The sequence below is a fragment of the Streptomyces sp. NPDC055287 genome (assembly GCF_053646035.1).
In genome coordinates this window covers 52,931-110,601 of record NZ_JBSHNE010000018.1, presented here as the reverse complement: position 1 = coordinate 110,601, position 57,671 = coordinate 52,931, and the positions used below count along the sequence as shown (strand labels likewise).

The following is a 57,671-nucleotide window of genomic DNA, read 5'->3' as shown; positions in this document are numbered from 1 at the left end:
GGCATCCGCAGCGTCTCCGTCAGCTACGCCCAGCAGACGAACCGGGAGCAGGACCAGGAGGCCATCGCAGCCCTGCGACGCCTGTGCGGCGAGCTGTTGCCCGTCACCGACTGGCACGTCGTCGTCTACACCTATATGGGCGTGTACCCCGAGACACGCGACGGTGCCTACCGCCTGCTCGGCGAGGCGGCGGAACTGGCCACCGCCGCCGGTGCCCAGCGTCTGATCGTCAAGACCGCCTCCGAATCCCGGCGCATCCCCACCATCGACGAGAACGTACGCGCCCTCGAGTACGCGTCCTGGGCGGCCGCCCGCGTTCCACTTCCGACCCTGGACGAACCCGCCGACTCCGCGACGTACGACGAAGCGGCGACGTTGGTCGGTGCGGTCCTGAACCTGGCGCCCGACCTCGGCCGCGCCCTGCTGCTGGCCTTCCGCAAGGGGTATCTCGACATCCCCTACTGCCTGCACCCGGACAACCAAGGCCGGACCAGAAGTTTCATAGCCCCTGACGGCCGCCTCCACTGGTCCGCGACCGGCACCCTCCCCCTCCCCACCCCACCTCACCCCCCAGCCCGCTCCACCTCGGCGAGCCTCCTGAACGACCTCTCCTACATACGCCGCAAGTACGACGAACACTGAGCAGGCCGGCGGCAGGGCACGGGCACGGCCCTGGAAGAAGCCGAGCTTCTTCGGCGAGTAGCACCCCAGCGCAGTCGCACGGCTCGATGCTGGGCCGGCCTTCTGGCATGTCCGGCTTCCGTTCGCCGGTCGTTCTCCAGCTGCCGGAGAACAGCTCGTAGCGCTCGCCAGATGCGAGCCTCACGCCGCCGCGCCCTGCGCACCGGATCTGTGATTTCGCGTCTTCTTGTGATCGTGGTCGCCGATTCAAGTGTCATCTGGTCAATCATCGATTCTTGAAAGAAAAAATGACTGGCGATGAGATCGCCGCGTCGCCGATGTGGGCGGCCAAAACGCCTTCCAGACACCGGGATTCTCCACATGCACACAAAGATGGATGCGCCTAATATAAAAGCATGGATGAGAAGGTCACATACCACACGGTCAAGACGGGCGACATGCTCTACTGAACTGGCCCGAAGGTTCGGTGACGACGGTCGAACAGCTTCAGGCGTGGAACAACATCCCTGAGGAGCGTCTGACGCGACCGCCGCGTACGAACATCCCAAGTTCAAGCAGGACGGGCCACATTCAAGGCGCCCTGCACTTCTAAGGAAAACACTGCGTGACAGGAGTACGCCATGGTCAGCGACATCTGCACCCACACCACGGCCCGCCCCACGATAAAGCGTGGCTCGTCGGGAGCGGCTGTGAAGCAAGCGCAGTGCTACCTGAACAGTTCACTGGCGACTGAGAATCTCGTCATCGATGGAGACTTCGGTCCGCTCACCGACGCGGCGGTCCGGAAATTCCAGGGATGCGCGGAGATCACGGTCGACGGCCTTTGCGGAGCACAGACCTGGTCCCATCTGACGTTCTGGGCCAACAGTCCGGAGTTCGTCTGCTGAAGCCTCGTCCGGTAGTGGATGTCTGGACAGAAACCGGCAATGGTGGACAAATGGCAGAGAGGTCGAGGTTCCGGGATCGCCGGAGGGTCAGTACGCACGAAAAGGGCTTGTGGGAGCTCCGGGAGGGCCTCGGTTCGCGCATCAGTGAGCTCGAAGCTCTTCTCCGGGTCAGGACAGGGCGGGAACACTTTCCGGCGGAGGCGCAGGCGCTGGCCGCACAGGCGTTCAAGGAGCTGGAGGAAGCCAGGAGTACGCTCCACCACGATCACCGCCGGCGTCTCCCCGCGGCACATCTGGCTGTCGCGCAGACGCGTTTCGACGTGGCTCACAACCTCATGCTGAGACTCTCCTCGTTGGACGACGTCACGGCAATGATGCCGGGCCTGGTGGCGTACATCCGAGAGCATCTCCCCATCAACGACGAACGGAGAGTGCAAGTCGAGGAGATCGCTCTGTCCATCCGGAGCGGCGCAGCCCTGCAAGGTGCACAGCGTGAAGTAGTCGTCGATTCGGTGGCCGTCGCCCGCCAGTCCCATCTCAGGGAGAACCTCCGGGTCCGAAGCTTCACGCATGTTGTCTACGGAATGTCCATCGCGCTTTCCATCATCGTCGTTCTGGTAGGTGTCTTCGGTGCCGTGGCCCCGGAGACGGTGCCCCTGTGCTTCCGGCCCGAGAAGATCGGCGTTGTCTGTCCCACGGCGAGCGACATGTCCGCCCGGAGCACGGAATCCGGGGGTGATATCGATGACCTTTACGGCATGGTCGCCTCGCGCTGGGACTACCCTGTCGTCGAGTTCATCGGGATCGTGGCAGCCGCGGTCGCGGCCGCCGCATCCCTTCGGCGGATCAAGGGAACGTCCACGCCGTACAACGTCCCGGTGGCACTGGCCTTGCTCAAACTACCGACCGGCGCGTTGACCGCCGTGCTCGGACTGCTGCTCATGCGCGGTGAGTTCGTTCCCGGTCTTCAAGCCCTCGACTCATCGGCTCAAATCATTGCCTGGGCCGTCATTTTCGGCTACGCACAACAGCTGTTCACCAAATTTGTCGACACCCAGGCTCAGGCCGTCCTGAACTCGGTGGGAGGGCCGAACAACGCGCCCGGCAAGCCGGTTCGTGACCCCCACGTACCTGCCGCCTGATGAACGACGTGCGGGGCGTGCGGCCGGGCGGAGGCTGGTCCGTGAATGGGCCGGATTCGGGCCCCTCGGGGGCGCCGGCGGCCGTCCGTGCACCGGCTCTTCGGGGAAGAAGGGAGTCCGGAGGCCTTGGCGCGGCCGGACGACATGTCCCGGTCGGCCGATGAGGAACCGACCGGGACATCGGGCTCAGGCGAGGTCGAACCTGTCGAGGTTCATCACCTTGTCCCACGCCGCCACGAAATCACGCACGAACTTCTCTTCCGCGTCCCCGGACGCGTAGACCTCCGAGACGGCTCGGAGCTGGGAGTGCGAGCCGAAAACGAGGTCGACGGCGGTGGCGGTCCATTTGACCTCGCCCGTGGCGCGATCCCGACCTTCGAACACGTTCTCGTCAGAGGTCGATGCCTTCCACTCCGTACCCGAGTCCAGCAGGTTGACGAAGAAGTCGTTGGTCAACGTCTCCGGCCGGTGGGTGAAGAGACCGTGCGGGGACCGCTCGAAGCCGGTGTTCAGCGCCCGCATGCCGCCCGTCAGAACCGTCATCTCGGGTGCGGTCAGTGTCAACAGGTTGGCGCGGTCAAGCAGGAGAGTCTCCGGCGACAACTTCTCCCCCGCCGGGCAGTAGTTGCGGAACCCATCTGCCCTGGGTTCGAGTACGGCGAAGGTCTCCACGTCGGTCTGCTCTTGCGAGGCGTCCGTGCGCCCCGGTGCGAACGGGACCGTGATGTCGTGCCCGGCGCTCTTCGCTGCCTGCTCGACGGCCGCGCACCCGCCGAGGACGATCAGATCAGCGAGCGAAACCAACGTTTCGCCGGTCTGTGCGACGTTGAAGTCCTGCCGGATCTGCTCGAGGGTCCGCATCACCTCGGCCACCTCGGGCAGGGCGTTGACCTCCCAGTCCTTCTGGGGCGCGAGTCGAATCCGTGCCCCGTTGGCCCCGCCCCGCTTGTCGGTGCCACGGAAGCTTGCCGCCGACGCCCAGGCGGTGATCACCAGTTGGGAGACGGACAGTCCCGAGGCGAGGATCCGGGCCTTGAGGTCGGCGATCTCCGCGTCTGCGACCAGTGCGTGATCGACCTCGGGGACGGGGTCCTGCCACAGCTGGGGCGCAGCGATCCACGGGCCGAGGTAACGCGAGAGGGGCCCCATGTCGCGGTGCAACAGCTTGTACCACGCCTTGGCGAACGCTTCCGCGAGCCTGGCCGGGTTCTCGTGGAAGCTCTTCGAGATCGGCCCGTAGATCGGATCCAGCTTCAGCGAGAGGTCCGTTGTCAGCATCATGGGAGCGTGCCGCTTCGACGGGTCGTGCGCATCGGGCACCGTGTCCCGGGCCGAGGGATCCGTCGGAGTCCACTGGTGCGCACCGGCCGGGCTCGTCGTCAGCTCCCAGTCGTACTTGAACAGGTTGTCCAGGTACCCGTTGTCCCACTTCGTCGGCTCGGTGGTCCATGCGCCCTCGAGCCCACTGGTGAGCGTGTCGGCGCCCTTGCCGCTGCCGTAAGTGTTCTTCCAGCCCAGGGCTTGCTGCTCGATGGGGCAGGCCTCGGGTTCCGGACCGATGTACTCGGGACCGACCGCGCCGTGGCACTTGCCGAACGTGTGGCCTCCGATGATGAGCGCGACCGTCTCCTCGTCGTTCATCGCCATGCGCCCGAACGTCTCGCGAATGTCCGTGGCGGCAGCGATCGGATCCGGGTTTCCGTCGGGGCCTTCCGGATTGACGTAGATCAGCCCCATCTGCACTGCGCCGAAAGGACCGGAAAGTTCCCTGTCGCCGCTGTAGCGCTCATCTCCGAGCCAGGTGTCCTCGGGCCCCCAGAAGACTTCCTCCGGCTCCCAGATGTCCTCTCGCCCGAAGCCGAACCCGAACGTCTTGAACCCCATCGATTCCATGGCGCAGTTGCCGGCGAAGACCAGAAGGTCGGCCCATGAGATCTTCCGGCCGTACTTCTGCTTGACCGGCCAGAGCAAACGGCGCGCCTTGTCGAGGCTCGCATTGTCCGGCCAACTGTTGAGGGGGGCAAAGCGCTGAGCGCCGGAGCCGCCACCGCCCCGGCCGTCGGCGATTCGGTACGTTCCTGCGGCATGCCAACTCATACGGATGAACAGAGGCCCGTAGTGGCCGTAATCGGCAGGCCACCAGTCCTGGGACGCCGTCATCACCTCGAAGACATCCCGCTTCAGCGCGTCGACGTCCAGGGTCGCGAACTCTTCCGCGTAGTCGAAGTCCTCACCCATCGGATTGGACTGAGGTGAGTGCTGGTGGAGAACCTGAAGGTCCAGCTGATTCGGCCACCAGTCCCGGTTCGTCCTGGGGCTGGTCGGCGTGGGGGTCGGGGAGGGGATTACTGGGTTCTCGCTTTCGCTGCCGGACACGTCCGTCCTTCTTCCTTTGTCTCGGTGTTTCCACCTGCTGGCTGCTTGCTCTTGACGCTGTCTGCTTTTCCGACTCGAGCACTGCGACCCGCGCCCGTGGCGCGCCATGGCGCCCCGCCGGCCGGAAAACACCTGACCAGACCCGTGGCAAGTGAACGCGGGGCGGGCGGCCGGCGAGAACCTGTCCTCACGGACGACGCCGATGACCGAGCGTGTGTCGGCGTCCGTATGGTCGCGCACCGCAGACCGCACCGCTACGAGAACACGCAGAGCACCCCCGCCCAACAAGCAGTCGAAGAGCGCGCAGTGGCTTTCGCCGCTGCCACCCTGCAATCGGGCTGCTCATCCGCTTCCCATAAGAAGCCGAACGTATGCCGGTAGAATTTTGTTATCCCGCCGCACCTGAACAGGTGAACCGAAAGTGAGTGACCTGCTGGAGCGACTGCGAGGGAGAATGGTTGAGCGGTTCGGCTTCACGGTGTCCGAGGTAGAGGTCACCTATCGCGGGCTGTGCCCCTCATGTGTTCCCGGTCTGCCGCAAGTATTGGTCGGTGAGTCATAGTTCGCGTGCATGCGTGCATGCGTGCACCTGACCGCCGAGCTCAGAGCCCGGCGACTGTGGCACTCGCCGACAGCTCGTAGACCAGGCTGACCGTGCGGCGGCCGCCGGGTGGGAGGGTGACGTCCCAGCGGGCGATGCCTTCGGCGTCGACCACTTCGGGCGCCGGGGAACAAGCGTCCTTCCGTAGGCGTACTTTTACTGCCGAGACCTCGGAGACCGGGATCCGCTCCCGGAGGACGACCACCCGATCGCCGTGCTCCCCGGGGGCGGAGAATCGGGACAGGTGCAGCCGGATCGTGCGGGTGACCACGGTCCGCTGCATGATTCCGGCGGGATCGCGGGACTCCTGGGCGTGCCGGACCACCCCGTGGTCATCGCAGCTGCCGAAGGCGAGTTCGACGGGGGCGCCAGGGGCGGTGAAGTCCAGCGTGCCGCGGCCGCTGAATCCGCTGCCGCGGACCAGGCTTACGGGCCCGGCGAGCAGTGCGTGGCCCGACAGGTTGTCGAACCGCACCATCTGGGTGACCAGCGGCGACACCTCGGGTGAGCAGGCGTACTCGCTGCTCGCGGCCGTGGTGAAGACGGAGAGCGGCACTCGGTGGGCGCGGCCGTCTCCGGGCACGGAGACCGGCGCGGGGGAGCTCAGCACGCGCGCCTCGCCGCCGTCGTCCACCCCCGGCAGGCCGAGCACCGGGGCTGGGCCGAGGGCCCCGATCTCCTCCTCGCGCAACTCGACGTCGACCGTGCGGCGCTCCGCTGGGGAGCGGTCCTTGAGCGTCAGCCGGTCCTCGCCCAGCCGTGGCGGATCGGTGGCCAGCGCCGAGCGGGCGGTCGACAGGGTCAGCCGTACGTCCGACCAGTCCTCACCGGTGCGCTGCCAGACCACCGCGTCGGTCTCCAGTGTCAGGGCGTCCCCGTCGAGCACGGCCCGGTACGCGGGCCGCCACAGCGCACACGGGGTGAGGTGGCTCAGGCGCAGCCCGACCGGCCCGGCGACCGCGGCCTCCACGGTCAACTCGACATGACCGACCAGCTCGGCGGGCTCCTCCTCGGAGAGGTTCATGGCCCGCTGGGCCTCCCCGAGCTCGGCAACGAGCGCGGCCAGCCGGGCCTCCACGGTGCGGAGCTGCTCTCCGTACGTGTCGCGCTCGTCGTCCACCCGGTCCAGTTCGCGGGCCCAGCGAGGCCGTTCGGCCTCCCCCGAGCCGACGCCTTCGCCGATCTCCCGCAGCAGGTCGGCGGCGAGGCGGCCGAGCAGGTCGAGGCGGGCGTGCAGCCGGTCGCGTTGCCGCCCCAGGTCCAGCCGCTCCTCTTCGAGGCCGTGTACGCGGTGGCGCAGGGGGGAGTCGTCGGCGGCGGACTGCAGTGGCCCGTGCGGCGTCCAGCTGCGGACGATCCGCACGTCGAGCACGGTCGCCGGGTGATCGGCGGTCAGCTCTGCGTGGAGGGTCCGGTCGACGGCCAGCGCACTGACCGGCCCCAGACGCAGCCGCTGGACGCCTGCCTCCAGGTCGAGCAGGACCGCGCGCTCGACATGGGCGCGGTCCTCAAGGCACGTGACGGCGGTGACGGGGAGGGCGATCGGCTTCGGGGCCGTGGACATGGCGGGTGTCAGCTCCTGCGGTTGCCGCCGACCAGGGCTTTGCCGGTCGGGATGCGGATCTCGTAGCCGCCGTCGAGGGAGGCAGTGGCGCCTGCGGGGAGGTCCAGCAGCCAGACGCGGGTGCCCGGGGCATGGTGCTCGGGCCCCGCGCCTTCCTCGGGCGTCGTCCAGTCGGCCCGTTCCTCGATGCCGATGCCCGGTTCGGAGGTGACCGGCACCCGCTCGCGGACTTCGACGGTGACGGGCCTCGCGAGCCGGTTGGCCAGCTCCACGTGGACGCGGTGGTCGAGCACGGTGGTGTTGTTGCGCAGGCCCGAGGTCGACTCGTGCAGGTTCGTACGTCGGGTGACCCGGATGCCCTCGGCCGGCCCGAGCCCCACCCGGCGTACACCGCCGGGGGCGAGCGTGGGCAGTGCGGCGGTGATCAGGAACTCGTCGTCGACGGTGACCTCCACCGGGCCGGCGAGCAGCGCCTGGTCGGTGGCGTTGGAGAGCGCCAACGTCGCATACACGGTCTCCTCCACGGACGGCACACAGAGGTACTCGGTGCGCAGGCCGACCGGGATCTCGTCGACGGTGACGGTGTGCCAGGTGCCGTCCGACGGGATGTCGGCGCGGGCGGTGGCATCGAAGCGGTGGTCGAACGAACCGGCCGACTCGCGGGGCCGCACGGCCTGCCCGGGCAGCGGCAGCGCGGCCACTGCTTCGGCGCGGCGGCGGTACTCGGCTGCCACCGGGTCGAAGGGAGAGTCGGGAAACAGCCGGCCTCGGCGACCGCCCGGCTCGTCGGGGCCGCACAGGACGAGGGCGGCGTAGTCGAGCTCGGCGCCGCTCGGCTGCGGCGGACCGGCTGCCGGTGCCGGACGGGGTTGCGGCACAGCCCGGCCGGGAGCCGCGGGTGCCATGGGGGCGGTGGCCCCTGCGAAGGACCTGCCGCCGGCAGGCGGCCTGGCGCCCGGTTGCGAGGGGGCCGGAGGCGCGAGGTCGGACACCCTGCCTCCGTAGGGCTCCGGGGAGGGGCCGGGCACCTGGACCGCGCCCGGCGGACCACCGTAGGCCTGCGGTGCCGGTGCCGGTGCCGGTGCCGGTGCCGGTGCCGGCGGGGGAGGCGGCGGTGGCGGAAGGGGACCGTAAGCGGTGCCGCCCGCGGCAGCCACGGGAGCGGAGCCGACGCCAACAGCCGCAGGTGCGGCGGTCGTGGCAGGGCGGGGGCCGGCCGCCTCGTACCCGGCGAACAGGTCGGCGAGCCCCGCCGGAGGCTCTCGCCAGCCAGAAGGCGCGGGGGCGGGCTGACGGCGCCCGATCCGGATCGAGCGGAGCCTCGGCAGATCGGTCCGGCGCCGAAGATCAGCGGTGGCCAGGGCGATGCGCACGCCGGTCCAGTCCTCGCCGGTCCGCTGGGCGACCGAGGCGCGCAGCACCAGACGGCCGCTGCCGCCGCCCTGACGGTAAGTGAGACGATAGGTCGGCACCCAGACTGCGCCGGGCACGCCGTACTCCACTTCCACCTCCACCTCGGTGTCACAGGTGCCCTCGAGGGTCAGGACCGCGCAGACCGTGGTCTCCACGCGCGCTGACGGTGCGTCGGTGGAGGCGCGGGCGAGCCTGTCGGCGGCGACGGTGAGCTCGTGCCCGACGTTGCGCAGCGCCTCCTCCAGCTCGACGAGGCGGGTGTGCAGCCCCCTCAGTCGCTCGTCGACGAAGTCGGCGAGCTCCAGCCACGCGGCGACCGGGGTGCGCCGATGCGGGCGCTCGGGCTCGTGGGCAGGTGGCACCGGGTGGAGAGCCATGACCTCCTCGATCCGGCTCAGCTGTCGGTCCCGGCGTCCCTGCGCCGCCGCGTACTCGTCGCCCAGCCGCTCCACTTCGCGCCGCAACTGGTCGGGCGTGCCCGTGTCGAGCGGCTCGGCCTCGACTTCCACCCGGGCCTCGGCGACGCGCACACCGGGGGCGCCCAGGACACGGGTTCGCAGCGATCCCGGGTCCAGTGAGCGGGGCAGTCCCGTCACCCGTACCCGGCCGTCAGACGGCACGCTGCCCCGGGCCAGGCGGCGGCAGACCGCGCCCTGCGCGTACACCACGACCGAATCGAGGGTCGCCCCCCACCTCTGTGCTGTCCCTGCCGTCATGTGCTCCGCCCCCGCCGCGTCCATGCTGAGCGAAGCCTAAGCCCGAGCGGTCGGCGCGTCGCTTCGAGGCCCGATGTCGGTGACCCGTCGTACGGTCGGGTCGTGCAGCTGTCCCCCGATCCTGCCCGCCCGGGCCCACGGGCATCGGAGTGTCCCGTCAGGCCGAACCGGATCCGGAACCGGTGGTGAGCAGGGAGGGCAGGTCGGCGAAGGAGTCGAGGACGTGGTCGGGGGTCCCGGAGGCGGCGTGGTGCGCCTCGGGGAGGTACTTGCCTGTCCTCACCAGGACGCCGACGATGCCGGACTGCTGGGCTGCCAGCACGTCCGACTCGATGTCGTCGCCGACCATCAGCGCTTCGGATGCGTCGGCGCCCAGGTGGGCGAGGGCGCTCGCGAAGAACGCCGGTGCCGGCTTGCCCGTCACCTCCGCCTCAGTGCGGGAGGCCTTCTCGAGTCCTTCGAGGAAGGCCCCGGTGTCCAGGTCGAGGCCGCCCTCGGTACGCCAGAACAGGTTGCGGTGCATGGACACCAACCGGGCCCCGCGCTGCAGTTGCCGGAAGACGCGGTTGAGAGCCTCGTAGCCGAACTCGGGCCCCGCGCCACCGAGCACGACCACGTCCACGTCACCCTCGTCGACGAGGGTGACGCCCGGCAGGTCGTCCCGTACGTCGCCGCTGGTGAGCAGGAGGCAGCGGGCGCCGGGACAGTGCTCGCGCAGGTACGCCGCCGTAGCGGCCGGAGCGGTCAGGATGTCTCCGGCGCCGACGGGGAAGCCCAGGCCGGCCAGCCGCGCGGCGATGGCGGCACGTGTGCGGGAAGTGTTGTTGGTGACCAGCGCGAGGCGAAGACCGGCGGCGCGCAGCCGCTCCATGGCCGCAACCGTTCCGGGCAGGGGCTTCCAGGACACGGTGAGGACGCCGTCGATGTCGATCAGGACCGCTCGGATTCGCTCCACGGAGTTGACGGTAGCCCAAGGGCTCCGCAGCGGCTGTCCGCTGGCACAGAACAAAGTACATATATGCAATCAGGCCAAGCCCGCTCCGCTGTTCGGTCTCTTTCCGGCCTGGTCCGCGCCCCGTACGGGCACCCGCTGAGATCCCTGCGGTGGAGGAATTCCGGGGAGTGGTGCGCCCTGTACGCCCCGTCACGGGTGCGGGCAACCCGCTTGCTCCACCCCTGTCGCGCGACAGAACGCGACGGCGGCGCGACGGGCCCTGCGTGCTCGCCAGCGCCCACGAAGGGCCGCCCCGGCTACGGCTACGGGTACGGGCGGCATCAGCGCCATGCTCCTCGACGAGCTGAAGCGCCGAGCGGATGAGCATGGGGTGTGGGTCTGACGCTGCCCTAGCAGAGGGTTCGCCTTCGAACCCCGCGCTGCTGGAAGACGACGTCTTCCCGATGCCCCATCATGTCGAGTGCGTCACGCTGCTTGAGCCTTCCGAAGGGGCCCCGACTGGGCCTTTCCCCGGTGTGGCCGCGGCCTGCTCGTCCTTCCGGGGCGCCGCCGGCGCGTCCGCCACCTGGCGGCGGTCGATCAGCGACAGGAGCGGGCCGGTCATCGAGGTCGTGACCACTGCCATCACCAGCAGCGCCAGATACAGGCCGGAGGTGAGCACCCCGGCGCTGTACCCGGCCTGGAGCAGGACGATCTCGGTGAGTCCCCGGGTGTTGAGCATGACGCCGACGCGAAGCGCCTCGGCGTGCCCCTCCCCGCCCAGGCGGGAGACCGCGTAACCGCCGCCGATCTTGGAGAGCACGGCCAGGGCCGTTGCCAGGATCATCACCAGCCAGGGGATGCCGCCCGAGCCCGTCCATATCTTCAGCCCGGTGGCGATGAAGAACACCGGCACCAGCCACAGGCCCAGCGTGGACACCCAGCGGACCGGTGCGTCCCAGTGCGGCGAGTCGGGCGGGATCATCAGCCCCACCACGAAAGCGCCGAAGATCGCGGTGAGCCCGCGGGCGTCCGCCACGTCCGCCGCCAGGAGCACGCAGACGCCGAGGACGACGGCCACCAGCCAGGGCCACCGGGCGCAGAGGCGCTCGGCCTGAGGGGTCTTCAGCAGGCGGCGGCCCAGAGTGGCCGCCAGCGCTCCGGCCACCAGCACGGTGGCCGCGGTCGCGACGCCGCCCGAGCCGGGTTGGGCGATGCCGATCACCACGGCCAGCAGCAGCCAGGCGACGGCGTCGATGAGGGCCGCCGAAGTCAGCGAGAGCCGCCCGGCGCGGGTGGTGGTCAGGCCGCGGTCGGCGAGAATCCTGGCGAGCACGGGCACCGCCGAGACCGCCATGGTGGTCGCCAGCAGCAGCACGAAGGCCAGGGTGGGCGCGGTCCCCCGCAAGGAGGGCCGGTCGTACCAGACGAGCCAGCCGCCGAACGCCGCGCCGGCCACCAGGGAGGGCACGAGGGTGCCCAGCGCCGTCCAGCCGATGGCCCTGTCCCGCAGGCGGGACGCGTCCAGCCGCAGTTCGTGGGCGACGCCCACGAGGAACAGCACCAGTCCGGCGTGCCCGAGGTCGCGCAGCGGCCCCAGCACGCCGTCCGGTAACAGGACGGACTGCGCCTTCGGCCAGGCCAGGCCGAGCACCGCCGGCCCGAGCAGCATGCCGAACGCGATCTCGCCGACGACGCCGGGCTGCCCGATCCTGCGGGCGAGCCGGCGTCCCAGGAATCCGACGACCAGGAAGGCGCCGAGTGCGGCGGCCGCGTGCGCGGCCACGGGCAGCGTCACCGGCCCGCCGCTCCCTCACCCGCCGCACCGTCGCCCGCGCCGTCCGCCGTCAGGAAGCCGACGGCGCGGCGGACCACGGCGTCGTCACGCAGCACCTTGGTGTGGCCCAGGTCCCGCACCCGCATCAGCTCGGCCTGCCCCCAGGCCGCCACCAGCGCCTCGCTGTCGGTGATCGCCGACTCCGGGTCGTTCTCGTCGTGGACGACGAGCAACCGGCTGGTGAAGTCCTGTGCCGCGACAGCCGGTTCGATGGAGTCGAAGGAGATGCCGAGCCACTCCTCCGCACGCGAGCGGACCAGCCCGATGGCCTCCGGCGATACCTGCATCACCTCGCCGGAGCGGCGCCAAAGGCTGGTGTAGCTGCTGATGGGGTTGACGAACACGGCTCGCTCCAGCGTGACCCCGCGCGACATGGCGTAGGTCGTGGCCGCGGCGCCCAGCGAGTGGGCGACGACGGCGTGGAAGGGGCCGAACCGCTTGTCGGCCGCCTCGACCGCTTTGGCGAAGTGGATGACGGAAGACTCCGCTCCCTCCGACTCGCCGTGGCCGGGGAGATCCGCGACGACCACCGCGCAGCCCGCCCGGGCGAGCGCGTCCGCCAGGACGGTCAGGTGCCCGGCGTTGCCGGCCCAGCCGTGGACCAGCAGGATCCGCCGCTCACCCTCGCCCCAGAGGTAGTGGACCACCTTGCCGCCGTCGACGACCTCGACCTCCTTGGCAGCCTGCTCCAGGATCGGCCGGGTGGCGTTCGGAGGCTGCGTCCGCATCGGCGTGAAGGCCAGCCGGCGCAGCTTTTCGGTGATGTCGGTGCTCAATTGATCGCCCCTTTATCTTGTTTCTTCCATGCTCCGCAGGTGCGCGGAGATGATTTTCCGGACCTCGGGTGATTCCACGATGTCGAAGTGGCCGGCGCCCTCGACGAGTTCCACGGCGGAGTTCCGCCAGCTCGCGTGCAGTTCCCCGGCGTGCACCGGCGGCACGTAGTCGTCGGCCGTGCCGTGGACGACCAGCCCGGGAACGTCGATCGCCCGGGCGGCCTCTAGCGCCGAGTACTCGTCCCACACCGTCCCGCCGAACTTTCTCTCGATCTCCCCGACCACCCCCCGGACCCGGTCGTCGTCGAGAGCGTTCATCTCGGCGAACCTCTCGACCAGAAACATCTTGGCGGGCGGGGAGGAGATCGAGACCATGGTCCGGGCGGCCACCCCGGCGTGCCACGCGGTGAGGGCCCACAGGCCGCCCATGGAGTGGCAGACCACCGCGTGGAGGCCGGTGAGCCTGTCGTACAGGGCGCGCAGCAGGGCGCGGATCTCGGTGGGATCGCCCGTGGTGCCCAGTGCCTCCCCGTGCGGCGGCACGTCGAACAGCACTACCCGGTAGCCCTGCGCGAGGAGGTCTTCGGCGATGGCCACCATGCTGCCCAGATTGGTGTTCAGGCCGTGGACGAGGAGGACCGTCGGGCCGCTGCCGCTCTGGAAGTACTTGTAGAAGCGGCCGTTCACCTTGACGGTGTGTGAACGGCACCGATTGAGGAACGCCTTCGCGAACGGATCGTGCGGCAGCTTCACGACCGTGTAGAAGCGCTCCACAAGGTCGTCCACGGATTCGGTTCGGCTCACAACGCATTCCTCAATCGGTGTCGGTGGCTCATGTCGACCGCGTCCTTCCCGGACCCCTCAGTCGCCGGGCTGCTCGCTCAGCGCCGCGAGGCACCGTTCGGCCCGCTCCGGCAGGACGAACTCCCCCTCCTTCGCGATGCGGTCGTACAGGGCCTCGACCCGCTCGTAGTGGTCGTCGAGGTTCTGGTCCAGCAGGTGGTACTCGGACTTGTTGTAGATGCCGAACTGGAGGTCGGTCATCAGGCCGAACGGATCGATGTCCGCCGCGCGCCGGGACCCGCCGAACACCAGACGCAGGAACTCGTCGACGCTCTCGTAGCCGAGCGTGGCGAGGAGGAACTCGATCGACGCCCACTTGCGCCTGACCTGGTAGGCGCGCTCGTCCGGATCGACGATGAAGTCCAGGCCGCTGGTCATGCCCTTCGGGTAGTGCACCTTGTTGAAGCAGCGCAGGTCGATGGTGAGGCGGTCCTTGGTGGTCCGGGGCAGGGTGCTGTCGGCGTGTGCCCGGTAGTTGTCGAAGACCAGGGCGTCGCCCACCCGGCTGTCGCAGTAGTAGCCGGGAGACGGCTTGTCGGCGTACGTCTTCGCCCAGTACATCGCCATGAGGAAGTCCCGCACCGAGGGCAGGTCGATCTCGGACAGCTTCCCTTCCAGGAACAGGTACAGCGCCTTGTCGACGGCGTCCTTCTCCTCGCCCTCGAGGCCGCACTCCAGCATCCTCTCGTAGACGTAGGGGAGGTTCGGGGCCTCCACCTCGGCCTCCTCGAAGATCACGAAGGGCTGCCGGCTCAGCGGCGTCGGGGTCAGCGCGGTGTGGAAGCTGCGGTACTCGGTGGGGAAACCGAGCTGCTTCTTGACCAGCGACGGGATCTGGAGGGCGATCGAGCTGGCCGCGTGGGTGCCGTACGGCCGCTTCTCGGCCGGCACGATGAAGGCGTTCACCACCGCGGTCTCGACGTCGGGGAAGTGCTCCTGGACGATGTCCTGGTTCAGGTCGTAGAAGCGCTTCGCCGAGGGCACGAACAGCACGCAGTTCTCGAACATGGTGGAGACCGGGAAGTAGCTGCCGATCGAGGCGGCGGCGAAGCTCTCCTGGATCACCGCCTGGCAGCGCAGCTGGCGTGCCAGGTTGTCCGCCAGGTCGTCGTCCAGGTTCATCCGGACGACCTGGGTGGGCTGTACCTCGGGGTGGAAGCAGCTCGTGTTGAGGGTCCGGTGCGGGGGCAGCCTCGACTCCATCTCCCCCTTGTCCACCTGGTACTTGTCCAGTACCGGGGACAGCTGCTCGGCGTGCACCTGCGCCGAGGAGTGCAGGAAGGTGCCGGTCTTCCGGTAGGTGCCGGTGACCGTGGCGTCGTCGTCCACCGTCGCGTCTGCCGCCTGGGTCGCGTCGCTCATGACGTCGTGTTCTCCGCTCGGTCGGAAGTGTTGATGCGGTCCACATAGGTGCGGACGAAGTCCTCGTCGACGGGCGGGGACGGGTAGTCCTCCGCGCCGAAGACGGCGCCTCCCACGGGGAGCGCGGCGAACATGTCCGCCAGGCCCTCCGTCGTCAGGCCGTCCACCAGGGCGGCGATCCGGGCCAGGGGGCTCGCCGGGTGCCCGGCGGCGAACGCCAGCGCCCGCTGCCGCCATTCGTCGAAGGGCACGATCTCCGCCCCGCCGCCGGCGGCACCGACCATCTCGAAGAAGCGGTCGAAGGCCGGGGCCCCGGAGTTGACGAAGTCGTAGTCGCTGCCGATGCGCGCCAGGTCGCTGGTCATGGCCTCGGCGATCGTCCGGCACAGGTAGTCGACCGGCAGTACCGCCGTGAGGTCGGCGGCCAGCGACGGGAAGCTCCCCATCTCGAGGCTGCCGGTGATCAGGTTGTGCAGGAAGTCGCCGCGGTCGAGCCGGAAGTGCCCGGTGCGGGTCGAGGCGCCCACGAACGGCAGCCGGTACGTCGACGCCTTCGCCCCGCGCCAGCGGGCGGCGGCCACCATCTGCTCCGCCTGCCACTTGGAGGTCAGGTAGCCGTACTCCCGGTTGTCCTCGGTGACCTCGTACCCCAGGTACTTGGGCAGCGTGGCGAAGGTGGAGACGAAGTGGAACGCCTTGCCGCGACCGCGCGAGGCCAGGCGCAGCGCCTCGTGCGTACCGACCACGTTGGGGCCGGTGTAGTCCTCCACCGGCCGCATCCAGTCCACCAGGGCACCGGAGTGGCAGATGGCGTCCACCTGGTCGGCCAGTTCGTCGAAGCCCTCCTCGTCCATGCCGAACAGCGGTTGGGTGAGGTCGCCCACCACCGGGTTCAGCAGCGGCGCGAACTCCTCCTTCCACAGGCCGTAGCCGTCGAGGGTCCCGACCAGGCGCTCCATGGCCTGGCGGGAGTCGTCCGCCCGCACCAGGCAGTAGGCGACCACCTCGGAGGCGAGCAGCTCGTGCAGCAGGTAGGCGCCGACGAATCCGGTGGCGCCGGTGACGAAGACCGCCTCCGGGCGTACCGGCGCCGCCGTGGCGTTGCCGAAGCGGAGGTCGGGGTGCAGGCAGCCCTTCCGGGCCGTGGACAGGTCGACGCCCGCGGCCTCGGCCGCCTCGGCCGTCTCGGTGGCCGCCGTGCCGGTGGCCGTCCCGGGAGCCGCGTCCAGCCCCGCCTCCAGCAGCTTCTCCAGCAGGAAGTCGCCCAGCGAGGTGAGGTTGGGGTGATCGAAGGCGATCTTCGCGGGAAGGGCGAGTCCGGTCAGGTCGGCGAGCTGGTTGCGCATCAGCACCGCGGTCAGCGAGTCGATGCCGATGTCCTGGAGCGGCACGCCGACGTCCACGGCCTCCGGCGAGGCGAAGCCCAGGGTCTTTGCCACCTCCTCGCGGACCACGCTCAGCACCACGGCCGGGTACTCCTCCGGCGAGGCCTCGCCCAGCAGTTTGCGCAGGTCCGTTCCGCCGCCGGCCCGGGATCGTTTGCCGGCGTTGCCGCTGAGCAGCGCGCGGAACAGCGGCGGTATGCCGCCGCGGTTCTCGAAGTAGTGCTGCACGCGGTTCAGGTCCAGCGCGGCGGCCATGGTCAGCGCGCGGCCGCTCCTGGCGGCGAGCTCGAAGAGCTCCAGGCCCTCGTCCGGTGCCAGCCGGTCCAGGCCGAGCTGGGCGAAGCGGGCCCGGTCGAACTCGCTGAGCCCGGCGGCCATGCCCTCACCCTCCCAGGGGCCGAAGGCCACCGACGTGGCGGGCAGGCCCTTGGCCCGGCGCAGGTGGGCGAGCGCGTCCAGGAAGGCGTTGGCGGCGGCGTAGTTGCCCTGGCCGGGTGCTCCCATGACGCTCGCGATGGAGGAGAACATCACGAAGATGTCCAGCTCCATGCCCTGCGTGAGCTCGTGGAGATGCCACAGGCCGTCCACCTTGGGCAGGAAGACCGCGTCGAACCGCTCCGGCGTCAGGTCCGTCAGGGCGCCGTCGTCCAGCACACCTGCCGCGTGGACCACGCCGCGCAGCGGGCGCTCGTCACCGAAGAGGGCCATCACCGCGGCGACGTCGTCGCGATCGGCCGCGTCGCAAGCCACCACGGTGGCCGTGGCGCCCAGCTCGGACAGCTCCTCCACCAGGGACTGCGCGCCGGGGGTCTCCATCCCGCGGCGGGAGGTGAGCACCAGGTCGCGTACGCCGTGGGTGTCGGCCAGCCACCTGGCCACGCGCCGGCCGAGGTCGCCGGCGCCACCCGAGACGAGCACCGCGCCGTCCGGCCGGACGAATTGTCGCTGCTGGGCCGGGACCAGCACCACCTTGCCCACGTGCCGCGCCTGGGCGATGAAGCGCAGGCCGTCGGAGGTGTGGGTCATGGGGAAGGCCCGCAGCGGCAGCGGCGCCAGCTTGCCCTGCGTAAACAGCTCGGCGATGGAGACCAGCATCCGCTGGATGAGGTCCGGCCCCGCCTCGGGCAGGTTGTAGACGGTGTAGGTCACGCCCGGATGGCTCTGGTCGACGGCGGCCTGCTCGCGCACGTCGATCTTGCCCATCTCCAGGAACCGTCCGCCGCTGCCCAGCATGCCCAGGCTGGCGTCGATGAACTCGGTGGCCAGGGAGTTCAGCACCACGTCGAAGCTTCCGCCGGACTCGCCTCCGCCGGCGCCCTTGCCGAAGTGCTCGACGAAGCCCAGATCGCGCGAGGACGCCAGATGGGCGTCGTCCAGGCCGAGCTCCCGCAGTGCGGGCCACTTGGGCTCGCTGGCGGTGCCGTAGACCTCGGCGCCGTGGAGCCGCGCCAGCTGCACCGCCGCCATGCCCACGCCACCGGCCGCGGCGTGGATCAGCACCCGCTCGCCCGACTGCAGGTCGCCCAGTTCGTGCAGGCCGTACCAGGCAGTGAGGAAGGTCATCGGGATGGTGGCGGCCTCCTCGAAGCTGAGGTGCTCCGGCATGCGCACCACCTGGCGCGCGTCCGTGACGACCTCGGAGGCGAAGGAGCCGCGGGCCAGACCCAGCACGGCGTCGCCCACCTTCACCTGGTCGACGCTGCCGCCGACCTCGGTGACCACACCGGCGAACTCCAGGCCGAACGCGGGGATCTCCACCATGCCCAGGGCGTTGAGGACGTCGAGGAAGTTCACCCCGGCGGCCCTCACCTCGGCACGGATCTCGCCCGGCGCGAGGGCCCGTTCCGGCAGGGACTTGACCGTCAGCGGCTCGTCCAGGCGGCCCTTGGCGGCAATCTCCAGCTGCCAGCGGCCCTCGGCCGGGATCTGCAGATCCCGGGCCGAGCCCACCCGTAGCAGTTGCGGCACAAGCACCTCGCCGTGGCGCAGGGCGCACTCCGGTTCCGCCTCCAGCATCAACGCGGCGGGGAGGGCCTTGCGGTCCGCCTCCTCCTCGCCGAGGTCGATCAGGCGCAGGCCCAGTTCGGGGTGCTCGTTGCGGGCGGTCCGCATCAGGCCCCACAGCGGGCCGGCGCCCAGCCCGGAGACCATGTCGTCGGCGCCGGTGCCCACCGCGTGGCGGGTGACCCAGACCAGCGGGGTGCGGAACTCCGTACCCACCGCCTCCTGAAGCTGTTCCAGTGCCCTGGCGGCGAACGCGTGGGCCTGGGACGGGACCTCCGCGTCGGAGTCCCACAGGCAGACCAGGCCGTCCAGTTCCTCGGCGTCCTCCAGGTCCCGGACCTTGATCACCTGGATGCCCGCCCGAGCCAGGAGGGTCTTGACCTCCCGCGCCCACGGCACGTCCCCGGCCGGAGTCATCATGCCCCAGGAGCCGCCCAGTTCGACGTTCCCGGTGTCGACGGGGCGCCAGTTGACGTCGAACTGGAACCGGTCCACCCCGGCCGCGGCCAGGCGGCGCAGCACCGCCCGGTCCACCCGCCGTGCGTGGAGGCGGTGCAGCCGGCCGACATGGGCGCCGTCGCTGTCGTGGATGTCGAGCGAGGCCCAGAACTCGCCGTCACCCAGCTCGAAGTCGGCGACCCGGACCCAGATCTCCGCAAGGCCCTTCACCCGCAGCGACAGGCGCTCGGCCTCGAACGGCACGAAGAGGTCGTCGCCGGTCCGGTTCTGCAGGCGCTGGGTCAGCAGCAGCGAGTGCATGGCCGAGTCCAGCAGGGCCGGGTGCAGGACGTAGCCGGCGGCGGACTGCTCCGCGCTCTCCGGGAGCGCGGCCCTGGCCCACACCTCCCCGCCCACGTGCCAGGCCTCCTTGATGCCCTGGAAGGTCGGTCCGTAGCCGTAGCCCAGGGCGTCCAGGTCGCGGTAGAGGGCGGACGCGTCGAGGGGCTCGGCGCCCCGGGGCGGTACCGTCACCGCTGTGCCGGCACCGGCTCCCTCCGCGGGCGTGATCCGGCCCTCGGCGTGCAGCTGCCAGGCGCCGTCCTCACCCTCGGGCGCGCTGTAGACCTGGACGGGACGGGTCTCACCGATCGCCGGACCCACGGTGACCTGCATCCGCACCGGCGCCCCGGAGGCGAGCACCAGCGGCGAGGCGATGACCACGTCCGACAGGTCCCATTCGCCCTCGTGGGCCGCGTCGCCCGCCGCCCGCATGGCCTCGAAGAACGCCGTGCCCGGCATCAGGACGGCGTCCATCACCCGGTGCTCCTGCACCCACACCGGCTGGTCGGCCGCCACCACGTTGGTGAAGAGCGACAGGTCGGTGCCGGCGATCTCCACACCGCCGCCGAGGAGCGCGTGGCCGGTGGGGTTCAGACCGGCGCCGACCTCGCGGGACACCGGCGGCTCGAACCAGAACCGCTGCCGCTGGAAGGCGTATGTCGGCAGGGCCACCCGGTCGCCGCCGAAGGGCGCGAAGTAGCCGTCCCAGTCGACCGCGACGCCCCGCACGTGCAGCTCGGCCAGGCTCCGCTGGATGACCGAGGCGCCGTTCTTGCCCGGGGTGCAGGACGGCACCCAGGACACCGGTCCCTCGTCGGCCAGGCAGGACGCCCCCAGGCCGGACAGCACGGGCTGCGGGCCGAGCTCCAGGAAGGTGTTCGCGCCTTCTCGGCGCAGGCTGCGCATGCCGTCGCTGAAGCGGACCGCGTGGCGCACCTGGCGGACCCAGTAGCCGGGCTGCTCCAGTTCGCCCGGCGCGGCGAGCTCGCCGGTGAGGCTGCTGACGAGGGGGATCGCCGCAGGGCGGAAGCGGACGGTCTCCGCCACGGCCCGGAACTCGGCGAGCATGCCGTCCATGTGGTGCGAGTGGAAGGCGTGGGACACCGTCAGCTGCTTGGCCCTGCGGCCCTGCTCCCTGAAGTGGGCGGCGATCGCCTCGACGGCGTCGGTGTCACCGGACAGCACGGTCTGCGCGGGCGTGTTGAGTCCGGCGACGTCCAGCTTGCCGCGCAGCCCGAGGGCGTCGATGGCGGCTTCCGCCTCCTCGCCGTCGGCTTCCAGCGACACCATGGCGCCGCGGGCGGGCAGGGCCTGCATCAGGCGTCCGCGGGCCGCGACCAGCCGGCAGGCGTCGTCCAGGTCGAACATCCCCGCCACATGGGCGGCGGCGAGTTCGCCGATGCTGTGGCCGAGCAGCAGCTCCGGCCGCACACCCCAGCTCTCCCACAGCCGCCACAGCGCCACCTGAAGGGCGAACAGGGCGGGCTGGGTGAAGTCGGTGCGGTTCAGCAGAGCCGCGTCCTCGCTGCCCGGCTCGGCCCACATCACCTCCAGGAGGGGCTTCTCCAGCCCGGTGAAGCGGGCGGCGACCTCGTCCAGCGCCTCGCGGAAGACGGGGTAGACGTCGTAGATGTCCTTGCCCATGCCCGGAAGCTGGCTGCCCTGGCCGGTGAAGAGCAGGGCCGGCCGGGGCTCCTCGGTGTGGTCGCCGGTGCGCACCGACTCTGCGGGCAGTTCCGCGGTGCGGGCGAAGGAGGCCAGCTTGTCGAGGAGTTCGGCCTTGTCCTTGACCAGGAGCACGAGTCGGCGGCGGAAGTGGCTGCGGGTCGTCGCCAGGGAGCGGGCCACGTCACCGAGCCGATCCTGGATGTTCATGCCCATGTGCAGGTGCAGGTTCTCCACCTGCTGGCCCAGGGCGGCGTCGTTGTACCCGGACACCACGAACGGCACCGTGGGCGGCAGCGGCGCGGGCGCGCCCTCCTCGGCGTCCTTCGCGGCAGGCCGCGGCGGCTCCTCGACGATCACGTGGGCGTTGGTGCCGCCGATGCCGAACGAGCTGACGCCCGCACGGCGCGGCACGTCCTTCGTCGGCCATGGGCGCTGCTCCTGGACCAGCGCCATGCCGGCGCCCTTCCAGTCCACGGCGGGGGTGGGCTCGGCGACGTGCAGGGTCCGGGGAAGCGTGTCGTGGCGCATGGCCAGTACGACCTTCATCACGCCGGCGAGACCGGCGGCGGCCTGGGTGTGGCCGAGGTTGGACTTGGCAGAACCGACCCACAGCGGCGCCTCGTCCGAGTGGCTGCGGCCGAAAACCTCCGCGAGGGCGGTGCCCTCGATGGGGTCGCCCAGCTTGGTGCCGGTGCCGTGCGCCTCCAGGTAGTCGATGTCGTCCGGCTGGAGCCCGGACGCGGCCAGGGCGGCGCGGATGACCCGCTGCTGGGCGGGGCCGCTGGGCGTGGTCAGGCTGGCGCTGTGGCCGTCGTGGTTGACGGCGGTGCCGCGCAGCACGGCCAGGATGGGGTCACCGTCGCGCTGGGCGTCGGACAGCCGCTTGAGGACGACCGCGGCGGAGCCCTCGCTCCAGCCGGTGCCGTCGGTGTCGGAGGAGAACGACCGGCAGCGGCCGTCCGCCGACATTCCGCGCAGGCGGCTGAACTCGACGTGCAGTTCGGGGGTGAGCATCAGGCTCACACCGGCCGACACCGCGAGATCGCATTCGCCGTTGCGCAGCGCGTTGCAGGCCAGGTGGGTGGTGACCAGGGAGGAGGAGCACGCCGTGTCCAGGGTGAGGGTCGGGCCCTCCAGGCCGAACACGTACGACACCCGGCCGGACATGGTGCCGCCCGCGGAACCCGGGCCCACGTAGCCGTCGAGGTCGGTCAGCCCGCCGGCCATGGTGAGGCCGTACTCGTGGTACGCCGAGCTCTTCCCGACGCCGATGAACGCGCCGGTATGGCTGCCGCGCAGCCGGTCCATGGTGTAACCGGCGCGTTCGAACGCCTCCCAGCTGGTCTCCAGCACCATGCGCTGCATGGGCTCGAGCGAGCGGGCCTCGCGCGGCGAGATGCCGAAGAAGGGGGCGTCGAAGAGGTCGATGGGGGTGACGAACCCGCCCCGGCTGCAGTACGAGGTGCCGGGCACCTCCGGGTCGGGGTTGTACAGGGCCTCGGCGTCCCAGCGGTCCTTGGGGACCTCGACGATTCCGTCTCCGCCGCGCTCCAGCAGCTCCCAGTACTCCTCGGGGGTGTTGGCGTCGCCCGGGAGGCGGCAGGCCATGCCGATGACGGCGATGGGCTCGTCCTGGACGGCGCGGCGGCGGTCGGGCACGACCTCCCGGCTGGTCCTGGTGTCGCCGGCCAGGTAGGCGGCCAGGGTCTTGACGGTGAAGTGCTCGAAGAGCTTGGCCCCGAAGACAGGGCGTCCCAGCAGTTCCTCCAGCCGCGACTGGACCCGGACGACCCGCAGCGAGTTGCCGCCGATCTCGAAGAAGTTCTCGTTGACGCCGATCCGGTCGTGGCCGAGCACGTCCGCCCAGATGGCCATGATGTCCCGCTCCAGCTCGGTGGCGGGCTTGGCGGTGGTGTCGACCTCCACCACGGGGTCCGGCAGCGCGTTCTCGTCGATCTTGCCGTTCGGGGTCAGCGGAAGCTCGTCCAGCTCCACGATGAACGCCGGCACCATGTATTCCGGCAGCCGCGCGGCCAGCCAGGGGCGCAGCACGCGGTGCAGCGGGGTCCTGGGCGGTTCGCCGACCGCGGGCGTGTTGGCGTACCCGGTGAGGGCGTCGCGGTCCAGCGCTTCGGCAGGGTGCGGGCTGAGGTCGGGGGTCTGGCCGGGCCGATGGAACAGGGCGTCGCACCGCCAGATGCCGCCGGAGCGGCTGGGCAGCAGAGCCAGTTCCAGGCCCGCCTCATGGGCGAGGTCGGCGAAGTCGGCGAGGTCGGTGGGGTCGATCCAGGACGTGGGCACCACCGAGGTGCTCGTGCCCATGCTCTCCAGGGCTGGGGCGACCCGGCCGCACACCTCGCCCAGCCGGCCGTTGGGGATGCCGTTCAGGCGGAGCGGGCGGTCGGCGACGGAACCCAGCTCGGCGCGGAGCGCGGCCAGGTCGAGGCCGTCGGCCTGCCAGTCCTTCTCCACCGCCGGGGTGGCGGGTCGGGCGTCCTCGCCGATGTGCAGGGTGACGTCGTAGCGGTAGCGCGTCATCTCGTTGACGTAGCGGCCGTCGCGCAGGGTGATGTCGACGCGGGTGATCTGCGGGAACAGGTGCGGCAGGTTGGCGAAGTAGTCGCGGCTGAGCACCAGTTCGCGCTCCGCGCGCATCCCGTGCTCGGTGCGGCGAGCCAGTTCCTCGGCGGAGATCCCGCCGGCGTCCCCGTCCGCGCGGAAGTGCGCCACGTCGGCATGGAAGACCTCGAGCAGCGACAGGTCGCGTATGTCACCGAGGAACACCTGCCCTCTGGTGACCGCCCTGGTCGCCCACTCCAGCACCGAGGTCAGGTAGTCGACGTCGGGGAAGTACTGGGCCACCGAGTTGATGACCACGGTGTCGAAGGCACCCTCGGCCACCTCGGGGAGCGCGTGGGCGGCGCGCTGCTCGCAGGTCACGTGCGGCAGGGAGGCCAGGTGCCGCCGGGTCGTCCCGACGGCTGCGGCGGAGGCGTCCACGGCGTGGTAGGTGCGGCAGTGCGGTGCCAGGCTGAACAGCATCAGGCCGCTGCCGGAGCCGATTTCAAAGACGTTCTCCGGTGCGTGGGAGAGGATGCGCCGGACGGAACTCCGCTGCCAGTCGCGCATCTCCCCGTCGGAGAAGGGGAGGCCGTCGTAGCTGTTGCGCCAGCCTGCCAGGTTGAACGTGGCGTCGGCGGTGACGGGATCGGAGCCGGTGCCGGGGCCGGAGAGAGCGGCGTCGGTACCGGTTTCGTAGGCGCGGTCCCAGGCCGCGGCCCACTCGGCCAGGGCGGTGCTGTGGTCCGCCGGGGTACGGACCGGATCACCGGCCGGAGCCGCGTCGCGTACGCAGTAGGCGACCAGTTGCTCGTCCCGGCCGACCACCACGGCACGGCGGACCGACTCATGGCGGCTGACGGCCGCCTCGACGTCGGCCAACTCGATGCGGTGGCCGCGCAGTTTGACCTGGCGGTCGTTGCGTCCCAGCAGTGTCAGCCTGCCGGGTTCGACGAAGCGGGCCAGGTCGCCGGTGCGGTAGAGGGTGCCGGGGTGGAAGGGGTTGTCCGCGAAGCGGAGCCCGGTCTGGCCGGGGTCGTTGCGGTAGCCGCGGGCCACTCCGGCGCCGCCGATGCACAGTTCTCCGGGGAAACCGAGCGGTACCGGCGACAGGTTCTCGTCGAGGACGTAGACCTGGGTGCGGTCGATCGGGCTGCCGATGAGGATGCCGTCCTCCTCGGCCCGGGCCGCAACCTCCCAGACCGTGGACCACACGGTGGTCTCGGTGGGGCCGTACATGTTCCACACCGAGACCGGGGCTCCGGCGGCGAGCAGCCGGTCCGCCAGGTCGCGGGGCAGCGCCTCACCGCCGCAGAGGATCTTCCTCAGGGTGGGGGTACCCTGCCAGCCTCCGTCCAGCAGCAGCTGCCAAGTGGCGGGAGTGCCCTGCACCATCGTGATCGCATGCCGCTCCAACAGCCCGCTCAGGGCCTTGGCGTCCAGGGTCTCCTGGGCCTGGGCGATGACCGTGGTCGCGCCGCAGAGCAGAGGCAGGAACAGCTCCAGCACGGAGATGTCGAAGGACACGGTGGTGACCGCCAGCAGCCGGTCGGTGGCGGCGCACCCCGGGCGTTCGCGCATGGCGCCCAGGAAATTGCACAGTGCCCCGTGGGTGATCTCGACTCCCTTGGGGCGGCCTGTCGAGCCCGAGGTGTAGATGACGTAGGCCAGGTCGCCGGCGCCCACCTCGACCGCGGGGTCCCCGTCGGTGCTCAGCTCGGCACCCACGTGGACGCTCACGCAGCGGGTGTCCCAGGCGGCGAGGCCGGCGGGCGCGGCGGCGGGGGTGACGATGAGCTTGGGATCGGCGTCGTCGATCATCTGGCGGATGCGTTCCGCCGGGAACCTGGGGTCGACGGGCACATAGGCGGCGCCCGTCTTCATGACCGCCAGCAGGGCCACGACGAGGTCGATCGAGCGGTCCAGGGCCACGCCGACCAGGTCGCCACGGCCCACGCCCCGGTCGGTCAGCGCGTGGGCGAACCGATTGGCACGGGCGTTGAGCTCGGCGTAGGTCAGGCTGGTGTCCGCGCAGACCAGTGCGGTGTCCTGGGCATGGCCGCGCGCGGTCTGTTCGAAGAGCCGGTGCAGGCCCTGCTCGGGGAGGTCCGCGGCGCCAACCGGGTCGTTGAACTCCTCGATGAGGGCTGCGCGTTCGTCCGCGCTCAGGAGGTCCGCGGCGGCCGGACGCTGCTCCGCGGCGGCGGGGAGACGGCCGCACCACGCGGTGAACTGGCCGGCCAGCCGGGTGACGTCCCGGGCCGGCAGGCGCGTGGCGTCGTAGTGGAAGGTGACGAGCGCACCGTCCTCGGCGCCGTCCTGCTGGATGTGGAGTTCCAGTTTCGGACGGTGGCCGCTGTGGCCGACCAAGCCGTGGTCGGCGGCGTCGCGGGTGCCCCATGAGATCAGCACGTCCGGTGTCAGTGCGCCGCTGTTCCAGCGTGCCCGAAGCGCTTCGTCCCGGCCGACGGCGTCGCGGCGGATCCATCCCTGCTCCTGGCCGCGGGTGAACTCCCCCCGCACCGCCCGCAGGTTCTCCGAGACCGTCGCGTCGGCGTCGACGCGGCACAGCAGCGGCAGCCAGGCGGCGAACAGGTCCCGGTGCGCGGCGTCGACACCCTCGCGAGGGGCCGCCATCGCAAGGTGGATCTCCCGTCGGCCGCTCGCCCGGCTCAGGAAGATGCCCAGCGCACCGGCCAGGTAGGCGGCGGCCGCCGCAGACGCTTCCGGGCCTCCGTCCCCGCCGGCCTGGAGCGGGACCTGGCATCGTACGAGGACGGGATCCGGCTGTTGTCCGCTCTCGGCCCCGGCCCCCGGGCGGGGCTGCGGGTAGGGAAGGCGGTAGGGGTCGTCGCCGCCCCCGACCAGGCGCTCACGCCATCGGCCGGCGGCCTTGGAGGCTCTGACGCCCGCCCCGGTCAGGCGCGCGCTCGCGTCCTCGCCGGGGACGTCCAGGATCGTGCCGGGCCGGATCCCATGGGTCGCCGCGATGGCGCCGGCGGGCCGTTCCTCGCCCTCCAGGGTGCACAGCCGGGTCAGGGTGACGCTTCCGGCACCTGTGGCCACCCGCAGGCCCGACGCGTCGTCGCAGGAGAGGACCGTACCGGGCGCGACAGCGGCGTCATCTGCGGCGGAAGCGGCGCCGGTCTGGGAGCGGGCTTCCCGGGCTGCGTAGAAGTGCCCGTCGAGGTTGACCTTGGGCCACACCAACGGGCTCGCGAACGGGCCGTAGTCGGTGGCCCGGACCATGGCGGTGATGCGCTCGGCCGGAAGGCTCCAGTCGATCAGTCCCTCGGCCGCTAACTGGGTGTGCCGGGAGAAGTAGCGGCGCGCCGCGGAGTCCTGGGGAGTCGCGGTCTCGCGGCCCTCCGCGATCTCGTCGATCAGTCCGGCGAGGCTGGCGACGGCCGCCTCGTCGCACTTCAGACCCAGCGACAGCGCGGTGTCCTCGGGTTCGATCGCCACCGGCACCCGCCCCAGCACCTCACCGCCGTCGACCTTCTCGGCCATGCGGTGCCAGGTGATGCCGTACTCCCGCGCCCCGTCCGCGATGGCCCAGGACGGCGTGTGCAGGCCCGAGTACTCGGGGAGCGGACCGTAGTGGTAATTGACGGCGGCCCGCGTCGCGCAGCCCAGCAGCGCTTCGGGCACCACCGCGTAGTTGCCGACGCTCAGCAGGAGGTCGCAGGACAACCGCGGTGCGAGCGCCACGGCCTCGGCGAGTTCGTGGTGTGGAATGCCCGCCTTGACCGCCCAGGACCGGGCGGTGGCGTCACCGGTCACCACGGCTGCGATCCGGTGCCCCTTCGCCATGAGTACCTCGCCACAGCGAGTGAGTACGCTCCCGCTACCGATCAGGACGGAACTCATAGAAGTCAAAGCCATGTCTCCCCGTGATGATCCGCGGCGCGTCCGGTGAGCGCGGCCCGTCCCGGGGCAGGGCAACGGCATCCGAGGCAGCCCTGTGAGGGCCTGCAGGTGCCGGATCAAAGCGCGCGCACAGGGTCGTCCCCCGTGCACCCGTGCCGAATCCCCCGAGATCGAGCGGCGTCTGCCTCACGAGCAGTCGTGCAAGCGGCTGCGCCGTGAGTCGTCCGCGCTGTCAGGATTGCAAGTACGCCAAGTGCTGAACTGCCGAAGTGCGCCAGTGCTGTCGTGCAGAAACGCTGTCGTGCAGACGAGCCCAAGTACCGGGCTGCAGAGGTGTGTTGTGGTCCGATGGGGCGGTAGCGGCCCCCGGCCGTTGCGCCGGTTCCTCCCCGGGCGCCCCGACCCATCATTGGCCTGCCGTGAGAGCCACCGCAAGGCATGACGGCAAAGATCTTCGAATGAATCCCGGGTGATGGTCATCACATGCACTGGTCACACAATTCGCCCCGCCTCCGACGGGGGACGGGCACACTTGCTTCGGCTGGACAGCTTCAACCATCCGCCCCACGCACTGAGTTGGGCCGCAGGCGCGTTCGACGACGCACACGAGCTGAGAGGACCGGCATGCCCGACGAGTCGGCTGAGCGCACACGCACCACGCAGGAGGTCAACCCGGCCCGCGTCCTGGCGCTGTGCAGCGGCGCCAGCTTCATGGCCTTCCTCGACCTCTCGATCATCAGCATCGCTTTTCCAGACATTCTGGACGACTTTCCGGGCACGTCGCTCAACACCATGACGTGGGTCCTCAGCGGCTACACGATCTTGCTGGCGGCCGTGCTCACGCCCGCCGGAAGGATCGCCGACAGCGTCGGCCGGCGCACCGTCTTCCTCTGGTCCCTGGCCGCCTTCACCGCCGCCTCGCTCGTCTGTGCCGTGGCGCCGTCCATCTGGTGGCTCATCGCGGCGCGGATCGTCCAGGGCGCGGCGGCCGGTGGCATGATCCCCGCCGCGCTCGGCCTGATCCTCGCCACGACCCCGCGGGAGCGCATCGCCAGAGCGGTCGGCACGTGGTCCGCGGTGGCGGGCTTCTCCGCCGTCATCGGACCGGCCGCGGGCGGGCTGCTGCTGCGCGCCTTCGGCTGGCGCTCGGTGTTCTACATCAACCTCCCGCTGTGCGGCGCGATGCTGGTCGCCGCCGTGGTGATGTTGCCGAGGCAGCGGCTGCGCGGCACCGGGAACCGGTTGCCGGACGCGGTGGGCAGCATCGCGCTCGCCCTGGGCATCGGCGGGGTGGTGAGCGCGCTCACCGAGGGGGACACCTGGGGCTGGGGGGATGTCCGCACCGTCGGACTCGGGCTGGCCGGGCTGGCGCTCGTCGCCGTGACCGTGCTGCGCTCGCGCACTCACGCGGCGCCGGCCCTGGAGATGGCGGTGTGGCGCAGCCCTGTCTTCCGGACCGCCAACCTCGGCCTCGGCATGCTCAACATGACGATGTTCGCGTGGATGCTGGCCGCCCCGCTGTTCGCCGCAGACATCTGGCACTGGTCGGTCCTGCAGACGGCCGGTGCCCTGAGCGTCGGAGCCGTCTCCTCGATGGCCGGCTCACTGGCCGCCGGACGGCTCACCCGACCGGCGACCCAGGTGAAGGTGGCGGTCCTGGGCGCGCTGTCCTTCACAGGCAGCAACGCCATCTGGGCGTCCGGCCTCTTCGGCCCCACGCCCAACTTCCTGGGCGGCTGGCTGCCGGCCTCGATCCTCGGCGGCGGCGGCCTCGGCCTCGCCATCACCTGCCTGTCGTCGCTGGCGGCCGCGACGGTGCCTCCGGCCAAGTTCGCGGGCGGCCTCGGCATGACCCTGACGGTGCGCCAGGTCGGCGGTGCGGTCGGCGTCGCCGGATTCGCGTCGATCATGGCGTCGGGCCCGGCCCCCGGCGGCATCTCGTCCTTCCACCACGTCTACGTCGCCGCAATGGCCGTCAACATCCTGTGCGCGGCCGTGGTGTGCACCATGCTCATCATGCTGCGGCCGAAGCCCGCGCCTGCGGCCGCAGCGCAGGCGCCTCAGGACCGGGTCACGCCCACCCAGTGACCCCCGACTCCAGGGGCAACCCGGCCCGCCGGGTTGCGGACGGCCCCCTGCACGCGGCCACCATGTGCCGCGCCCAGGGGGCCGTGTCGTTCCTCCGGCTCCCGGCCGCGCTGCTCCGACCGGCCGTCAGGCGGACGGCACGCGGATCAGCAGGGCGTCGCCCTGTCCGCCGCCGCCGCACAGCGCTGCCGCGCCGAGACCGCCGCCGCGGCGGCGCAGCTCATAGGCCAGGTGGACGATGAGCCGGGCGCCGGAGGCGCCGATCGGGTGGCCGAGCGCGATGGCTCCGCCGTCGACGTTCACGATGTCCGGGCTGAGGCCCAGCTGCTCGGTGGAGACGATGCCGACGGCGGAGAACGCCTCGTTGATCTCCACCAGGTCCAGGTCGGACGGCTCCAGCTTGGCCTTGGCCAGCGCCGCCTTGATCGCGTTCGACGGCTGCTCGTGCAGGCTTGCGTCCGGCCCGGCCACCACGCCGTGGGCGCCGATCTCGGCGATCCAGGGCAGGCCCAGCTCCTCGGCCTTGGCCTTGCTTGCCACCACCACGGCCGCGGCGCCGTCGGAGATCTGAGACGCCGTCCCCGCCGTGATGGTGCCGTCGGCGCTGTACACGGGACGCAGCTTAGCCAGGGCCTCCGTTGTGGTGTCGGGACGCACGCCCTCATCGGTGTCACACACCACTGGGTCCCCCTTGCGCTGCGGGACCGTCACCGGCGCCAGCTCCTCGGCGAACCGCCCGGCGGCCGCCGCGGCCGCGGCCCGCTGGTGCGAGGCCGCGGCGAAGGCGTCCTGCTTCTCCCGGGTCAGCCCGGCGTAGCGGCTGTTGTACTTCTCTGTCGAGACGCCCATGCCCAGCTGGTCGAAGGCGCAGAACAAGCCGTCGTGGATCATGTGGTCGATCAGCGGTACGTCACCGGCCTTGAAGCCCGCACGCGACTTGGGAAGTACGTGCGGAGCCTGCGACATGGACTCCTGACCGCCCGCCACGACCAGGTCGAACTCACCGGCCCTGATCAGCTGGTCGGCCAGCGCGATCGAGTCGATCCCGGAGAGACACACCTTGTTGACGGTCAGCGCCGGGACGCTCATCGGGATGCCGGCGGCCACCGCGGCCTGGCGGGCCGGGATCTGGCCGGCGCCCGCGGTGAGCACCTGCCCCATGATCGTGTACTCCACTTGCTCGGGCGCCACCCCCGCCCTCTCCAGAGCCGCCTTGATCGCGATGCCCCCGAGCTGGGCTCCGGAGAGGTCCTTGAGAGCCCCGAGCAGGCGACCGGTGGGGGTGCGGGCCCCAGCCAGGATGACGGATCCGGACACGATGTCCTCCGTGGGTAGAAGTTGTGAACCACAACACGGCTACATTACCCACGAGTTGGGCTGAGGAAATGCGCCCTCCGGTCGTGTGAGCGACGGCACAGCCGATGGGAGGCGTCCCAGCACCGCACCGGCGGGAACGGCACGCCGCCCGGCTACGGCGGCGGCTCCCGTCCACCGGTCCCGCCCGGCGGCTGTGACGGAGCGGTGATCTTCAGGGGGAGTGGCTGCTCTGATCTGGTGTCCCGTTCTTGGTTGAGAGATCGCAGTGTTGACGTACATGATCGCCGAAGCTTGCGGTCTGGACCGTGAACGGTCCCGGAGAAGGACCCGAAACGAGGCCCGCTGGCAGGACATGTTCGAGGTCGTGATGGGCCGCATCGCGGGGCGGTTCGCCCGGGTGGAACCACGGCGCCGGGCACGGGAGTTCGTGCTCGGGTTGCTGTCGGACCTGGCACGCAAGAACTGCTGGACGTTCGCCGAGCATGCGGGGGACGCATCCCCGGACGGCTGCAGAAGCTGCCGAAACGGGCCTGGCAGGAGCTCTCCGCCGGCGCCGGAGACAAGGGCCACCGCTCTTGCGACTGGGCCCTGGCCGCCATCGCCGCCGAACGGCCCGGCCACCGCCGCCTGCTCGTCCGCCGCAACCGGCGCACTGGGCAACTCGCCTTCTTCCGCTGCTGCTCGGCGGCCCGCGTGCCACTGTCCGCTCTCGTGAAAGTAGCCGGACGCAGGGTGGACGGTCGAGGAGGTCCTCCAGTCCGGCAAGGGCCTGGCCGGACTGGACGAACAGCAGGTCAGGCGGTGGAAGTCCTCGCATCGCTGGGTCACGCTCGCGATGCTCGCCCACGCCTTTCTCGCCCCGCGGCCACCGCCAACGAACGTGCTCAGGAACAGGCTCCGCTGGTCCGAGTGGCGACGACGCCATCAAGCCCGGACTCGGGCCTGCCACTACCAATCCGTGACTGGTCCGGAAGCGCTGGTCAGAAGCGGGACAGCGGTGGGAGGAACTGAGAGTTGCAACGTAAACCGGGCCCTGCTCCGAGCGGGTCGAGCCGAAGGCGCCTGACGGGCAACGCCCAGGTCAGGCGCCTTCTTTCGTGCCTCTAGAAGAAGCCGAGCTTCTTCGGCGAGTACGAGACGAGCAGGTTCTTCGTCTGCTGGTAGTGCTCCAGCATCATCTTGTGGTTCTCGCGTCCGATGCCCGACTGCTTGTAGCCGCCGAAGGCGGCGTGGGCCGGGTACGCGTGGTAGCAGTTCGTCCAGACCCGGCCCGCCTGGATCGCCCGGCCCGCGCGGTACGCCGTGTTGATGTCCCGTGTCCATACGCCGGCCCCGAGGCCGTACAGCGTGTCGTTCGCCGTCCTGATCGCGTCGTCGAAGCCGGCGAAGGACGTCACCGCGACGACCGGTCCGAAGATCTCCTCCTGGAAGACCCGCATGCGGTTGTCGCCCTCGAAGATCGTCGGCTGTACGTAGTACCCCCCGGCCATGTCACCGTCGTACTCCAGCTGCTGACCGCCCGTGAGCACCTTGGCGCCCTCCTGCTGCCCGATGTCCAGGTACGAGAGGATCTTCTGGAGCTGGTCGTTGGACGCCTGGGCGCCCACCATTGTGCCGGTGTCCAGCGGATGGCCCGTGATGATCTGTTCCGTACGGGCGATCGCCGCTTCCAGGAACTCGCTGTAGTGGCCGCGCTGGATCAGCGCGCGCGACGGACACGTGCACACCTCGCCCTGGTTGAGCGCGAACATCGTGAAGCCTTCGAGTGCCTTGTCACGCAGGTCGTCGTCGGCGTTCCAGACGTCGTCGAAGAAGATGTTCGGGCTCTTGCCGCCCAGCTCCAGGGTCACCGGCTTGATGTTCTCGGAGGCGTACTGCATGATCAGCCGCCCTGTCGTGGTCTCACCCGTGAACGCGATCTTCGCGACACGGGGGCTGGAGGCCAGGGGCTTGCCCGCTTCGACACCGAAGCCGTTCACGATGTTGACGACGCCCGGTGGCAGCAGATCGGCGACCAGGCTCATCCAGTAGTGGATGGAAGCAGGCGTCTGCTCGGCCGGCTTCAGTACGACCGCGTTCCCGGCGGCCAGCGCGGGCGCCAGCTTCCACGTCGCCATGAGGATGGGGAAGTTCCACGGAATGATCTGCGCGACCACACCGAGCGGCTCGTGGAAGTGGTACGCGACGGTGTCGTCGTCCACCTCGCTGAGCGAACCCTCCTGGGCCCTGAGCGCGCCCGCGAAGTACCGGAAGTGGTCGATGGCGAGGGGGATGTCGGCCGCCAGGGTCTCCCTGACCGGCTTGCCGTTCTCCCAGCTCTCCGCCACCGCGAGCTCCTCCAGACGCGCCTCCATACGGTCGGCGATCTTGAGCAGGATGTTCGCGCGGTCGCCCGCCGCCGTCCGCCCCCACGCGGGGGCGGCGGCGTGCGCCGCGTCGAGGGCGCGTTCGACGTCCTCGGCGGTGCCGCGCGCGATCTCGGTGAAGGGGCGGCCGTTCACGGGGCTCGGGTTCTCGAAGTACTGGCCGCGGGCGGGCGCGACGTACTCGCCGCCGATCCAGTGGTCGTAACGGGACTGGTACGAGACGATCGCGCCGTCGCTGCCGGGCTCGGAGTATCGGGTCATCGCGGAGGCCTCCTCTGGCGCCGCCGCCGTCGGGCGGCACTCGGCGCGAGGCTAGGAGGCCGTACGTTGCGACCGGGTTGCGGCAGCGGGACAGACCGCGGGCGCCCGGCGGTTCAGGTCGCCTTGAGCATGTCGGCGCACTTCTCGCCGATCATCATTGTCGTGATGCACGGGTTGACCGCCGGCAGGAACGGCATCACCGAGGCGTCGGCCACCCGCAGCCCCGTGACGCCCTTGACCCGCAGTTGCGGATCGAGCGGCGAACCGGCGTCGTCCGCCGCCCCCATCCGCACGGTGCCCGCCGGGTGGTAGACGGTGTTGTGCGTCTCGCGGATGTACGCGAACAGCTCCTCGTCGGTCGTGGCGGCCGGGCCGGGGGCGAGCTCGGCGCCCGCCCAGTCGGCCAGCGGGGCCTGCGCGGCGATCTCGCGCGCGAGCCGCAGCCCGTACGTCATCACGCGGATGTCGTGCTCGTGCGTGAAGTAGCGCGGGTCGACCCTCGGCTTGTCCCGGTAGTCGCGGGTGCGCAGCCGGACCGTACCCGTCGAACGCGCGCGAGTGACGTTCGGCGTGAGACAGAAGGCGTTGTCCGTCGTGGGATAGCCGCGCCGGTAGGTGTTCAGGTCGAACGGCACCGACCCGTAATGGAACATCAGGTCCGGCCGGTCCAGGCCGGTTTCGGTGTCCGCGAAGATACCGATCTCCCACCACTGGGTGGAGGACGAGACCATGGGCTGCTTCGCCTCCCACATGATCAGACCCTCGGGGTGGTCCTGCAGGTTGGAGCCGACACCGGGGGAGTCCACCCGTACCTCCACGCCGCACTCGCGCAGATGCCCGGCCGGACCGATCCCCGACAGCATCAGCAGCTTCGGCGAGTCGATGGCGCCGCAGGCCACGATCACCTCGCGCCGGGCCGCGACCGCCCCGGTGTGGATGGTGTCGGGTTCCAGGTACTCGACGCCCGTACAGCGTCGGCCGGTGGCGCCGCGTTCCGCTCCGTCACCGTCGTCGTCGAACAGGAGCCGCTTGGCCTGCAGTCCGGTCCGTACCTCCAGATTCGGCCGCTTGCCGAGGATGGGATGGAGGTACGAGACCGACGCGGACGAACGGGTTCCGTCAGGACGGGAGTTGATCTGGAACCAGTGGGCGCCGCGCACGACCGTGGTACCCGTGTTGAACGGCGTGGTGGGAATGCCGGCCGCCGCACACGCTTCCAGCAGCGCCGCGCCGCACGGGTCCTTGGGCGGGACGGTGCGGATCGTCACCGGGCCCGAGCGGCCGTGGTGGTCGCCGGGCGCGTCGTTGGTCTCCAGGCGCCGGTAGAGGGGGAAGCAGTCCGCGGCGCTCCAGCCCGCACAGCCCAGCGCGCCCCACTCGTCGAGGTCCTCGGCCGGTGCCCAGAACGCGATGCAGGAGTTGTGCGAGGAACACCCGCCGAGCACCTTCGCACGGGCGTGCCGCATGAAGCTGTTGCCGTTCTCCTGCGGCTCCACCGGGTAGTCCCAGTCGTAACCGGACTCGAGCAGGGCCATCCACCGGTCGAGCCGCAGGATGCTGTCGTCGCCGACGTCGGAAGGCCCGGCCTCCACGACGCAGACGGTGACGTCCGGGTCCTCGGTCAGCCGCGCGGCGACGACGGCGCCGGCTGTACCGCCTCCGACCACGACGTAGTCGTACGAGGCCAAGGGGCTGTCTGCGCGCATCGCTTCTCCAGGCGTACAGGTTCGGTTCGGGTCAGGGGGCGGAGGACGGGGGCGGTGGCGACGCGTCCAGGCCCTCGAAGCGGTGCTCGTCCAGTACGCCGGTCTTGTGGCGCTGAACGAACCAGTAGTAGGCGAAGCCGCCGAGTGCGACGATGCCGATGAAGAGGAAGGCGCCCCACCGCAGGTACCAGTGCTGCGGTCCCGTCGCGTTGTACACCTCGGCGCGCGGCCACGCGAGGTTGATCGACATCGCGGCGCCCCACAGCACGGCGACGATGTTGACCGGCAGCCCGAACCTGCCGAGCGTGAAGCCGCCTTCGGCAGGGTGCCATTCGCCACGCAGGCGCTTGATCAGCATGGGCGTGGTGACCAGCAGATAGGCCAGGTAGATCATGATGATCGCGATGCTCGTGATCACCGAGAAGATCTGCGGCTGGTTGATGTTGATGACCAGGATGACGACACCGACGACGCCGATCAGGACGGCGGGGACGACGGGCGTCCGGAAGCGGGGACTCACGCGGGCGAGGACCGAGCCGGCCGGCAGGTTGTTGTCCCGCGCCATGGCGAACATCAGCCGGATGCCCGCGGCATGCACAGCCAGCACGCAGACCGTGATGGCGATGACGACGCACCACAGGAAGATCTCGCCGATGGTCGAGCCGAGGGTCTCCAGGACGACGTACTGCAGACCGCCCGTGGACAGCTCCTCCGCCTCCAGGTCGGGTACGGACATCAGGGCGAAGAGCAGGATCAGCCCGCCGATGAGGAACGAGGCGACGAGGGCCCGGAGGATCGCGCGCGGCGCGTTGCGGCTCGGGTTGTGGGACTCCTCGCCGAGCGAGGACGCCGTGTCGAACCCGTACATGACGTACGCGGAGGCCAGTGAGGCGGTCAGGAAGGCGCCGAAGTAGCCGAGGCTTCCGGTGCTGAGTCCGTACGTCTCCGTCAGGACGGTGCTGGGGCCGCGGGTGATGTGCGCGGCGAGGAAGACGATCAGGGCGACGGCGGCGATCAGTTCGATGAATACGCCGGCCGAGTTGATCCGGGCCATGAGCTGGACACCGAAGGCGTTGACGACGGTGGAGAAGAGGATGAGCACCGTCCCCAGGAGGACGGCGTTGGCGGCCGCGTCGTTCTTGCCGCTGCCGTCGCCCACGAACTGGAACCAGCTGTCGATCTGCGGCAGCGTGATCTGGTAGGCGAGCGCCACGGCCGAGAGGGTCACCATGGTGGCCGTCATCATCATCCAGCCGCCGAGCCAGCCGACGTGCGGGCCGCCCATGGTCTTCGCCCAGTTGTAGACGGAGCCGGCGACCGGATAGCGGGCGGCCAGCTCGCAGAAGCAGAGGGCCACCATCAGCTGACCGGTGAACACCATCGGCCAGGACCACCAGTAGGCGGGGCCGCCGAAGCTGACGCCGAAGTAGAACAGCTGGAAGGTGCCGGTCAGGATCGAGATGTAACTGATCCCTGCGGCGAAGGTGTGAAAGTTGCCGAGGGTGCGCTTGAGCTCCGGGCGGTAGCCGAGCTCCCCCAGGGCGTCGTCGTCCTGCTCGGTCTGAGTCCGGGACGGAACCTCGGGATCCGGGTCCTCCGGTCCCCTGCCAGTGGTGTCAGCGCTCATTCGAACCACCTCAGCGGGCTGGGCGCCAGATTGCGCCAGACGTGTTTGGCCTCCTGGTACTCGGCCAGTCCGGCCGGGCCCAGTTCCCGGCCGAAGCCGGACTGCTTCATTCCGCCCCATTCGGCCTGGGGCACGTACGGGTGGAAGTCATTGATCCATACGGTCCCGGCCCGCACCCGGGACGCCACCCGCTGCCCGCGCGCCACATCCTCGGTCCAGACCGCGCCGGTCAGCCCGTACACGGTGTCGTTGGCGAGCGCGACGGCCTCGGCCTCGTCGCGGAACCGTTCGACGGTGAGCACCGGGCCGAACGACTCGTCGCGCACCACCGACATGCCCGGGGTGCAGTCGTCCAGCACGGTCGGCAGGTAGTAGAAGCCGTCCTGGAGGGCCGGGTCGTCGGGGCGGGCGCCGCCGCAGCGCAGTACCGCGCCCTCGGCCAGCCCGGCCGCCACGTACGCCTCGACCTTCTCGCGGTGGGCGGCGGAGATGAGTGGTCCCGTACGGGCGTTCTCGTCGAAGGGACCACCGATCGGGATCGCCCGCGCGCGCTTCACCAGCTCGTCGACGAAAGCGTCATGCAGTTCGTTCTGGACCAGCAGCCGCGCACCGGCCGAACAGACCTGGCCGGAGTGCAGGAAGATGGCCATCAGGGCGTAGTCGACGGCGGCCTCGAAGTCGGCGTCGGCGAAGACGATGTTGGGGTTCTTGCCGCCCAGCTCCAGGGCGACTTTCTTCACCGTCGGGGCGGCGGCCGTCATGATGCGGCGTCCGGTGACGAGCCCGCCGGTGAACGACACCATGTCGACACGCGGGTCCTCACTCAGGGGCGCGCCCGCGGTCGGACCCGCGCCGAGCACAAGGTTGGCTACTCCGTCCGGCAGCCCGGCCTCGGCCAGCAGCTTCATCAGCATGATGGCGGTGTGCGGGGTCAGCTCACTGGGTTTGAGCACGAAGGTGTTGCCCGCCCCGATCGCCGGAGCGACCTTCCACGCGGTCTGCAGGAGCGGATAGTTCCACGGGGTGATCAGCGCGCACACTCCGACCGGTTCGTGCACCACTCTGCTGTCCACGTCCGTGTTGCCCGTGTCGACGATCCGGTCGGCGCCGCCGGAGGCCGTGAGGTTGCCGAAGTAGCGGAAACAGTGCGCGATGTCGTCCATGTCGTACTCGCTCTCCACGAGCCGCTTCCCGGTGTCCAGGGATTCGGCCCGCGCGAACGCGGCCTTGTCGCGCTCCAGCAGTTCGGCGACGCGCAGCAGCAGTTGCCCGCGCTCGTCGGCCGGGGCTGTCGGCCAGGGGCCGCGGTCGAAGGCGTCACGGGCTGCCGCGATCGCGGCCGAGACGTCCTTGGGGCCCGCTTCGTCGACGGTCGCCACCAGGGCGCCGTCGGCGGGGCAGCGGATCTCGCGAACCTGCCCGTCGACGGCGGCGGTCCACTTGCCACCGATGAACAGCTCCGGCATGGGGGCTCCTCCGGGTTCGGACGGTCGGGCACCCGAGTGGCACCCCGTCGAGTCACGCCACGCGGTGCTTCACCGACCGACAGCGCTCCGGGTACGACACTAAGGAGGCGCGGCCGGGTTCGCAGTGCGGGAGCCGTCATACGGCGGAACGGCTCACCGGGCCGAGGGCCCGTCGAGCGCCTCGCAGGGGTCCGGCCGAGCACGTGCAGGAATCCGGTGGCACCACGCTGCGGGGGTCGGTTCACCACCCTGAACCGGGGTCGGTCACGCTCCCTGCACCGCGGTCGGTCAAGCACCCTGCCAGGCGTCGATCTCGCGTACGCGCGTGAGCGCCGCCGGACGCTGCGGCGCCGGCAGTACGGACGCTAGCGCCCGCCAGACGGGCAGGTCGTCCTGGCCCCAGGGGCTGTACGCCCAGTCGGTGAGCAGCCCGGGATCCGCGCGGGCGATCAGCGCGTCCCGCAGCTGGTCCTCCAGCCGCCTGCGCAGGCGTACCACCTCGGGGGCGCGGGAGGCGGGCAACAGCGGTCCGGCGTACCCGCTCATGGCGGCAGTCGTCGCGCCGGACGCCAGGCGTCTGCCGACGGTGTCGAAGTCCGCCTCGACGGGAGTGGCGAGCCGGTACGGGCGGGAGAGGAGCAGCGAGGGGCCGAGCAGACGGCGGAGCCGGGACAGCTCGGCGCGCAGGGTGACAGGGGTGACCGACTCGTCCTCGTACAGGGCGATGAGGAGCTCGTCGCCGGAGAGGCCCTCCGGGTGACGGGCGAGTACGACGAGGATCTCGCTGTGGCGGCGGCTGAGACGTACTTTGCGGCCCTCCACGACGAGAAGGGCCTCGTCCCGGCCCAGAGCCCCGAGCCTGGGGGGAGTGCGCGAGGGTGGCGCGAGGAGCGCGAGCCGCGACTCGGCGGCGCACGCGACCGCCTGGACGAACGCCAGACTGTGCGGATGCGCGAGCCCGTCCCCGCCGGTGATGTCGACGGCTCCCAGGATCCGCCCGGTGTGCGGATCGTGCACGGGAGCCGCGGCACAGGTCCACGGCTGCACGGGTCTGCTGAAGTGCTCGGCGGCGAAGACCTGTACGGGCCGGTCGAGGGCCACGGCCGTACCCGGTGCGTTCGTGCCCATGGCGGACTCGGCCCAGCGGGCGCCCGGTACGAAGTTCAGGCGCCCGGCACGCCGTCTGGTCCTCGGATGCCCCTCGACCCACAGCAGTCGGCTCTGCGCGTCGCACACCGCGAGCAGGTGCTCCCCGTCGCTGGCGAAAGTGCCGATCAGTTCACGGAACAGGGGCATCACCCGGGCGAGCGGATGCTCGTCCCGGTACGCGCCCAGGTCGCTGTCGGACAGCTCCACACAGGCCGTTGTCTCGGGACTGACCCGGGCCCGTGCGGAACGCCGCCAGGACTCGCCCACCACGGGCCGTACGCGCCGCTCCAGCCGCCCCGCCGTGGTGAACACCTCGTGCGCCCGGCGCAGTTCACCGATCCGTCGGCCAGGATCGGCGCCGACGTCCAGGGCCACCCATGCATCGGTCACTTCGGCCTCCCGGGCCATCGTGACGGAGGCAGGGTGCCCCGGCAAGCACGCGCCCAACGGCTGAGTGCTGCGCGGCCACTGCCGTAGGGAGTGCCCGGGAGGCAGGAAGTGGTCGACGCAAGTACCGCACGGGGTCGTGACATGACACGTCCGGGTCGCCTCTGGACGGTATGGCCACGCCGCCCGTACCGCCGCTCCCGCCCTCCGGTGTGGGCTTCGGTACGCCGTCGGGCGGCTACGGGTGGCAGCAACCGCCCCCACAGGTGCCGCCACCACCCCCGTCGGGGCCGCCCGGGCGCCGGTGGCTGTCCGTACTGGTGGCCGTCGTCGTGGCGTTGGCGGCTGTCGCCGCGGTGGCCGTGGCAGTGGCCGGCGGTGACGACGATCCGCCGGACGTCAAGTCCCCCAACGCCGCAGTGAGTACGACAGCGGGGTCCGGGGCCGACGCCACCCGGACCGCCGATCCGACGCCCTCGTTGAGCCTGCCGGTCGAGGTGCCCACCGCACTCCCGTCACTGGCGTCGGCACTTCCCACGCCCAGCGGTGACGAGCTGCCGTTCTTCATGATGAAGGCACGTGACTGCTTCGACTTCGACGGCGCGTCGCCCGGCCACCATGCGTCCTGCCGGCGTCAGCCGCAGCCCAGCCGCCTGTCAGTTCTCGCTCAGCAGTACGGCGGTGAGCGCCGCCGCCGGATCCTGGTCGGCCGGACCGGCAGGCGCCCACCGCCCCCGCTCCTTGCGGTACGGCCACCAGCGTCCGTCGCGACCCCACCGCAGCTGGACATCCGCGCCGACGACAGTCCACCGGTTGGACCGGGCGCGCAGCTGCGGACGCTCTCCCTCCTCCCACGCCTCCGCCAGTCGCGTACGGGCACGGGCGAGCGCCTCCGGCTCCGGCGACCACTCCTCCTCCAGTACGGCGAGCGCGGCACGCCCCCCGTACTGCCACGCACGTACGGCCAGGGCGAGGTCGGCCCGCTGCCGTCCGGAGCCCGACGCGAGTCGTGCGGTGATCTGCGGTCCCGGCCCACCGGCGGCCAGCCGTACCGCGTCCTGCTCCGCAGTCAGTTCGGCTTCCACCGGCTGCCGTTCGTGCCCGGCAGTCAGGGCTGCGGCGAGGAGGCGATGCGCACGCCCGGCCGCGTCCGACGCCAGGAACTCCAGCGCAGCGACATCCACCCCGGGCGCGGGCGGCGTCTCCGTGTCGAGGGCGGGAGGCCGGCCCGGATCCGCCGGGAGCGGCGGGGGAGCGGGCAGGGGCGGCAGCAGGTCGCGTGCCACTGCCGCGAAGGCCTCGTCGGCCCGCACACCTTCCGCGTCTTCCGGCGCGTCCTCGCAGGCGTGTGCGCCCGGGGGCCGCCGCGGCGCGGCCAGGGCCGCGCTCCGTATCTGCAACTCGTCGAGCAGGTCCCGCTCGCCGCGTCCGCGCATCAGGAGCAGGACGAAGGGGTCCTGGTCCAGGAGACGCGCCACCTGGTAACAGAGCGCGGCGGTGTGCGGGCAGTGGTCCCACGCGTCGCAGGAGCACTCCGGTTCCAGGTCACCGATGCCCGGCAGAAGCTCCACTCCGGCCGCTGTCGCGTCCTCCACCAGATGGGGCGGCATCTCCCGGTCCAGGAGCGCCGCGATGTGACCGGCCCGTTCGACCGCCATGTCGAGGAAGCGGTCCCAGTCGTCGTCGCTCAGCCGCTGCAACAGCACATCACCGCGGTACGCCGAACCGTCCTTGTCCCGTACGACCGCCGTGATCCGTCCGGGGCGTACCGACACGGCGCCGACCGCCCCCTCGCGCGCGTACCTGCGGCCCTTTCTGAGCTGTTCGCCGTCGAGCGCGGTGTCCTCCAGAGCCTTCATCCACGCCCGGCCCCACCATGTCTGCGCGAAACTGCGCCCCCGCGCGGGAGGCAGGGCGTCGAAGGTGCGCTCCGTCTGCCGCTGTTCTCGTGCGCCGTCCCGGTCGCTCATCGGGTGCCCCCTCGCAGCTCCACCAGATCCGCCAGTTCGGCGTCGGTCAGTTCCGTCAGCGCGGACTCGCCGTTCCCGAGAACGGCGTCCGCCAGCTCCTTCTTGCGCGCCAGCATTCCCGCGATCCGGTCCTCGATGGTCCCCTCGGCGATCAGCCGGTGCACCTGAACGGGCTGGGTCTGACCGATGCGGTAGGCGCGGTCCGTGGCCTGCGCCTCGACCGCCGGGTTCCACCAGCGGTCGTAGTGCACGACGTGGGCGGCCCTGGTGAGGTTGAGCCCCGTGCCCGCCGCCTTCAACGACAGCAGGAAGACCGGCACTTCACCGTCCTGGAACCGCCGCACCATCGCCTCGCGCTCCGGCACCGGCGTACCGCCGTGCAGGAACTGGGTGCGCGCGCCGCGCGCCGCGAGATGCCGCTCCAGCAGCCGCGCCATTTGCACGTACTGCGTGAACACCAGAACGCTCGCGTCCTCGGCCAGGATGGTGTCGAGCAGCTCGTCCAGCAGGTCCAGCTTCCCGGACCGGCCGGCGATCGTGGGCCGTTGCTCCTTCGTGTACTGCGCAGGGTGATTGCAGATCTGCTTCAGCGCGGTGAGCAGCTTCACCACAAGCCCGCGCCGGGCGAAGCCTTCGGCCCCCGAGATCTCGGTGAGCGTCTCGCGCACCACCGCCTCGTACAGGCCGGCCTGTACCGCCGTGAGTGATACGGGGTGGTCGGTCTCCGTCTTCGGCGGCAGCTCCGGAGCGATCCCGGGGTCGGACTTCCGGCGCCGCAGCAGGAACGGGCGTACCAGCCTGGAGAGACGCTCGGCGGCGGCAGGGTCGTTGCCGCCCTCGACCGACTGCGCGTAGTGCCTGCGGAACGTTCCCAGCCGGCCGAGCAGCCCGGGCGTGGTCCAGTCGAGGATGGCCCACAGCTCGGAGAGGTTGTTCTCCACCGGTGTGCCGGTGAGCGCCACGCGCGCGTGGGCGTCGATGGTGCGCAGCTGCCTGGCGGTCGCCGAGTAGGGGTTCTTGACGTGCTGCGCCTCGTCGACGACGACCATGCCCCAGGGCTTCGGACCGCGAAGCCGCCCGGCGTCGAGCCGCATCGTGCCGTACGTCGTGAGGACGAACTCCCCGTCGGCCAGGGCGTCCAGATTGCGCGAGGCGCCGTGGAACCGGCGTACCGGGGTTCCGGGGGCGAACTTCTCGATTTCGCGCTGCCAGTTGCCGATCAGGGATGTGGGACAGACGACCAGGGTGGGACCGGCGGTCCGCTCGTCCGTCTGCCGGTGCAGATGGAGGGCGATGAGGGTGATGGTCTTGCCGAGGCCCATGTCGTCGGCGAGACAGCCGCCGAGCCCCAGGGACGTCATGTGGTGCAGCCAGTTCAGTCCGCGCAACTGGTAGTCGCGCAAGGTCGCGGCGAGCGCGGCGGGCTGGGGAACCGCCACGTGCCCAGCGCCCTCCGGATCGGCGATCCGCTCCCGCAACCGCGCCAGCCACCCCGTTGCCTGTACGTCGACCTGCCGCCCGTCCAGCTCCGCGCGGCCCGCCAGCGCGGCACTGAGCGCTTCGACGGGGGTGACCTGGCGGTCCCGGGTCTCCCGCGCGTGACGGGCCTCGTCGGGGTCGACGAGGACCCACCGGTCGCGCAGGCGCACAATCGGCCGGGTGGCCTCCGCGAGCCGGTCGAGCTCCTCCCGGGACAGCTGCTGACCGCCCAGCGCGAACCGCCAGTTGAAGGCGAGCAGTGCGTCCGGCGAGAGGAAGGACGGAATGCCGGACTGTGCCGTCCCCGGATTCACCCGGCTTTCGGGATTCCACGGGTCGGCGCCCTCGTCCGGCGGTCCCACGACGGCGCGCGCCGTCAGTGCGCGGGCCAGTTCCCTCGGCCAGTGCACCTGGACCCCGGAGGCGGCGAGCGCCCGCGCGGCCTCGCCGAGGAGTTCGGTGATCTCCTCGTCCGCCGGCTCGACAGCGTCCGGAACGGCCGCCGACAGAAGTGGGGCGAGCGGCGGCCACGCACGGGCTGCGCGGCGCAGGGCCAGCAACGCGTCCATGCGGGCGCGCGGCCCGAACGCCGAACCGGTGGGCCCTGCGCCGGCCCACACGTCGGCGGCGTCCGCGACCAGCGAAGGGTCGCTGACGCCGTGCATCTGGAGAACGACCCGGAACGCGGGACCTGAGCCGTCCTCAGAACCGTTCCTGCGGCCGTTCTCGTGTTCAGCGTCCCCGTACCCGTCCCCGTCCCCGTCCCCGTACGCGTCCGTGTCCGCTTCCGCGCGGGCCGCCGCGAGTCCGGACAGCTCGACCCTCAGAGAGATCCGTACGCCCGCGTCGTGCCCGGCGGCGAGGTCCGCGGCCCAGGCGCGCTGCTCGGGAAGCCGCTGCGGCTCGACGGCGGCGTACGCGGCCCCGGAGACTGCCGACTTGGCGGCGGGCGTACGGGGCAGCCCGTCCGCGACCGCGTCGAGGAACGAGCGCAGGAGCCGCTCGGGAGCGGGCAGCCTCAGCGGCCGTTCCGTGGCATCGAGGGGTACGGCGTGCGCGCCGGGCGGCATCGAGGCCGCCAGAGCGCGTACGCGTTCCTGGTCCTCGGCGGTGAGCGGTCCGGCCCGCCAGGCGTCGTGATCGGTTGCGCTCAAGCCCGGCAGGAGCAGCCCGCGAGCGGCGAGCTGCAGCGCGACGAGCGCGGCGGCGCCCCAGAAGGCGCCGGCGGGGTCGGCGTCCGCGGACGCACGCGCCCTGGTCAGGACCGGCAGCGCGTCCCGTACCGGCAGCACAGCGGCCCGCACGGTGTGCGCCGTGGCGCCGTCCGTGACGACGGTCAGCTCCTCGACCGTGCCAGGAGCAAAGGGGGGCCCGTTTCCGTCGGTACGCCAGAAGGCCACCGAGCCGGTGCGTGCCGGATCAGCAGGCAGGAAGGCAGCGGAGCACTGGGTGAGTTCGGAGATCTCGGAGAGCGTTGCAGCAAGAGGCCGGTGCACAGCGATGCCGAATTCCTCAAATTTGACTACTTGGCGTTCGAAGTCGCCGAGGGTACAGCATCCGGCAGCGGAGGTGCACCCAGCCCCACCGTGGCGACCTGGGGGAGGCACCACCGAAACCCGGGTGCTGACACCATGGTCATCAAGGGTCTTGGTGCGTAGTTTCATGAGCTCAGAGCTAGGTCCAACAGACCGGAGACCCCCATGCCCCAGGCCGCCACTGTCGCGGAACCCACGACAGGCACCTCGGGGAGCGATTTCGCCCCGCTCCTTCGAACCGCGAGGGAGCAGGGGCTCCTGGAGCGACGAGTCAGCTGGTACGCGCTGGGCATCGCGGTCAATCTGCTCGCGATGGCCGCTGTCGTCGCCGGTCTTCTGCTCATCGGTGACTCGTGGTGGACGCTTCCCCTCGCCCTGCCGCTCACCGTGCTGTGGGCCCGTACCGCCTTCGTCGGGCACGACGCGGGACACGCGCAGATAACCGGCAACCGCAGGGTGAGCCTGGTGATCAGCCTCGTCCACAGCAATCTGCTGCTCGGTATGAACCAGGCATGGTGGAACGACAAGCACGTACGTCACCACGCGAACCCCAACCACATAGACAAGGACCCCGACGTCGGCGTCGGGGCACTGGTCTGGACGCAGAAGCAGGCCGAACAGCGCGAAGGATTCGCCCGCTGGCTGACCCGCAACCAGGCGCGCCTCTTCCTCCCCATGCTGCTGCTCGAAGGCATCGCCCTGAAGATCTACGGTTTCCAGTACCTGCGACGCCAGCCGGCGCGTGAACGCGTACTGGAAGGCTCGTTGCTCGTCGCCCACCTCGTCGGGTACTTCGCGCTCCTGCTGGCGGTCATGTCGCCGGGCAAGGCGGTCGTGTTCGCGCTGGTGCACCACGCGCTGTTCGGCCTCCACCTGGGCATGGCGTTCGCGCCCAACCACAAGGGGATGGAAATGCCCGACCCCGACGGCGAGCGCTGGGGCCACCTGCGGCGGCAGGTCGTGACCTCACGCAACGTGCGCGGCGGGATACTCACCGACTGGTTCCTCGGCGGTCTGAACTACCAGATAGAGCACCACCTCTTCCCGAGCATGGCGCGTCCGAACCTGCGGCTCGTCCAGCCGCTGGTACGTGCGCACTGCGAGGCGCTGGGCGTGTCGTACGCCGAGACCGGGCTGATCGACTCGTACCGGCAGGCGCTGGCGCACATGCACCACGTCGGCGCACCGCTCAGGACAGCCGACAAGAGCGACGGCACCGGGCGGAGCATGCCGGTCTAACGCGATTCGCGCTGCGGAACTGTGGCGCGGGCGCGCACGTTACCGGAGCATGAAGCGGCAACAGCCGCGAAGGAGGCGTCGAAGATGTCGAAGAGCGCGAAGGTCGCCGCCGGTGGCGTGGTGGTGGGGATCGCCCTGATCTGGCTGGTCGGCTTCTGGCCCGGCCTGCTGATCATGATCGGTGTGCCGGTCGCGGCGTACCTGATGCTGGACAACTCCCAGCGCCGCAGGCTGCGCGGCATCTCCCGCAAGCAGATCGGCCGCTGAGCCTGTCGGAAACCCTGCCGGGACAGGGTCTCGTGACGATCAAGTACCGGCACGGAAGAGGGGGGTTCCGCACGATGGGCGGCACAGTCACGGCGGTCAGCAGCAACGGCGAGTATGCGTTCACCAAGCCGAACCGCGACAGCATCACGCTGCTGGCCGGTCTCGGCGTAAAAGGCGATGTGCACGCCGGGACGACCGTCAAGCACCGTTCCCGGGTCGCGCAGGACCCCTCCCAGCCGAACCTGCGCCAGGTGCACCTCATACACGGCGAGCTGTTCGGCGAGCTGCTCCAGGAGGGCTTCACCGTCGGGCCGGGCCAGCTCGGCGAGAACGTCACCACCAGCGGAGTCGACCTGCTCGGCCTCCCGGAAGGCACCCTGCTCCACCTCGGTGAGGAGGCGGTCGTCGAGGTCACCGGCCTGCGCAACCCGTGTCTGCAGATCGACGCCTTCCAGGACGGTCTGCTGAAGCGGGTCGTCGGCCGGGACGAGGCGGGCAACATCGTGCGCAAGGCCGGGATCATGAGCGTTGTCAGGGTGGGTGGCGTGGTGCGGCCCGGCGACCGGATCGAAGCCGTCCTGCCCGCGGAACCGCACCGCCCTCTGGAGCGCGTCTGAGCCCCTCGCTCAGCTCAGTGCGCAGGCGTTGACCACATCCTCACCGCCCGTGGGCCTGGCGATCGTCCGGTCCGCGGGCGGCGCGCTGCCGTCCTCCACCCACGCCACGAGCGCGGTGAACGCCGAGCGGTAGCAGGGCAGCACCGGCCGCAGCCGGTCCGGATACGCGTCGTAGAGCGAGTCCACATGAGTGCCGCCCTCGACGGTGTAATAGCGGTGCAGTCCCGAGCGGCCCCGTGCGGTCACCATCCGCTCGTACACATCGGAGTCGGTGGCGATGGGCAGCAGCGTGTCCAGGTCACCGTGCAGCGTGATCAGCGGCCTGCCGATCCGCCCGGTGAGCGAGACCCGCCCCACCGCGCGGTGTACGGATTCCGGGCGCGCGGCGTAGTCGTACTGCGCGTCCGACGTACAGGGCGCGAGGATCTCGGGCAGCGTCGCACCGGCCGAGGATCCGGGGCACGCCGGGTCGTACGACGGATCGAACTCCGCCCGGTAGATCTTCTGCGTCAGTCCCCAGTACGCCTTCTCGTGGTATGGCCACAAGAACCGTGAACCCGGCGCGAAGCCGGCCTTCAGGAGATCCTCGTCCTGCGCCCGGCCGAGGCTCCGGGCCACGGTGACTGGCAGGGAGCCGAGGAGACCACCTCCGTCGGCGGTCCAGAGGGCGCCCTCCCAGTCCACCCCGCCGTCGTAGAGCTCGGGATGGTTCTCCAGCTGCCAGCGGGTCAGATAGCCGCCGTTGGAGATGCCCGTCATGTACGTACGCAGGGGCGCGTGCCCGTACCACCGCGCGACGGTTCTGCGTGCCGCGCGCGTCAGCTCCGTGGTGCGCCGGTTCCACTCCGCCACCGCGTCGCCGGGCCGCTTGCCGTCCTTGAAGAAGTCGGGGCCGCTGTTTCCCTTGTCGGTAGCCGCGTACGCATAGCCCTGAGCCAGTACCTGGTCGGAGATGAGGGCGTCGGTCGCGTACTGCCTGCGCGTACCGGGCGCACCGGTGACGACCAGACCGCCGTTCCAGCGATCGGGCATCCGGATGACGAACTGGGCGTCGTGCCGCCACCCGTGGGTGGCGTTGAAGCGCGAATCGTCGGGGAAGTAGCCGTCGATCTGCGTGCCCGGCACACCGGAGGGGTTCGTCGTGCCCTTCGCGGACAGCCCCGCCTGGTCGGCGATGTCCGTGTACGCCGTACCGGCCAGTCCCGCGGTGGTCAAGTCGGGCAGACAGGCGACACGCTGATGTTCGGCCCCCGGCACGGCCGGGCGGTCTTGCCGCGCGCAGGGACCGGCCGCGGGAGCACGGGGCGCGGCGCCGGCCGAGCCGACAGTGGTCAGCACCATGAGAAGTGCGGCGACGAGCGGGACGCCTCTGGACGGGCGCATGGAAAGCCTCCGTGTTCGCTGCGGGAAGAGGGGCGCAGCGCCACATCGTGCTGTCGCATTGCCGGGTACGCCCATGGGCCCGGCCCACACGGCGCGGGGCGCGACCATGGGTGCCGTCCACGAAAGGCGCGGTCCCGCGGATCGGTTCGCTGTGAACACGAGGATTGCCGCAGGACCGGGCCCCGACACGTCCGTGGAAGCGCTCCTCGCCGATCCCGGGGACGCGTACCCCCTGGCAGGGCCGCTGCCGTCAGGCAGGCCGTACAGCGATATTGTCGAGCGCCTCCAACAGACCGGGGAGTTCGGGGCCCCGGCCGACCGGAAGAATCTCGCCCGGCTCGTCGTCCAGCAGCACAAAGGCGATGTCGTCGGTCCTGGCGACGACGGACCAGCCCGGACCGTCGGCCCGCAGCGTGCGGGCCTCGCCGGACGCGAACGTCGAGCGCACCCGCCCCGGAGGCGGCGGGGCGGCCACGTAGCCGTGCAGCTCCTCGATGACACGCCGCACACCGGAGTGCGGACTGTCCCCGGGAGCCACGAACGTCTCCTCGTCGTCGATCTGCTCGCGCCATGCCGCCCACTGGAGCGCTATCTCGTCGGCGCCGAGCCGCCGCTGGGCGGGCCCCCAGGTGTCGGTGTCCGGCGGCGCGAGAGGGGCCGGCCCGCTCTCGCCGTCCGCTCCGTTCCCGGGAACGGGGTCGTGCGGGTCCGGTATGCCGGGAGCGGCCACCGCGAGCGGGAGCGGCCAGCCCGGCAGCCCGGCGACGACTGTCCGCTCGTCGGGCGACAGGTCGTACTCCATGCCGCAGTCCCAGGACGCGATAGCCACGGCCACCAGCGACACGTCGTCGATCACCACGGTCCAGCGCGCGCCCGTGCCGTCCTGGCCGAGGACCAGGCCGTACCCGTCGGCGTACGGCTCGAGACCGAGCGCCGCACAGGCCTGCGGGTAGTCGTCGCCGAGGACGCTCGGGAACTGCGCGGGCGTGAGCAGCACCGCGGTCAGCACGAACAGTGCGTCCTCGGCGTCCTCGGCACTCTCGGCGGTGTCGGTGTCCGGCCCGGTCACGGCACCCTCCTTCGGATCGGTCGTCGGCGCACCCTAACCAGTGAGTAACCCCGTCGTCGAGGTCCACGGGCCAACGGAAAGATCCCGCGTCAGGCGGCCGGGAGACCGAGGAGCGACCGTGCCACGCTGTGCGGTGACTCGCCGCGCTCGCGCGCGAGCGCGATGACCGCCCGGCAGGCCAGTTCGTTGACACCGAAGGAGAGCGCCTCCGGCGAGACCCAGTCGGCCGCCTCGTCGATACGCGGCTCGTCTCCTTCCGCGCACGCGGACACGTATTCCGCGGCGGCCTCGAAGATGTTGTGCTGACGCGTTCGCGAGTGAGCCCGCGGCGCGGCGCGCACCGCTGCCGCCTCGCCGGGACGCGGTCCGAAGAGCTTCCGGAATCTGTCCCAAGTGCCGTCGAACATGCGGACCTCCTTCCCTCTGAGTGGTGCGATCACGGATCCTCCATGTGTGCACTCCCAACGTAGAGTTGGACACCCGGCGACAGAAGGGGGACGGTGCGTTGAAGCGTTACGACCGGCTGAAGGAGATCCAGCGGCTCGATCCGGACAAGGACTTCCTGACGATCTACCGGCTCACATCGACGTACGAGTTTCCCTGGGACTACACACGTGCTTTGGAGCTGGCTCTCTACCGCACCTACGCGGTGCCCGGCATCGGCCGCCTGCTGGCCGAGACGGCAGAGCTGACCGACCGTTCCCAGAAGCGCTACGACGACACCGCGCTGCTCCTGGACACCGTCGTGGAGCACGGCTTCGACTCCGAGGACGGCCGCACCGCCATCCGCCGCATCAACCAGATGCACCGCAGCTACGACATCAGCAACGGCGACATGCGCTATGTGCTGTGCACGTTCGTCGTCATGCCGAAGCGCTGGATCGACTCCTACGGCTGGCGACGGCTGTCCGACCATGAACTCAGGGCCTCCGCCGCGTACTACCGCATGCTCGGCAAGCACATGGGCATCAAGGACATTCCGCAGTCCTTCGAGGAGTTCGAGCGCTGCCTCGACACGTATGAGACAGAGCGCTTCGGCTGGGACGAGGGAGCGCGCAAGGTCTCGGACGCCACGCTCGCGCTCATGGCGTCCTGGTATCCGCGCCCCCTCGCGCCGGTGGTGCGCGGCGCCAGCCTCGCACTGCTCGACGACGCGCTCCTGCGGGCCTTCCGCTACAAGACCCCCGCGCCCGCCGCCCGAGCGGCGGTCCGGGGCGCCCTGCGCCTGCGCGCCCGCGCCGTACGCCTGCTGCCGCCTCGCCGCACTCCGCACTACGCCCGGCAGAACCCCGAGATCAAGGGCTATCCCAGCGGCTACACGGTCGCGAACCTGGGGACGTTCCCGACGCCCGGCAGGGGCGGCTGCCCCGTGCCGCACATCGAGGGCTCGTCGGCCGCCGCGGAGTGAGGCCCCTGCCAGGGCGGCACGGTTCCCGGCTCAGCCCTGGCGGACGGCCAGCGCGAGGAAGCGGTCGTCCTCGTCGGTGTACGACGTCATCCGCCACCCGGAACCCGCCAGCAACGGCCGGAGGACGGGCTCGGCCCGCAAGTCGTCCGGGGTGATCTGCCGGCCCTGGCGAGCCGCGAGGGCCGCACGGCCGACGGGATGGAACAGCGCCAGCAGACCGCCGGGCCGCACCGCCCTGGCCAGCTCCCGCAGGTTCTCCGCGGGCCGGGGTAGATGCGCGATCAGCCCGGCCGCGAAGACGGCGTCCAGGGTGCCCGTCCGTACCGGCAGCCGTTCGACATCGGCGATCAGCAGCTGCGCGTCGCGGTCCCGGCCCGCGTGCACGGCCGCCTCGAGCATCGCAGGCGTCACGTCGGCGCCGAGCACCGTTCCTGAGGGCCCTACGGCCTCACGCAGGAACGGCAGCGGCCGCCCTGTGCCGCAGCCCGCGTCCAGCACGGCGTCGCCCGGCCGGAGCCCTACGTCGGCCACCGCGGCGGCGTAGGCCGGTCCGTCGTCCGGGAAACGTGCGTCCCAGTCCGCGGCCCGAGCCGTGAAGAACTCCTGAACGTGCGTGTGGTCATTGGCCATACGCACATCGTCCCCCAGATCTTCGGAACTTCTGCGACTCCAACGCAGGTGCGGTGCGCATGTTCGAGCGCGGGCCGGTCGTTCGGGAACGTATCTCTGTCATATTCGGGCAGCTTTCGAACTGCGCTCCCAGTGTGCGCCCCTTTCGGGACTAGCGTCCCTGGGCCATGGGACACCTGGACCACGCCACCTTCGGCTGGCTGACACCCGTGCTGTCGTACGCGATGGCCGTCGTCGGCGCCGCCCTCGCTCTGCGCTGCACCGTACGAGCGCTGGGAGCGAGCGGACGCTCCCGCCGCAACTGGCTCATCACCGCCGCGTCCGCCATCGGCACCGGCATCTGGACGATGCACTTCGTCGCGATGCTCGGCTTCGGCGTCACCGGCACCGAGATCCACTACAACGTTCCCCTGACCGTTCTCAGCCTGATCGTGGCGATGCTCGTCGTCGGGGCGGGAGTGTTCGCCGTCGGCTACGGCCGCGACCGCACCAGGGCGCTGCTCCTCGGAGGCCTCACCACGGGGCTGGGCGTGGCGAGCATGCACTACCTCGGCATGGCCGCACTGCGCCTCAACGGCTCCGTCTCCTACGACCCGCTGCTCGTCGGTCTGTCCGTCGTCATCGCGGTCGTCGCCGCGACCGCCGCCCTGTGGGCAGCCCTGAACATCAAGTCGCCGGTCGCGGTCGCCGTCGCCTCTCTCGTCATGGGAGCGGCGGTCAGCAGCATGCACTACACGGGAATGGCCGCTGTCAGCGTGCAGGTCAGCCCCTCGGGCCGGGACCTCCCCGGAGCCACGGCCATGCAGTTCGTCTTTCCTCTCGCCGTGGGCCTCGGCTCGTACCTCTTCCTCACCGCGGCCTTCGTCGCGCTCTCGCCCACAGCACGCGAGCGTGCCGCCTACGCCTCCGCGGAGCGGCTGTCCGAAACGGCCGTTCCCTAGAACGGCGCCGGCTGTTCCCGAGAACGGCGCCGGCTCCCGCCGCACCCGCACCACTCACGCAGCAGACCTGTATCCGGAACGAGGAGGCCATGCGCAAACCCCGCAGGACACCGGGCGCCGAGACACCATCCCGGTCCGCGCCCCCGGCGCGTGGACGGCGGGCGCACGCAGGTCCCCCCGCCGACGAGAAGACCGGCGCGACCGGCGGCGGCACCGACACCCGGGCACGCCCTGCGGCGGCCCCCCGGGAGCGCTTTCGGCTGCGCCCCAGAACGGTGCGAGCGAAGATCGTCTCGTTGCTGATGGTGCCCGTCGTCTCCCTGCTCGCTCTGTGGGCCTTCGCCACCGTCACGACAGCACAGGACGTAGCCGGACAGCAGCAGCTCCTACGCGCCGACGAAGAGGTACGTATACCTGTCGCCACCACCGTCGCCGAACTCCAGGCCGAACGCCGCGCCGCGGTCCGCTACCTCGCGTCGCCGGACGACGACCGAGCGGACGCGCTGGAACAGCAGGCCAAGCGCACCGACCATGCGGCGGACGCACTCCGCCTCGACGAGGGACACACCGTGGCCGACGGCGCGGACCTCCCGGACGCGGTCGCGACCAGACTCGGCACCTTCATGTCCGGCACGGAACGGCTCAGCGCCCTGCGTACCCGGGTCCTCGACCGCACCGCCGACTGGGACACGACCTATGAGCAGTACACACGGACCATTCAGGACGCGTTCGGCGTCACGGGTGCACTCACCGGCGTCAACGACACCCGGCACGGTTCCGACGCGCGCGTACTGCTCGAGTTCGCGCGGGCGGGCGAAATGCTCGCACGCGAGGACGCGTTGCTCTCCTCCGCGCAGCTCACCCGCACCTTCGACGCGCGGCGCCAGCGCCAGTTCACCGGAGCGGCGGAGACCCGCAGGAACCTGACCGAATCCGCCGTCGCCGACCTGCCGCACAGCGAGCGCGAAGCCTGGCGCGCGCTCACAAGGGGGAGCGCGTACAACGAGGTACTCGTCGCCGAGGAAAAGGTGGGCGCCGCGCCGCCCGGCCGCAAGGCCGCTCAGGCCGTTCCCGCAGCCACCTGGGAAGCCGCCCACACCACTGTCCAGCGCTCCGTGCGCGCCATCGGGGCCCAGTCCGACAGGGACGCGGCAGGCCGCGACGGCCCACTCGCCAGCGGTGTGCTCACACCCGCGGGAGCGGCCGTGCTCCTGGGACTCGCGGCTGTGGCGGCCTCTCTGGTCATCTCCGTACACATCGGCCGTCGTCTCGTCGTCGAACTCACGAGCCTGCGCAACGGGGCCCTGGAGATCGCGCGGCGCAAACTGCCCCACGCCATGGACAGGCTCCGCGCCGGCGAAGAGATCGACATCCAGAAGGAAGCGCCCCAGGGACCACACCCCGACGACGAGATCGGCCAGGTCGGCGAAGCCCTCGCCACCGTGCACCGCGCTGCCGTCAGCGCCGCCGTGGAACGTGCCGAACTCGCCAGCGGCGTATCGGGGATCTTCGTCAACCTCGCCAGGCGCAGCCAGGTCCTCGTCCACCGCCAGCTCAACCTGCTCGACAGCATGGAACGCCGTGCGGACGACCCGGGCGAACTCGGCGACCTCTTCCGCCTGGACCACCTCACCACCCGGATGCGCAGGCACGCCGAGAGCCTGATCATCCTGTCCGGAGCAGCTCCCGGACGTGCCTGGCGCATGCCCGTCCCGCTCACCAACGTCGTGCGCGCCGCCGTATCCGAAATCGAGGACTACGCGCGCGTGGAGGTACGCCAGCTTCCCGAGGCGGCCGTCGCGGGAACGGCCGTCGCCGACCTCACACACCTCCTTGCCGAACTCGTCGAGAACGCCGCCCAGTTCTCTCCGCCGCACACCAAGGTGCGCGTCACCGGAGAACCCGTGGGCAACGGTTACGCCCTGGAGATCGAGGACCGCGGACTCGGCATGGGGAAGGAGACCCTGTCCGAGGCGAACCGCAGGATCGAACAGTCGGAAGCGCTCGACCTCTTCGACAGCGACAGGCTCGGCCTCTTTGTCGTCAGCCGGCTCTCCTCCCGGCACGACATCAAGGTCCACTTGCGCACCTCGCCGTACGGGGGAACAACGGCCGTCGTGCTCCTGCCGATCGCGCTGCTGCAGAGCGCAGTCACCCAGGGGGAAGGCACGCAGGCGCAGCGGGCCTCGGTTCGCGCGGAACGGCAGGACGGCGTTCCGCAGAACGACGAGAGGGCGCCACGGCCCGGGCCGGCTCTCGCACACGGCCCGCGCCCTTCCCGTACGAACGGCCCCGCCCTCACCGGACAGGGGCCGCGCCCGGCCCTCGCCGTGCAGCCGCCGCCGACGGAACAGGAACCGCGCCAGCCGGCGGGAGTGACCGCTCTGCGCCTGCACAGCCGCACGACGCGACCGGACGGTCCCGGGAACGACGAAGGCGGCCTCCCGCGAAGGGTCCGGCAGGCGAGCCTCGTCCCGCAACTGCGCGAAGCACCCGCGCCGCCCGATCCCCCCTCGGCGGGCCCCTCCTCCGAGGACGTCTCACAGGGACGCACCCCGGAACAGGCACGGGACCGAATGACGGCCTACCGCAGCGGGTGGACCCGCGGCAGAGAAGGAGACCACGCATGATCGAGCACGAGAGGACGACCGGCACCGCTCACGGTTCCGGCGAACTCGACTGGCTGCTTGACGATCTGGTGACCAGGGTGAGCGAAGTGCGGCACGCGGTCGTGCTGTCGAACGACGGCCTGGCCGTCGGCGCCTCGAGCGCGCTGAACCGCGAGGACGCCGAACACCTGGCGGCAGTGGCATCCGGCTTTCACAGTCTCGCCAAGGGGGCAGGGCGTCACTTCCGCGTGGGTGACGTACGCCAGACGCTCGTGGAGATGGACGACGGCCTCCTGTTCGTCGCTGCGGCCGGCGACGGCTCCTGCCTCGCCGTGCTGAGCTCCGCCACGGCCGACATCGGTCTTATCGCCTACGAGATGGCCCGGCTGGTCAAGCGGGTCGGCGAGCACCTTTACACGCCACCGCGCCTCACCGCGCAGCCCCCGGCCGCGGGCTGACCGTACGACCGCAGAGAAGGCGGGCACCGCACATGACCGAGGACAGGGACACCGACCCCACCCATCAGGGCAGCCACTGGTACGACGCCGAAGCGGGCCCCCTGGTACGCCCGTACGCGATGACCGGCGGCAGGACCGAACCGGGCCCCAGTGGGGCCCGGTTGGACTTCATCGCGCTCGTCGACCTCGCCGAGAACGCGCCGGGCAGCGCCGAGGAGTCGCTGCTCGGCCCCGAACACCGCGCCCTGGTGGCGCTGTGCCGCCTGGAGACCCAGTCCGTCGCGGAACTGTCGGCCGGCGCCGATCTGCCGGTCGGCGTGGTGCGCGTGCTCCTCGGCGACCTCCTCGAATCCGGTTACGTCAAGGTCAGCCGGCCGGTACCGCCCGCGCAACTGCCCGACGAGCGGATTCTGAAGGAGGTGATCGAAGGCCTGAGAGCGCTCTAGCCCCGGCCGGCGCGACAACCGCGACCCAGTCATGACAGCCCCTACCAGCCCCGACTCCCTTTACACCTCCGCCGCTTCGCCGCTGTGGGGATGCACCAAGGCTGAGCTGACAGTCCTCCTGAGAGAAGTGATCCATGGGCTCCGAGCACTCTGACGACAAGGCCGGTCAGACGGCCGCCCTCGCGTTGAAGATTCTGATCGCCGGCGGCTTCGGGGTCGGCAAGACCACCCTCGTCGGCGCCGTCAGTGAGATCCGGCCGCTGCGCACCGAGGAACAGCTCAGCGAGGCCGGTCAGGCGGTCGACGACACCGGAGGCGTCGGCCAGAAGACCACCACGACCGTCGCCATGGACTTCGGGCGCATCACCATCCGCTCCGGACTCTCGCTGTATCTCTTCGGTACGCCGGGACAGGACCGGTTCTGGTTCCTCTGGGACGAACTGTCCCAGGGCGCTCTGGGCGCCGTCGTTCTGGCGGACACCCGCCGCCTGGAGGACTGCTTTCCGGCCGTGGACTACTTCGAACACCGTCACATCCCCTTCGTCGTGGCGGTCAACTGCTTCGCCGGGTCACGGGCCTACGGCGCGCACGACGTGTCACGCGCCCTCGATCTGGACCGGGGGACACCTGTAGTGCTGTGCGACGCGAGGGACCGCGATTCGGGGAAGGAGGTTCTGGTACGCCTCGTCGAGTACGCGGGAAGGATGCACACCGCCCGGCTGCTCGACACTGTCGGCTGAACCTCCCCCTGCTCCTGGCGCCTCACCACTCCCTGCAGCACCGGTGGAAACACGTGCTTGCCGCGATGACCGCAGTGGGGAAGTCTTGTCATCGATCAGGGCAACGGGGAACAAATTGACGGGGAGGCCGCAACATGGCGTTGGACAAAGGACTCGACTGGCTTCTGGACGACCTGACCAACCGGGTCGAGCACGTGCGGCACGCGCTGGTGCTGTCCAACGACGGCCTGGTGACCGGGGCGAGTACGGGCCTGGCCCGGGAGGACGCCGAGCACCTGGCAGCGGTGTCGTCGGGACTGCACAGCCTGGCCAAAGGGTCGGGCCGGCATTTCCGCGCCGGAAAGGTCCGCCAGACGATGGTCGAGTTCGACGAGGGGGTTCTGTTCGTCACCGCGGCGGGCGACGGCAGTTGCCTGTGCGTACTGAGCGGCGCTGAAGCGGACATCGGGCAGGTCGCGTACGAGATGACGCTGCTCGTCAACCGCGTCGGCGAGCACCTCGGTGTTGCCGCGAGGCAGCCGGGACTCGCTTCCGGAACCGATTTCTGACCTGCGCGTACTCGCCCGGCCGGGAGTTGTCCACAGGCCGGGCGGGCAACGCGCCGTCCAGGCTACGGTCGTCACCGAGAGTATTCGGATCTCACGGGGAGACGATCATGGCCGTACAGGAAGCACACCGCACCGTCGGCGCCGCACAGGCAGGCAAGCCGCTGTCCGTAGCCCGGACTTTGCAGGAACTCGGCCTGAAGCGGAGCGAGTTCGACCTTGCCGTCCTGCTGGGGTACATCCGAGCGACGGCTGACGTTGACGGCAGCCACCGCCGGGTCGCTCGCGAGGAGGTCGACAGGCTCCGGGCAGCCGACCGGAATCGGGAAACGCTGCGTGAGCGAGTACGGACCGTAGGCACCACCGAGGGCTCGCAGCTGATGGAGATCAGCCCCACCCGGTTCGGCAAGCTGGCCCGCGCCGGATACATCACTCCCGTCAAGTTCTACCTGAACCGCTACCGGGCGGTTGTCTGGCTCTATCTCGCCGAAGAACTGCAGGAGTTGGCCACCCGTCGGCCCGGTCTCCTCACCGGCAGGTCCCCGCACGAGATGCGTGCGGTGCTCGACGCGGGGGAGGACCGCAGGGCCCGCAACTGGCGGAGCCGAC

36 protein-coding genes and 1 pseudogene (2 of these 37 running past the window's edge) are annotated in these 57,671 nt (G+C 70.7%); 16 read left to right on the top strand and 21 right to left on the bottom strand.

Going from position 1 to position 57,671, the window contains the following annotated elements; translation table 11 throughout:
* The 3 genes from ACWIHY_RS25695 to ACWIHY_RS25685 form a co-directional block, all read left to right on the top strand.
* A protein-coding gene (locus tag ACWIHY_RS25695) for a methylaspartate mutase (protein WP_454378035.1) crosses the window boundary here: on the top strand, window positions 1-642 show its 3' portion. The gene continues 606 nt to the left of window position 1, outside the view; only the last 642 of its 1,248 coding nucleotides appear in the window; the start codon falls outside the window, past its left edge; it ends in the stop codon at window positions 640-642.
* A gap of 620 nt (window positions 643-1,262) precedes the next feature.
* The gene (locus tag ACWIHY_RS25690) at window positions 1,263-1,529 is read left to right on the top strand and encodes a peptidoglycan-binding domain-containing protein (RefSeq protein WP_454378034.1); all 267 of its coding nucleotides are present in this window, start codon (window positions 1,263-1,265) and stop codon (window positions 1,527-1,529) included.
* Between the two features lie 50 nt (window positions 1,530-1,579).
* Window positions 1,580-2,671, top strand: coding sequence for a hypothetical protein (locus ACWIHY_RS25685; RefSeq protein ID WP_454378033.1), 1,092 nt, complete (start codon window positions 1,580-1,582; stop codon window positions 2,669-2,671).
* A gap of 186 nt (window positions 2,672-2,857) precedes the next feature.
* Here ACWIHY_RS25685 and katG read toward each other — a convergent pair whose 3' ends face one another.
* From katG to ACWIHY_RS25640, 9 genes are all read right to left on the bottom strand, one after another.
* Window positions 2,858-5,047: a catalase/peroxidase HPI gene (gene katG / locus ACWIHY_RS25680; RefSeq protein WP_454378032.1), complete on the bottom strand. Its 2,190-nt coding sequence runs from the start codon at window positions 5,045-5,047 to the stop codon at window positions 2,858-2,860.
* 602 nt (window positions 5,048-5,649) lie between these two features.
* Window positions 5,650-7,212, bottom strand: coding sequence for a mucoidy inhibitor MuiA family protein (locus ACWIHY_RS25675; RefSeq protein WP_454378031.1), 1,563 nt, complete (start codon window positions 7,210-7,212; stop codon window positions 5,650-5,652).
* An 8-nt stretch (window positions 7,213-7,220) separates the two neighbouring features.
* Window positions 7,221-9,341 (bottom strand): DUF4139 domain-containing protein, encoded by a 2,121-nt coding sequence (locus tag ACWIHY_RS25670; RefSeq protein WP_454378061.1) that lies wholly within the window; start codon window positions 9,339-9,341, stop codon window positions 7,221-7,223.
* 157 nt (window positions 9,342-9,498) lie between these two features.
* Window positions 9,499-10,296, bottom strand: coding sequence for a TIGR01458 family HAD-type hydrolase (locus ACWIHY_RS25665; RefSeq protein ID WP_454378030.1), 798 nt, complete (start codon window positions 10,294-10,296; stop codon window positions 9,499-9,501).
* A gap of 451 nt (window positions 10,297-10,747) precedes the next feature.
* Entirely contained in the window at window positions 10,748-12,073 is a 1,326-nt protein-coding gene (locus tag ACWIHY_RS25660; protein ID WP_454378029.1) for a cation:proton antiporter, read from the bottom strand.
* Window positions 12,070-12,888, bottom strand: a complete 819-nt coding sequence (locus ACWIHY_RS25655; RefSeq protein WP_454378028.1) for an alpha/beta hydrolase — start codon at window positions 12,886-12,888, stop codon at window positions 12,070-12,072. Before ACWIHY_RS25655 ends, ACWIHY_RS25660 begins: the two co-directional genes overlap by 4 nt.
* A gap of 12 nt (window positions 12,889-12,900) precedes the next feature.
* Window positions 12,901-13,692: an alpha/beta fold hydrolase gene (locus tag ACWIHY_RS25650; protein WP_454378027.1), complete on the bottom strand. Its 792-nt coding sequence runs from the start codon at window positions 13,690-13,692 to the stop codon at window positions 12,901-12,903.
* A 57-nt stretch (window positions 13,693-13,749) separates the two neighbouring features.
* Window positions 13,750-15,093, bottom strand: a complete 1,344-nt coding sequence (locus ACWIHY_RS25645; protein ID WP_454378026.1) for a hypothetical protein — start codon at window positions 15,091-15,093, stop codon at window positions 13,750-13,752.
* A complete protein-coding gene (locus tag ACWIHY_RS25640) occupies window positions 15,090-27,302 on the bottom strand; it encodes an amino acid adenylation domain-containing protein (RefSeq protein ID WP_454378025.1) in 12,213 nt (4,070 codons plus the stop codon). The genes ACWIHY_RS25645 and ACWIHY_RS25640 overlap by 4 nt, the downstream gene beginning before the upstream one ends.
* A gap of 681 nt (window positions 27,303-27,983) precedes the next feature.
* Here ACWIHY_RS25640 and ACWIHY_RS25635 point away from each other — a divergent pair.
* Complete coding sequence (locus ACWIHY_RS25635) at window positions 27,984-29,447, top strand: MFS transporter (RefSeq protein ID WP_454378024.1); 1,464 nt, start codon at window positions 27,984-27,986, stop codon at window positions 29,445-29,447.
* A 126-nt stretch (window positions 29,448-29,573) separates the two neighbouring features.
* On the opposite strand, the gene ACWIHY_RS25630 is transcribed toward ACWIHY_RS25635, so the two are convergent.
* Window positions 29,574-30,764, bottom strand: a complete 1,191-nt coding sequence (locus tag ACWIHY_RS25630; RefSeq protein WP_454378023.1) for an acetyl-CoA C-acyltransferase — start codon at window positions 30,762-30,764, stop codon at window positions 29,574-29,576.
* Window positions 30,765-31,274: 510 nt separating this feature from the next.
* On the opposite strand from ACWIHY_RS25630, the pseudogene ACWIHY_RS25625 reads away from it, so the two are divergent.
* A pseudogene (locus ACWIHY_RS25625) lies at window positions 31,275-31,719 on the top strand (IS701 family transposase); the annotation flags it as partial.
* Window positions 31,720-31,867: 148 nt separating this feature from the next.
* Here ACWIHY_RS25625 and exaC read toward each other — a convergent pair.
* From exaC to ACWIHY_RS25590, 7 genes are all read right to left on the bottom strand, one after another.
* Window positions 31,868-33,391, bottom strand: a complete 1,524-nt coding sequence (exaC, locus tag ACWIHY_RS25620; protein WP_454378022.1) for an acetaldehyde dehydrogenase ExaC — start codon at window positions 33,389-33,391, stop codon at window positions 31,868-31,870.
* 113 nt (window positions 33,392-33,504) lie between these two features.
* Window positions 33,505-35,097, bottom strand: a complete 1,593-nt coding sequence (locus tag ACWIHY_RS25615; RefSeq protein ID WP_454378021.1) for a GMC family oxidoreductase — start codon at window positions 35,095-35,097, stop codon at window positions 33,505-33,507.
* A 31-nt stretch (window positions 35,098-35,128) separates the two neighbouring features.
* Window positions 35,129-36,724 (bottom strand): APC family permease, encoded by a 1,596-nt coding sequence (locus ACWIHY_RS25610; RefSeq protein WP_454378020.1) that lies wholly within the window; start codon window positions 36,722-36,724, stop codon window positions 35,129-35,131.
* Window positions 36,721-38,190, bottom strand: a complete 1,470-nt coding sequence (locus ACWIHY_RS25605; RefSeq protein WP_454378019.1) for an aldehyde dehydrogenase family protein — start codon at window positions 38,188-38,190, stop codon at window positions 36,721-36,723. The genes ACWIHY_RS25610 and ACWIHY_RS25605 overlap by 4 nt, the downstream gene beginning before the upstream one ends.
* Before the next feature lie 288 nt (window positions 38,191-38,478).
* Window positions 38,479-39,729, bottom strand: a complete 1,251-nt coding sequence (locus tag ACWIHY_RS25600) for a GAF domain-containing protein (RefSeq protein WP_454378018.1) — start codon at window positions 39,727-39,729, stop codon at window positions 38,479-38,481.
* 653 nt (window positions 39,730-40,382) lie between these two features.
* On the bottom strand, window positions 40,383-41,696 hold the full coding sequence (locus ACWIHY_RS25595) for an SWIM zinc finger family protein (RefSeq protein WP_454378017.1): 1,314 nt from the start codon (window positions 41,694-41,696) through the stop codon (window positions 40,383-40,385).
* Entirely contained in the window at window positions 41,693-44,671 is a 2,979-nt protein-coding gene (locus ACWIHY_RS25590; protein ID WP_454378016.1) for an SNF2-related protein, read from the bottom strand. Before ACWIHY_RS25590 ends, ACWIHY_RS25595 begins: the two co-directional genes overlap by 4 nt.
* A 204-nt stretch (window positions 44,672-44,875) precedes the next feature.
* Here ACWIHY_RS25590 and ACWIHY_RS25585 point away from each other — a divergent pair, with 204 nt between their 5' ends.
* The 3 genes from ACWIHY_RS25585 (at window position 44,876) to ACWIHY_RS25575 (ending at window position 46,833) form a co-directional block, all read left to right on the top strand.
* Window positions 44,876-45,949, top strand: a complete 1,074-nt coding sequence (locus ACWIHY_RS25585) for a fatty acid desaturase family protein (RefSeq protein WP_454378015.1) — start codon at window positions 44,876-44,878, stop codon at window positions 45,947-45,949.
* 84 nt (window positions 45,950-46,033) lie between these two features.
* Window positions 46,034-46,216 (top strand): hypothetical protein, encoded by a 183-nt coding sequence (locus ACWIHY_RS25580; protein WP_454378014.1) that lies wholly within the window; start codon window positions 46,034-46,036, stop codon window positions 46,214-46,216.
* A gap of 74 nt (window positions 46,217-46,290) precedes the next feature.
* Complete coding sequence (locus ACWIHY_RS25575; protein WP_454378013.1) at window positions 46,291-46,833, top strand: MOSC domain-containing protein; 543 nt, start codon at window positions 46,291-46,293, stop codon at window positions 46,831-46,833.
* Between the two features lie 9 nt (window positions 46,834-46,842).
* Here the strand turns inward: ACWIHY_RS25575 and ACWIHY_RS25570 are convergent, their stop codons facing one another.
* The 3 genes from ACWIHY_RS25570 to ACWIHY_RS25560 all read right to left on the bottom strand — a co-directional run bounded on the left by ACWIHY_RS25570 (window position 46,843) and on the right by ACWIHY_RS25560 (window position 49,692).
* The gene (locus ACWIHY_RS25570; RefSeq protein WP_454378012.1) at window positions 46,843-48,216 is read right to left on the bottom strand and encodes a tannase/feruloyl esterase family alpha/beta hydrolase; all 1,374 of its coding nucleotides are present in this window, start codon (window positions 48,214-48,216) and stop codon (window positions 46,843-46,845) included.
* Between the two features lie 250 nt (window positions 48,217-48,466).
* Entirely contained in the window at window positions 48,467-49,285 is an 819-nt protein-coding gene (locus ACWIHY_RS25565; protein ID WP_454378011.1) for a hypothetical protein, read from the bottom strand.
* A gap of 89 nt (window positions 49,286-49,374) precedes the next feature.
* Window positions 49,375-49,692, bottom strand: a complete 318-nt coding sequence (locus tag ACWIHY_RS25560; protein ID WP_454378010.1) for a hypothetical protein — start codon at window positions 49,690-49,692, stop codon at window positions 49,375-49,377.
* Between the two features lie 98 nt (window positions 49,693-49,790).
* Here ACWIHY_RS25560 and ACWIHY_RS25555 point away from each other — a divergent pair, with 98 nt between their 5' ends.
* A complete protein-coding gene (locus tag ACWIHY_RS25555; protein WP_454378009.1) occupies window positions 49,791-50,693 on the top strand; it encodes an oxygenase MpaB family protein in 903 nt (300 codons plus the stop codon).
* A 30-nt stretch (window positions 50,694-50,723) separates the two neighbouring features.
* Here the strand turns inward: ACWIHY_RS25555 and ACWIHY_RS25550 are convergent, their stop codons facing one another.
* A complete protein-coding gene (locus ACWIHY_RS25550; RefSeq protein WP_454378008.1) occupies window positions 50,724-51,323 on the bottom strand; it encodes a class I SAM-dependent methyltransferase in 600 nt (199 codons plus the stop codon).
* 167 nt (window positions 51,324-51,490) lie between these two features.
* Between ACWIHY_RS25550 and ACWIHY_RS25545 the strand changes: the two genes are divergently transcribed.
* From ACWIHY_RS25545 to ACWIHY_RS25515, 7 genes are all read left to right on the top strand, one after another.
* Window positions 51,491-52,264: an MHYT domain-containing protein gene (locus ACWIHY_RS25545; protein ID WP_454378007.1), complete on the top strand. Its 774-nt coding sequence runs from the start codon at window positions 51,491-51,493 to the stop codon at window positions 52,262-52,264.
* An 89-nt stretch (window positions 52,265-52,353) separates the two neighbouring features.
* Window positions 52,354-54,894, top strand: coding sequence for a sensor histidine kinase (locus tag ACWIHY_RS25540; RefSeq protein ID WP_454378006.1), 2,541 nt, complete (start codon window positions 52,354-52,356; stop codon window positions 54,892-54,894).
* Window positions 54,891-55,331: a roadblock/LC7 domain-containing protein gene (locus tag ACWIHY_RS25535; protein ID WP_454378005.1), complete on the top strand. Its 441-nt coding sequence runs from the start codon at window positions 54,891-54,893 to the stop codon at window positions 55,329-55,331. The genes ACWIHY_RS25540 and ACWIHY_RS25535 overlap by 4 nt, the downstream gene beginning before the upstream one ends.
* A gap of 32 nt (window positions 55,332-55,363) precedes the next feature.
* Window positions 55,364-55,777: a DUF742 domain-containing protein gene (locus tag ACWIHY_RS25530; RefSeq protein ID WP_454378004.1), complete on the top strand. Its 414-nt coding sequence runs from the start codon at window positions 55,364-55,366 to the stop codon at window positions 55,775-55,777.
* A gap of 134 nt (window positions 55,778-55,911) precedes the next feature.
* Entirely contained in the window at window positions 55,912-56,517 is a 606-nt protein-coding gene (locus tag ACWIHY_RS25525) for a GTP-binding protein (RefSeq protein WP_454378003.1), read from the top strand.
* A 134-nt stretch (window positions 56,518-56,651) separates the two neighbouring features.
* Complete coding sequence (locus ACWIHY_RS25520) at window positions 56,652-57,065, top strand: roadblock/LC7 domain-containing protein (protein ID WP_454378002.1); 414 nt, start codon at window positions 56,652-56,654, stop codon at window positions 57,063-57,065.
* A gap of 107 nt (window positions 57,066-57,172) precedes the next feature.
* On the top strand, window positions 57,173-57,671 hold the 5' portion of the coding sequence (locus ACWIHY_RS25515) for a DUF6397 family protein (RefSeq protein WP_454378001.1). The gene runs 392 nt beyond the window's last position; only the first 499 of its 891 coding nucleotides appear in the window; its start codon is at window positions 57,173-57,175; its stop codon lies off the right edge, out of view.

What these genes read in the sequence shown, in the direction of transcription:
- ACWIHY_RS25550 (WP_454378008.1), bottom strand. Translation starts at nt 51,323, where the DNA reads ATGGCCAATGACCACACGCACGTTCAGGAGTTCTTCACGGCTCGGGCC.
- ACWIHY_RS25530 (WP_454378004.1), top strand. Translation starts at nt 55,364, where the DNA reads ATGACCGAGGACAGGGACACCGACCCCACCCATCAGGGCAGCCACTGG.
- ACWIHY_RS25545 (WP_454378007.1), top strand. Translation starts at nt 51,491, where the DNA reads ATGGGACACCTGGACCACGCCACCTTCGGCTGGCTGACACCCGTGCTG.
- ACWIHY_RS25535 (WP_454378005.1), top strand. Translation starts at nt 54,891, where the DNA reads ATGATCGAGCACGAGAGGACGACCGGCACCGCTCACGGTTCCGGCGAA.
- ACWIHY_RS25690 (WP_454378034.1), top strand. Translation starts at nt 1,263, where the DNA reads ATGGTCAGCGACATCTGCACCCACACCACGGCCCGCCCCACGATAAAG.
- ACWIHY_RS25585 (WP_454378015.1), top strand. Translation starts at nt 44,876, where the DNA reads ATGCCCCAGGCCGCCACTGTCGCGGAACCCACGACAGGCACCTCGGGG.
- ACWIHY_RS25640 (WP_454378025.1), bottom strand. Translation starts at nt 27,302, where the DNA reads ATGGCGAAGGGGCACCGGATCGCAGCCGTGGTGACCGGTGACGCCACC.
- ACWIHY_RS25645 (WP_454378026.1), bottom strand. Translation starts at nt 15,093, where the DNA reads ATGAGCGACGCGACCCAGGCGGCAGACGCGACGGTGGACGACGACGCC.
- ACWIHY_RS25595 (WP_454378017.1), bottom strand. Translation starts at nt 41,696, where the DNA reads ATGAGCGACCGGGACGGCGCACGAGAACAGCGGCAGACGGAGCGCACC.
- ACWIHY_RS25525 (WP_454378003.1), top strand. Translation starts at nt 55,912, where the DNA reads ATGGGCTCCGAGCACTCTGACGACAAGGCCGGTCAGACGGCCGCCCTC.
- exaC (WP_454378022.1), bottom strand. Translation starts at nt 33,391, where the DNA reads ATGACCCGATACTCCGAGCCCGGCAGCGACGGCGCGATCGTCTCGTAC.
- ACWIHY_RS25685 (WP_454378033.1), top strand. Translation starts at nt 1,580, where the DNA reads ATGGCAGAGAGGTCGAGGTTCCGGGATCGCCGGAGGGTCAGTACGCAC.
- ACWIHY_RS25570 (WP_454378012.1), bottom strand. Translation starts at nt 48,216, where the DNA reads ATGCGCCCGTCCAGAGGCGTCCCGCTCGTCGCCGCACTTCTCATGGTG.
- ACWIHY_RS25560 (WP_454378010.1), bottom strand. Translation starts at nt 49,692, where the DNA reads ATGTTCGACGGCACTTGGGACAGATTCCGGAAGCTCTTCGGACCGCGT.
- ACWIHY_RS25675 (WP_454378031.1), bottom strand. Translation starts at nt 7,212, where the DNA reads ATGTCCACGGCCCCGAAGCCGATCGCCCTCCCCGTCACCGCCGTCACG.
- ACWIHY_RS25605 (WP_454378019.1), bottom strand. Translation starts at nt 38,190, where the DNA reads ATGCCGGAGCTGTTCATCGGTGGCAAGTGGACCGCCGCCGTCGACGGG.
- ACWIHY_RS25540 (WP_454378006.1), top strand. Translation starts at nt 52,354, where the DNA reads ATGCGCAAACCCCGCAGGACACCGGGCGCCGAGACACCATCCCGGTCC.
- ACWIHY_RS25610 (WP_454378020.1), bottom strand. Translation starts at nt 36,724, where the DNA reads ATGAGCGCTGACACCACTGGCAGGGGACCGGAGGACCCGGATCCCGAG.
- ACWIHY_RS25580 (WP_454378014.1), top strand. Translation starts at nt 46,034, where the DNA reads ATGTCGAAGAGCGCGAAGGTCGCCGCCGGTGGCGTGGTGGTGGGGATC.
- ACWIHY_RS25615 (WP_454378021.1), bottom strand. Translation starts at nt 35,097, where the DNA reads ATGCGCGCAGACAGCCCCTTGGCCTCGTACGACTACGTCGTGGTCGGA.
- ACWIHY_RS25635 (WP_454378024.1), top strand. Translation starts at nt 27,984, where the DNA reads ATGCCCGACGAGTCGGCTGAGCGCACACGCACCACGCAGGAGGTCAAC.
- ACWIHY_RS25520 (WP_454378002.1), top strand. Translation starts at nt 56,652, where the DNA reads ATGGCGTTGGACAAAGGACTCGACTGGCTTCTGGACGACCTGACCAAC.
- ACWIHY_RS25670 (WP_454378061.1), bottom strand. Translation starts at nt 9,341, where the DNA reads ATGACGGCAGGGACAGCACAGAGGTGGGGGGCGACCCTCGATTCGGTC.
- ACWIHY_RS25575 (WP_454378013.1), top strand. Translation starts at nt 46,291, where the DNA reads ATGGGCGGCACAGTCACGGCGGTCAGCAGCAACGGCGAGTATGCGTTC.